The organism is Polynucleobacter sinensis, from assembly GCF_001595985.1.
In the GTDB taxonomy this organism is placed as follows: domain Bacteria; phylum Pseudomonadota; class Gammaproteobacteria; order Burkholderiales; family Burkholderiaceae; genus Polynucleobacter; species Polynucleobacter sinensis.
Map to the genome: position 1 here is coordinate 112,375 of NZ_LOJJ01000001.1, position 54,595 is coordinate 166,969.

Consider the following 54,595-nt stretch of genomic DNA (forward strand, 5'->3'; position numbering starts at 1 on the left):
GCAGAACGGTCAACCTTTGATGGGTCTTTCCCAGAAAATGCACCGCCACCATGAGGGGCTGCACCGCCATAGGTGTCTACGATAATCTTACGGCCAGTTAGACCGCAATCACCTTGTGGACCACCGATAACAAATCGACCTGTTGGGTTTACCAAAAAGTTAATAGCGCCTTTGATCAAATGCTTAGGCAATACTGGCTTAATGATTTCTTCAATCACTGCTTCGCGTAATTTCTCGAGCGAGATATCCTCATCGTGCTGAGTGGACAACACAACAGTGTCGATAGAGTCGGGCTTGCCATCTACATAACGTAACGTTACTTGAGATTTTGCATCAGGGCGCAACCAATCCAAACGGCCATCACGACGTAATTGAGATTGACGCTCTACTAAGCGGTGTGACAAATGGATTGGCAAAGGCATTAGCTCCGCAGTTTCATCGCAAGCATATCCAAACATGAGGCCCTGGTCGCCAGCACCTTGATCTAAGCCGTCATCGTGCGCCTTATCAACACCCTGAGCGATATCGGGGCTTTGCTTGTCATAAGCAACCAAAACAGCGCAGCCCTTGTAGTCAATACCATACGCTGTGTTGTCATAGCCGATTTCGCGCAAAGTATTACGGGCTACTTGGATGTAATCCACATTGGCGTTAGTGGTGATCTCACCCGCAAGCACAACCAAGCCGGTATTACATAAAGTTTCCGCAGCAACGCGCGCTGTTGGATCCTGAGCCAAAATGGCATCCAAGATCGAATCAGAGATTTGGTCCGCTACTTTATCGGGGTGGCCTTCAGAGACAGACTCTGAGGTAAAGAAGTAATCATTTGCCATTGCATATTCCTTTAAAAATTAACACGATCTAGAGGACAACTCCACGTGCCAGGAACCACAACGGCGACGCTTTAGCAGAATTTTTGAATCGCCCTGCAAGTTGTCTTAACTCAGCGATGTGAAGATTCTATCTGAAAAATGCCCTATTTATCAACAAGAACAGGAAATTTGGCCCTGAGGCCCGCATTGAATATCATTGGAGGGTGCGCAAACTACTTCTCAAGCTCGTTCTCAATTTTATTGCCCTGCTACCACTATCTCTAGTGCAGATTATTGGGGGCGCCTTGGGAATTTTGGCTTATGTGGCCTCTAAACACTATCGCTCACTTTTTCGCTCGCAATATGAGGCTGTAGTTAAGAGTCACCACCTACCGCTCCAGATCTGGAGGGCTGCGGCAGCCTCTGGTCAACTATTCTCCGATAGTCTATGGATTTGGCGCAACCCGCAAAAGGCCTTAGAGCTTGTTGAAGTACAAAATTGGAATGTAGTCGAGGCAGCAATTAGCGAAGGTCACGGACTAGTTATGCTAACGCCCCACTTGGGTGGCTTTGAAATCATCCCTAGAGTGCTAGCCCAACACTTTCCAGCAACGATCCTTTATCGACCCTCACGGCAAGCATGGCTCAACGAGGTAGTTGAAGAGGGTCGCGCTTACCCCAATATGCATTTCGTACCCACCAACCTCAATGGGGTTCGTCAAATGACACGCGCACTGACTCGTGGCGAGGCTATTGGCATTCTTCCAGACCAAGTGCCTAGTGGAGGCGAGGGTGTATGGGTCCCTTTCTTTGGGCGTCCCGCTTACACAACTCCGCTACCCGCACGTCTCGCCAATCGCAACAACACTCCAGTAATCATGTTTACGGCTAAACGCAAAGCGCTTGGTAAGGGCTGGCTAATGCAAGCTGAGAGATTACAACCACTTCCTGAAGACTCTAATTTAGCCGCCGGTAAATTAAATGTCGCTATTGAAAAAGCGATATTGGGTGCGCCAAATCAATTTATTTGGGCCTATAACCGCTACAAGCATCCCAGCGGTGCGGAATTGCCACCAAGCAATTAGTTAATAAATTTATAATTTATTGAAGATGACTTGGTTACAAAATCTATTTAATTTTCTTGCGCTAAATCTCTTGCGCTTGTTTGCTTTTTTACCGTACCCAATCACTATTCATGTTGGCTATGGTCTAGGCTGGCTTGCTGCTCACATACCCAATGAGCGCGCAAAGGTTGTCAAAACCAATCTTCGTCTCTGCTTTCCCAACCTCAGCGAAGAGCAGATTGAGGCGCTTGCTTTAGAGCACTGGAAATTATTTGGGCGAAGCGTGATTGAGAGAAGTAGAATCTGGCTTGGTAGTGGAAAACAGATTACTGACATCGTTACGATTAACTCCGCAATTACGCTTGGTGATCGCAAGCCGCGACTCTTAATCAACCCTCACTTCGTAGGTCTTGAGGGTGGCTTCATGGCTCTTTCTGTTTTGGCTAGTCAGCATGATTGGCCACGCGGTGCTGGCCTCTACCAAAATATGAAGAATCCATTCTTTAATCAAAAGATGATTGAATGGAGAAATCGTTTCGGTGGTAAATCGATTGAGCGTCAAAGTCGCTTACGTGATTTGATTCGCGAAATTCAAACGGGTAACTTTATTTTTATTGCGCCTGATATTGATCTTGGTCCACGCGACTCTGTTTTTGTTCCCTTCTTTGGAATCCAAACCAATACGATCACTTCGGTCTCACGCTTAGCCAGACTCAGTGGTGCAGAAGTTTGCCTCATGACTACCACCTTGAATCCCGATCGTAAAGCTTATACCTGCAACATTAGCGCACCACTTCCCAACTTTCCAACGGATGATGTGCAAGCTGATACCGCACGCTTAAACAAATACATCGAAGACCTTGTTAGAGAAAGGCCAGCAGAGTACTATTGGGTTCATAAGCGCTTCAAGCATAGGCCGCCTGGCGAGCCCAATCTTTACAACTAATTGGAATTCTTTTGAGCACAAATTTAACCAAGACAGCAAGAAAGCTACGCTTCACCAAAATGCATGGTGCTGGCAATGATTTCATTGTGCTCAATGGCATTGACCAAGACTTAAGCGACATCACTCGCGAGCAATGGCAAAAACTAGCTCATCGTCAATTTGGCATTGGGGCTGACCAAATCTTATTGGTCGAAAAATCGACTCGGCCCGATGCGGATTTTCGTTATCGCATTTTTAATTCAGACGGTGGTGAAGTTGAACAATGTGGCAATGGTTCGCGCTGCTTTGTACGCTTTGTACTAGACCAAGGTCTATCAAACAAAAATCCGTTACGTGTTGAAGTGGCACACACCATCCTCACACTCAAATCTCATGAAGACGGACAAGTCGAAGTAGATATGGGCGCGCCAATTTTTGAGCCTAGCAAGATTCCATTTGATGCGAGCGGATTAGCAAGCAAACAAGAATTTCATGAAATGCTTTATGCGCTACCGCTTAATGCGCCAGCCACTCATGATAGTTGGGTCGCTGCAATTTCAATGGGTAACCCACATGCTGTTCAAGTGATTGAAGATATAGAAAGCGCACCAGTCACAGAGGAAGGTGCTGCGATCGAACGGCATGCCGCATTTCCAAAGAAAGTGAATGCGGGTTACATGCAAATCCTTAGTCGTAATGAAATAAAACTGCGTGTATATGAGCGTGGCGCAGGTGAAACTCTTGCCTGTGGAACGGGCGCATGTGCTGCCGTGGTCTCAGGAATTCGTCGCGGACTACTAGACTCGCCAGTCAAAGTGCATACACGTGGAGGCGACCTACAAATTTCCTGGGGCGGCATCTCCAATGACGTGCCGACGCCAGTCATCATGACCGGCCCAGCGATTACAGTCTTTAAAGGTGAAGTTAGCATCTAGAGAGCGCTCCGCTCTCTTCTGCTCGGCGGGTCCCTTAAGATCAAATACCGTACTTTTTGCGGTAGGCGCTTACTGCTGGTAGGTAGTTCGTCAGCTGGACATCGCTAGATACCGTTAAAAAATTCATTAAGTCAGCCAAGTTGGCTATAGCTATCACTGGTAATCCGAATTCTTGCTCAACCGCCTGAACTGCAGACTTATCTCCAATCTCCGTTGCAGTGCCAGACTTCTCCATGCGGTCCAATGCAATTAAGACTGCGGCTGGCTCTGCCCCTGCCGCGCGAATTAATGACACAGACTCCCTTACTGAAGTTCCGGCAGAAATCACATCATCAATAATGATGACTTTGCCTTTCACGGGGGCGCCCACTAAAGAGCCACCCTCGCCATGATCTTTAACTTCTTTACGGTTATAAGCGTAAGGCACATTACGGCCCGCATCCGCCAATGCAATGGCAGTGGCGGCCGCCAAAGTGATGCCTTTATAGGCCGGGCCATAAAGCATGTCGTACTCAATGCCAGATTCCTGCAAGGCTTTAGCGTAATAGCGACCTAGAGCGCTTAAACGAGCGCCATCATTAAATCCGCCTGCATTAAAAAAATAAGGGGAAAGACGACCCGCTTTAGTTTTAAACTCCCCAAACGACAAAACATTTGCCTCCAAGGCAAAACGAATAAAGTTTTCTTGATTAGAATTTTTTGAGCTCATAGGCCTATATGTTACGCATCATTTCTGCCAATCTCAACGGCATTCGTTCCGCAGTCAAAAAAGGCTTTATGCCTTGGGTCATCAAACAGAAGGCGGACTTCGTTTGCATGCAAGAACTCAAAGCGCAACAAGACGACCTAGAAGATGCCATTCTGAACCCCGATGGACTCCATGGCTTCTTTCATCATGCCGAGAAAAAAGGCTACAGCGGTTGTGGAATTTACACCCCACATAAGCCAGATGAAGTACTTTATGGCTATGGAAACGAGGAATTCGATGCTGAAGGTCGCTATGTAGAAGCAAGATTCAAGAGACTTTCAGTGATTTCTGTATATATGCCTTCGGGATCTAGCTCCCCAGAAAGACAAGAGGCTAAATATCGCTATCTAGATTCTTTTTTGCCTCATCTGATAGAACTAAAAAAATCGGGGCGCGAGATTGTGTTGTGTGGTGATGTCAACATTGCCCACCATGAAATTGACCTAAAGAACTGGAAAGGCAATCTCAAAAATTCAGGATTCTTGCCAGAGGAGCGTGCATGGCTCACTAATCTGTTTGATAAAGTCGGGTATGTAGATGTGTATCGAAAATTAGAGCCCGAGGCTAGCGATGCTTGCTACACCTGGTGGAGTAATCGTGGTCAAGCATATGCAAAGAATGTAGGTTGGCGTATTGATTACCACATCACCACACCAGGAATTGCTGCCAGCGCTAAACACGCTAATGTCTATAAGACTGAACGCTTCTCAGATCATGCACCCTTAACAGTTGATTATGACTGGTCTATTTAGCCAATTGCGAATCGTGTTTTTTGAATTCAATCACCTTAAGATGAATGCTGAGCCAAATCAGGATTAAAACAGGCGCGCCAATAATTGCGGTGGATACAAAGAATGCTTCATAACCAAAGGTATTCACAAATACTCCAGAAAATCCCGCTAGCCATTTTGGCATTAGCAACATCATGGAGCTAAATAAAGCGTACTGGGTTGCTGAGTATTGAATATTGGTCAATGAAGATAAGAAAGCAATAAATGCGGCGCTAGCTATGCCTGAGCTCAAATTATCAGCAGAGATTACCCAGACTAAGCCATGCAAGTCATGGCCTCGGGTCGCTAACCAGGCAAATAATAGATTGCTTACCGCCGACAATATCGCACCCAAAAACAGAATACGCATTACTCCAAATCGGAGCGTCAGTACGCCCCCAACAAAAGCGCCTACCAGAGTCATCACCACACCAAATACCTTGCTTACTGCCGCAACTTCATCTTTGGTGTAACCCATGTCTACATAAAAAGGGTTGGCCATAATGCCCATCACTACATCGCTTATCCGATAGATTGCGATCAAAGACAAAATTAAAATAGCATGCCAACCATAGCGTTTAATGAAATCGGCAAATGGCTCAATCAAAGTTTGATGTAGCCATGCTCTAGCGTTTCGTGCTTTGGCCAGCTCAACACGTATAGGTTCTTTACTAAATAAAGTAGTCACCACACCTACACCAATAGAAAGCGCCATGCATAAATATGCAAACTGCCAAGCGCTTGCATCATAAGAGCCCGCACCTACTTCAACTCGAGCGGCAAGCCAGAGCACGCCAGCGCCCGACCAAATCAAAGCAAGCCGGTAACCCGTTTGATATGTTGCAGCCAAGGCGGCCTGATGATCGCTATCAGCCGATTCAATGCGGAACGCATCGAGAGCAATATCTTGTGTGGCAGAACCAAAAGCCACCAATAGTGCGCACCAGACAATTGGAGTGAGCTGCACCTGAGGATCAATGCTAGCCATCCCAAGAAGCCCCAGAATGATAATGAGCTGCGAAAGCAATAACCAACTGCGCCGTCTACCAAAGAACTGGGTCAGCAGAGGAATGGGTAGACGATCAACCAATGGTGCCCACATCCACTTCACTGCATAAATCAAACCAACCCAAGTGAGATAACCAATCGTGCTGCGATCAATGCCCGCCTCCCTCAGCCAAAAGCTCAGCGTACCCAAGATGAGAAGAAGGGGAAGGCCCGCGGAAAAACCTAAAAATAGCATCCGCAAACAAGGCCATTCGAGATATACCCGAAAATCTTTTAGCCAGGACTGAAGAGCGCTAAGCACGACGTACGCGGAATAACGCTAAACTTCCAAAAAGATTGGGCATTAAGGTAACCCGCCGCCCCTCATGCAAAATGCATTGATCCAAAATCTTTAGCCCCAAGCTTGAGGCTAGTTTTTCAAAATCAGCCACAGTTAGGACGCGGACATTCGGCGTGTTGTACCACTGATATGGCAAACTTTTTGACACTGGCATATGACCAAGCCCTACGGCAAGTCGATGAGACCAATGCCCAAAATTTGGAAAAGACACGATTGATTCTTTTCCAACACGAACTACTTCGCGCAAAATCTTTTCAGTTTCATGAATAGTTTGCAAAGTCTGAGACAAGACCACCGTATCAAAACTATTGTTTTCAAAAAGCGCCAATCCGCCTTCCAAATTCTGCTGAATTACATTCAGGCCTTTTTGAACACAAGAAAGTACACGGGCATCATCAATCTCAACACCGTATGCATGTACTGGCTTTTGTTTTTGCAAATACTCCAAGAAGCTACCATCACCACAGCCAAGGTCAAGCACCTCGCTATTAGGCGCAATCCAGCTGGCAATTGCTGCAAAATCTGCGCGCTTCATGATTTAGCCTCTAGTATTTGTTCGAAATATGCCCGGATCAAATTGTGATAGCGCGGATCATCTAATAAGAAGGCATCGTGACCATGTGGCGCATCGATTTCTGCGTAACTCACCTCGCTCTTATTGCTTAGCAAAGATTCGACGATTTCACGGCTACGGTTTGGCGGAAAGCGCCAATCAGTCGAAAAACTCACCACCAAAAACTTGGACTGCACTTCAGCCAATGCGCGATTAAGACTGCCACCATAGCGACGCGAGGGATCGAAATAATCTAGCGCCCTAGTAATCAGCAAATAAGTATTGGCATCAAAATACGTGGAGAACTTATCCCCTTGGTGACGTAGGTAACTCTCAACCTCAAATTCCACATCAAAACTAAATCGGTAATCTTGTGGCTCACCATTGGGGCGCTGTAACTCTCGCCCGAATTTCTCCGCCATGTCATCGTCAGATAAATATGTAATATGGCCAACCATACGCGCCAATCTCAGTCCACGTTTTGGGACTACTCCATGTTCATAGTAGTTCCCACCATGAAAATCAGGATCAGACAAAATTGCATTACGAGCGACTTCATTAAAGGCAATATTCTGGGCGCTTAATTTTGGCGTGGATGCAATTACCAAGCAATGCTCTACGCGCTTTGGAAACTGAATTGACCAGGCAAGCGCCTGCATGCCTCCCAAGCTACCGCCCATCACTGCAGCGAAGCGGCGAATCCCTAACTTATCGGCCAAGCGCGCCTGCGTGTTCACCCAATCTTCAACAGTAACCACCGGAAAGTCTGCCCCATAAGGCTTGTTAGTAGCAGGATTAACGCTCATTGGCCCAGTAGACCCAAAACAGGAGCCTAAATTATTAACACCAATGACAAAGAAGTGATCGGTATCCACGGGCTTACCGGGGCCAATCATGTTGTCCCACCATCCAATGTCCTTTGGATCATCGGGGCTTGGTCCCGCCACATGATGTGATGCATTTAATGCATGACAAACTAAAACGGCATTGCTCTTGTCAGCATTAAGCTTGCCATACGTTTCAATCACTAAATCATAGCCGGATAATATGGCGCCACTTTGCAAAGGCAAGGGCTCGGCAAAGTGGATGGTATTTCTAGAGAGGTGTAGCTCGCTCATTCGGACAGAAGAATGCGAAGGCTAATATCAGAGGCATCGGTTGGAAGCTTCTTAAAGCCGCTGCGCGCAAATCGATGCCAGCGGCCCAAAACACAACTCATCAACATCGCGGCTCGCACGCTAACCTCATCCTGACTAACGCTTGCCCAAGTACCGCCTTGAGTTTGAGCAATACGCAAAGCCTGCTTTAGGGAAGCCTCGACACGATCAAGCACCTGAGTAATACGCTCTTGCAGACGATCATCTTCCTGAAGCAAAGCATCGCCCAATAGGACACGAGTCATTCCAGGATTTTTTTCCGCAAAAAACAATAGCATCTGCAAAATACCGCGCGCCTGCGCAAGTCCAGACTCTTCTTTTTGATTGATCTGATTGATTAAACCAAACACGGTTTGCTCAATGAAAGAAATGAGGCCTTCAAACATTTGCGCTTTGCTGGCGAAATGACGATAAAGTGCCGCTTCTGATACCTGAATTTTTGCAGCTAATGCCGCTGTGGTAACGCGTTCACCCTTGGGGTTTTGCAACATTTCTGCCAGTACTTGGAGAATCTGCAGGCGACGCTCACCTGGGCGTGGGCGCTTACGCGCCTTGGTTGCATCCGCAACACTAGTTTCAACTTCGGATGTGGGCTCTAAGGAATCGCGCATGTATTTGCCTCTTGTTCACTCTTAACGCGAACGAATCATTGTTCCAAAAGCTTGCTCAGTCAGAATCTCCAACAACAGTGAGTGCTCAATACGTCCATCAATAATATGAACTGAGTTCACACCGCTCTTTGCCGCATCTAGAGCTGAAGAAATCTTCGGCAACATACCGCCCGAAATGGTGCCGTCAGCAAACAAGCCATCAATCTCGCGTGCCGTGAGATCAGTTAAGAGGGTGCCATTTTTATCCATGACACCAGGAATATTGGTCATCATGACTAGTTTCTCAGCATGCAAAATTTCTGCCATCTTGCCAGCAACTAAGTCTGCATTAATGTTGTATGCCTGACCTTCCTCGCTAAATCCAATAGGAGAGATCACGGGAATAAATGCATCATCCTGCAAGGCTTTTACAACCGCTGGATTGATCGCCTCGATTTCACCAACAAAGCCCAGGTCGATTGTGCTACCAATCTTTTTCTCGTCAGCCACTAACATTTTCTTAGCACGAATCAAGCCGCCATCCTTACCAGTCAAGCCAACAGCCTGACCACCAAAGTGGTTAATCAACATCACGATATCTTGCTGCACTTCACCACCGAGAACCCACTCCACCACTTCCATGGTCTCTTCATCGGTTACGCGCATACCTTGAATAAAGGTACCGGTCTTACCAATCTTTTTAAGGGCCTCATCAATTTGTGGGCCACCGCCATGAACGACCACAGGATTCATGCCCACTAACTTCAGCAAAATAACGTCGCGCGCAAAGCTTTCTTTAAGGCGCTCCTCAACCATTGCATTTCCACCGTACTTAATGACAATGGTTTTGCCGTGATAAGCGCGGATGTAAGGCAAAGCCTCAGCCAAAATCTCCGCCTTCAATATCGGAGGGATTTCGCTAATAGATGGAGATTGCTTAGTCATTGCTACTTGTAATTAGGTTCTAGTAAATTAATCGCCAAACAATTTTTGACGTAGCTCGCGACGCTCTTGCGCCTCGAGAGAAAGATTGGCGGTAGGACGAGCAATTAAACGGTTTAATCCAATTGGCTCACCAGTTTCCTCGCACCATCCGTAATCACCGGACTCAATACGCGCTAAAGCCTGCTCAACTTTCTTCAACAACTTGCGCTCACGATCGCGAGTGCGCAACTCAAGAGCATGCTCTTCTTCAATGGTTGCGCGATCCGCTGGATCAGGAACCAAAATGTTTTCACGCAAATGCTCCGTAGTTTCAGAAGCATTTTTCAGAATGTCGTCTTTTAAGGTCAATAGCTTCTGGCGGAAAAAATCTAGCTGAGCAGCATTCATATAGTCCTTTTCGGACATCTTGAGCAATTCAGCCTCTGTTAAAGGGGCACCCTTGGCAGCTTTTGCACTTGCAGCCTTACTAGGCGCTTTTGCTGTAGCCGAAGATTTCGTTGGTGTTTTTACAGTCATTTCATTCTTTCCATGGATCTAAACCATTATTGCTTCATTCTGCCAAAGTTTTACGGCCCTTTTGTCAATATTTACCAATATTGACCGTGGCGCCGGATTGTACTTGATATTTTCTAGGCCAAACAGCCCTCAAGCCCAGCCAGCAAGGTGTCCTTAGGCAAATCTATGCCAATAAAGACCATACGGGTTTGCTTAGGCTCAGCACCCCATAAACCTGCCAAATCGCTTCCCATCATCTGATGCACGCCCTGAAACACGACTTTCCGGTTGCTGCCCTTCACATACAGCACTCCTTTATACCGCAACATCTTCTCCCCAAAGACCTCCAAAATGCCCCCCAGGAAGTCTTCCAATTTTTTATGATCAAAGGGTTTATCACTACGAAAAACAAAGGATTGAATGCGGTCTGTATGTCCAGCATGGCCATGATGGTCGTGACTATGATCGTGGCCACAGGCACTGTGATCATGGTGGTCATGACTATGATCATGACCACAATTGGCGTGGTCGTGATCTTCTTGCTCTAAAAAATGAGGGTCAATATCCAGCTTTGCATTCAAATTAAAGCCTTTGAGGTCCAAAACGGCATCCAAGGGCACCACCCCCTTAGAGATTCCCTGAATAGGTGCTCGGGGATTCATGTGCATTAGGCGGGCGCGCAATGCATCTACCTCAGCCTGCGTTACCAAATCTGTCTTAGTAATAAAAATTTGATCTGCAAAACCTACTTGGCGTTGCGCCTCCTCATGCTCGGTGAGCTGTTGTTGCCCATGTTTAGCATCGACTAGCGTTACCACCGCATCCAACACATAGTGGTCTGCAACATCATCATCCATAAAGAAGGTCTGTGCTACAGGGCCAGGATTAGCCACCCCAGTAGTCTCTATGACTACTCGATCAAAGCTGATTTTTTTATCTTTGCGCTGTTCCCACAGCTCATTAAGCGCCTCAACCAAGTCGCCACGAATCGTGCAACAAATACAACCATTGCTCATCTGGACAATATTTTCTTGATTGTCCTGAACCAAAATATCGTTATCAATGTTTTCTTCGCCGAACTCATTCTCAATCACGGCAATTTTCTTGCCATGCTGCTCAGTCAAAATATGTTTAAGCAGGGTCGTTTTACCGCTACCTAGAAAGCCTGTAAGAATTGTTACTGGAATTAACGCCATAATCGATCCATTCAAAATCTATCAATACATTCCCCAAGCGGGAAACCTTCTATCTTACCGAGTTCCTCAGCCTTTGCCAGCCTTTGCGCGGGGATGGGCTTTATCGTATGCCTGAGCTAGGTGCTGGAAATCCAAGGAGGTATAAATCTGGGTGCTGGCAATACTAGCGTGCCCCAACATCTCCTGAACTGCACGCAAATCTTGAGATGACTGCAGGACATGGCTAGCAAAGCTGTGGCGCATCATATGTGGGTGAACATGGGTTGGCAACCCCGCCCTCATCGCCAAGGTGCGTAAGCGTGCCTGAACGGTACGAGGGGATAAGCGGGCGCCTTTAGTTGATATAAACAAGGCATTAGAGGATTGAGCTTGGCCGGCCCGCTGCGCCTGATCTCGAATTTCGCGCCAAACCCTCAAGGATTGCATTGCGGGGCCGCCAATCGGAACTGAGCGACGCTTTCCTCCCTTACCCAAAACAGTCACCTCTGCAGCATCCCAATCGAGCCAGCCCGCCGATTCCTGTTGCCGATCTTTGCTCTGCACTGCATCAATACCCAAGAGCTCCGATAGACGTAGGCCCGAGGAATACAGCAAATCAATGATGGCTGCATCACGCACAGTTTCTAAATCTTTCTTTTCGTCCGCCTCTTTAACCGCTTGATTAACTAAGGACAGCGCCTGTTCTACAGACAGGGCCTTGGGTAAGGATTTGAGTCGCTTTGGCGCTTTCACATCATCTACCGGATTGGCAGGCAAATTTGCGGTTACGCGCCCCACTTGCGCATCACGACGCGTATCTTTTTCTGTCAACCAGTCATACCAACCACGCCAAGCAGAAAGTGCCCTAGAAATAGTGCGAGAGGATTTCTCTTTGGAATGCATGCGCCCAGCCCAACGGCGCACGTGAGCATTTGTCACTTTTAATAACTCAACAGAATCGGATTCTGCAAAAGCCTGGAGCTCAGTCAAATCCATCCGATACGCTTTTAGCGTATGCGAAGAGAGCTGCCTTAGAACATGCAGCTCATGCAAATACTCCCGAATCAGGGGGTGCAGCTCAGTTGGCGCTTGACTCATAAGCCTGGATACGATCCAAAGCTGCAGCGGTTAATTCGGCAATCTGCCGCAAATAGAATGCGCCCATATCAGCGGTAAAGCGTGATTCATCTTTACTAGCCAAGAGCAAAACCGCTGGAGATTGAACCGTTCCAAGACTTTTGCCTAATGGCAATCCAATAGCAACCATACTTTGCCACTCAGAATCAATCTTGACTTGCGTTGCAAGCAAATCAACGCTGGCAGAGGTAAGCTCTTTTGCCGAACCACACAACGGCGTATCAACCCACGGTCCAAACGCAGGATTAGGTGCGAGAAGTTGTGCAGATTCCACCTCAAATACTTCCGCTAAACCTATTGTTACCGCCGCCTCGACATCAGCCTTATTATTAGCGCGCATTAAACGCAATAGCCAAGCCACCAAACTTTGTTGCGTTTTATCATTGCGACTACCAAAGTGCAGCATTTCACTGAGACGGCGATTGAGCTCTTGATTTTGCGTGCGCAACATCGTCATTTGTCGCTCCTGCAAAGAGATCGCACGATCCTCGTGTGGATGCTTTATACGAATCTCATTAAACAGATCGGCATAACGATCAAAGAAGCCTGGTGTGGCGCGCAACCACTCCGCCACCAACTCTTCTTGCTCAGCTTGCTTAGGATCAATCGCGCTCATGTGTCTCTTTCTTGTTTAAATTCTTAGCTCAGCTTTTTGCGAAGCAGCTCGTTGACTTGGCCTGGATTAGCCTTACCTTGAGAGGCCTTCATGATTTGCCCCACCAAAGCATTAAAGGCCTTTTCCTTGCCAGAACGGAATTCTTCAACGGATTTCTCGTTGGCCGCCAACACCTTATCAATCATGGCCTCAAGCTCACCACTATCACTAATTTGCCTTAAACCTTTCGCATCAATGATTTGATCAACTGTGCTTATTGCCTTGCCTGCAACAGCCTCTTCCCACAGCATGGCAAAGATGTCTTTTGCAATTTTGTTCGAAATAGTACCGTCAGCCACACGCGTCAACAATGGCGCCAAATGCCCCGCCTTCAAGGGTGCATCTGCAGTGGCAATGCCCGCTCGATTCAAGGATGAAGCAAATTCACCGGCAATCAAATTCGCAGCGGCCTTTGCCAAAGGTTTGCCAACAATAGTTAGCAACTCTTCAAATACCTTCGCAGTGTCGCGATCTTGCGTGAGTAATTGCGAATCGTAAGCGCTTAAGCCAAATTCACCTTGCCACTGCTCACGAAGCTGTGCTGGTAAAGCGGGCATCTTGCTACGCACATCAGCAATCCATGCGTCATCAATCACAACTGGCAATAAATCCGGATCCGGGAAATAGCGGTAGTCGTTTGCATCTTCTTTACTACGCATGCTGCGCGTTTCTTGACGATCAGGATCGTACAGGCGTGTTTCTTGCACGACTGTGCCGCCATCCTCAATCAACTCAATTTGACGACGTACCTCATACTGAATCGCTTCTTCTAAAAAGCGGAATGAATTCAAATTTTTGATCTCACAACGCGTCCCGAACTCTTTTTGCCCCATCGGACGAACAGAAACGTTGGCGTCACAACGGAACGATCCTTCCTGCATATTGCCATCGCATACACCAAGCCATACAACTAAGGTGTGCAAAGCTTTTGCGTAAGCAACTGCCTCGGCAGCGCTACGCATGACTGGCTCAGTGACGATTTCTAACAATGGGGTGCCGGCACGATTTAAATCAATGCCGCTTGATGCTTCACCATGCGGACCAATAAAACCTTCCTCATGAACAGATTTACCCGCATCCTCTTCCATGTGCGCGCGAGTAAGCTCAACAACCTTGACCTCGTCGCCTACCAAAATTTCCACATGGCCACCAATCACCACAGGCTTTTCAAATTGACTAATTTGATATCCCTTGGGTAAGTCAGGATAGAAATAATTCTTACGCGCAAAAATACTAGCGGGCGAAATCTGTGCGCCAACTGCCAAACCAAATCGGATCGCATGCTCCACCGCTTGACGATTGAGTACTGGCAGCACACCCGGTAAAGCCAAATCAACTACACAGGCCTGTGTATTAGGAGCAGCGCCAAAGCGTGTACTAGCGCCACTAAAAATTTTTGATTGCGTTTGCAGTTGCGCGTGAGTCTCTAGACCAATAACGACTTCCCATTGCATCATGCCACCTCGCTTGCTTGACGCAGATGCCAATCACTAGCCTGCTGATATTGATGTGCCACTTGTAGTAAGCGCGCTTCTGAAAAATAGTTGCCAATTAATTGCATGCCAATAGGTAAATTATTACCACTAAATCCGCAGGGCACACTCATTGCCGGCAATCCAGCTAAATTAGTTGAGAGCGTATAGATATCCTCTAAATACATCTGCACAGGATCTTTTGATTTCTCACCCAATCGCCATGCAACATCAGGAGCTACAGGCCCCAGGATCACGTCGCATTTTTCAAACGCCGCCTGAAAATCTGCAGCAATAATTCGACGAATTTTTTGTGCCTGCAGATAGTAGGCGTCGTAATAGCCATGGCACAGTACATAAGTGCCAATCATGATGCGACGCTTCACTTCGGCACCGAAACCTTCTGTGCGTGACTTCTTATACATATCCGATAAATCGCGATACTCATGCGCACGATGTCCGTATCGGACACCATCAAAGCGACTTAAATTACTTGATGCCTCTGCGGGAGCTAATACGTAATAAACCGGTATCGATAGCTTCGTTTTTGGCAGACTGACATCCACCAACTGCGCACCTAAATCCTGCAAAGCTTTTGCCGCAGCGTTAACCGATTTGGCCACATCCTGCGCCAAACCCTCTGCAAAAAACTCTTTTGGCAACCCGACGCGAAGACCTTCTAATGGTTTTGCGGAGTTTGTATTGCCTTCTTTCCAAGGCTGAGCAAGATAGCGGCCGTAATCTTCACCAGAATCTGCTAAAGAAGTTGAATCGCGAGGATCGTGCGAGGACATTGCCGTAAGCAAAAGAGCGCAGTCTTCAGCGGTCTTGCCCATTGGGCCTGCCTGATCCAAAGAAGAGGCATAGGCAATCATCCCGTAGCGCGAAACGCGTCCATAACTGGGCTTGATACCTGTAAGACCACAGAATGCTGCTGGCTGACGAATGGAGCCCCCAGTGTCCGTACCAGTAGCGATTGGAGCCAAACCAGCTGCAACCGCAGCGGCAGAACCGCCTGATGAACCACCAGCTACATATTCAGAATTCCAGGGATTTAAGACTGGTCCATAAGCTGAATTTTCATTAGAGGAGCCCATGGCGAACTCGTCCATATTCGTTTTGCCTAAGCAAACCATGCCAGCGCCATTTGGATTTTCTGCGCTTGGGATTCCGAGATTGGCAACCACCGTGGCATCAAAAGGGCTGAGATAACCATCGAGCATTTTTGAAGCCGCTGTGGACTTCCAGCCACGCGTAACAAAAACATCCTTATGCGCAACAGGGATGCCGGTCAATTTGCCGCCTTTTCCAGATGCCAATAGTGCATCAGCTTTAGATGCTTGATCTAAGCTTAAGTGAGCACTTACATCAAGGTATGCATTCCAGTGCTTTCCAGCCTCAATCCGGTCTAAAAAGTACTTTGTCAGCTCGGTACTGGAGACCTCTTTGGCAGCCAGAGCTTTTGCCATTAATGCGATAGGGGTTTGATTCCAGCTCATTCGATCACCCTAGGAACCAAGAAATAGCCATCCTGCACCGCAGGGGCAGATTGCATGTTTTCGGCGCGCTGATCAGACTCAGTAACCGCATCCGTTCGCAAAGGCTGAGCTAAGTCACGCAAAAAGAGAATAGGGTGAGCCAAAGGCTCAAGCCCGCTTGTATCGACAGCTTGCATTTCCTCAACCAGGGCAAAAATGGCCTGTAATTGGGGCAAAACTGCCTCGGCTTCAGCCCGATTTAACTCAAGGCTGGAAAGGTGCGCAATGCGCTGGACATCATCAAGTTTCATGGGGCGCTAGAGTATCATTCCTATATATATTTTTTAACACTTACTTATTTTCCCACTACATCATGTTTGGTTTTTTCCGCAGCTACTTTTCTAATGACCTGGCCATCGACCTGGGCACCGCCAACACTCTAATTTACATGCGTGAACGAGGTATTGTGCTTGATGAACCCTCAGTTGTGGCAATTCGCACAGAAGGCGGTCCAAATGGCAAAAAAACCATTTTGGCGGTTGGAAAAGAGGCAAAAGCGATGTTGGGGCGTGTTCCCGGAAATATTGAGGCGATTCGCCCAATGAAAGACGGCGTTATTGCCGATTTCACCATCACTGAGCAAATGCTCAAGCAATTTATCAAAATGGTGCACGAGAGCAAGCTCCTCAAGCCAAGCCCTCGCATCATCATTTGCGTTCCTTGCGGCTCGACTCAGGTTGAACGTCGTGCGATTCGTGAGTCTGCATTGGGCGCAGGAGCATCACAAGTATTTTTAATTGAAGAGCCAATGGCTGCAGCAATTGGTGCAGGCCTGCCGGTTTCTGAGGCAGCGGGTTCCATGGTTGTTGACATTGGTGGCGGCACAACTGAAGTTGGCGTGATGTCGTTAGGTGGCATGGTTTACAAGGGCTCTGTTCGTGTTGGTGGTGATAAGTTTGATGAAGCAATCACCAACTACATTCGTCGTAACTATGGCATGTTAATCGGCGAGCAAACTGCCGAGCTGATCAAGAAAACAATTGGCTCTGCATTCCCTGGTCAAGAAGTCCGTGAGATGGAAGTAAAGGGCCGCAATCTTTCCGAAGGTATTCCACGTAGCTTCACTGTAACAAGCAATGAAGTGCTCGAAGCCTTAACTGATCCATTGAATCAAATCGTCACCGCAGTAAAAGCAGCGCTCGAACAAATTCCTCCCGAGCTCGCATCCGATATCGCTGAGCGCGGCATGATGCTCACTGGCGGCGGCGCTTTACTACGGGATCTTGATCGCTTGCTTCTTGAAGAAACAGGCCTCCCAATTCATGTTGCAGAAGATCCCCTCACTTGCGTCGCGCGTGGTTGCGGTATTGCTTTAGAGCGCATGGACAAGTTGGGCGGCGTCTTCTCACAAGAGTAATTGACTTAAAACGTCGATTAGGGAATTGCAACATAGCGCTCCTCCACTTTTCAGACAAGGCGTTCCGGCTTTAGTCAAACTGATCGTCTGTCTATCGATCAGCATCGCATTGATGTTGATCGATTTTCGCTTTAAAGCGCTTGATCCAATTCGCAATAACGTCAATTGGTTATTGCGTCCACTCGAGTACGTGATGATGATGCCCCGCAATGCATACGAATTCACATCAGAATATTTCACGACTCGTGGAACTCTTGATAAAGAAAATCAAGAAATGAAAGTTCGCCAAGCTGAGCTGTCATTGCTTGCAAATCAGTCTGAGTTTCTTCTAGTGGAAAATCAAAACTTGCGTCAACTGATGGACCTGCAAAAGCACACTCCGTTTAAAACTCTTCCCGTTGAAATCTTATTTAATCCACCAAATCCAATTTCACAACGCATTGTTATCAATCGCGGCAGTAATGATGGCCTCAAGCTTGGTAATCCGATTGCAAATGACTCAGGCATCTTGGGTCAAGTCGTGCGGATCTACGACCACTCCGCCGAAGTGTCACTACTTGAAGATCGCGACTTTGCGGTTCCAGTTCAGGTGGCACGTAACGGCCTGAGAGCAGCTGTATTTGGTGCGGGACGAGGTAACCCACTAGAACTTCGCTATCTTCCGGTAGCTAGCGACCTCGAGGTTGGCGATGTGCTCATCACTTCTGGTATCGACGGTGTTTACCCTCCAGGATTTGCAGTTGCCGTCATCAGTCGCATTGAGCGTAACGCAGACAAAAATTCTTCTAATGTTTTTTGCGTACCAGTCGCGCCAGTGAATCGCTATCGCCAAGCTTTAGCATTGCTTTACGATCCGCAATGGGACGCCAAAGCATCAACAACGCCTGATAAACCAGGAGCATCTCAAACAAATACTCCCGGCCGTCGCCAAACTCGCACGCGAGGTATGCAATGATTGATTTTCAGAGCGGCTACATTCTTCGCCCGGTCAACCCCGTCTTTATTTATTTCAGCTTATTGTGCGCATTGCTACTAAACCTTTTGCCAATTGGCAATTACAGCTGGGCACCAGACTGGCTCATTATTTGCATTATCTTTTGGAATATTCATCAACACCGTTTTGTCGGCGTCATGATCGCCTTTATTCTTGGCCTACTCATGGACGTCCACAACTCAGACCTTCTAGGTCTTCACGCATTTAGCTACTCATTGGTTGCCTATCTTGCAATTTCGTGGCATCGCCGCATCATTGCTCTTTCAGTGCTAACTCAAGCACTGCACCTTTTACCAATCTTCTTATTGGTCTCATTATTTCCAGTGCTTGCCCACTGGATACTGAGTGGCGATATTTACTGGTGGGCGCTCACAGGCGCAATCCAAGCATGTATTGAGGCAATGTTATGGCCAATTGCAACCCGCATATTGCTATCGCCCCAACGTCGCCCCATTGACGTTGATCACAATCGACCTCTGTAGGTTGCGGCATGGTTTCTTTTAAAAAACCAGATCTCGACTCTTTTCAAGAGCGTATTCATATTGCAACAGTATTTGTTACATTTTGTTTTTTATTGCTTGTCACACGACTAGTTTGGCTTCAGCTCGTTAGCCATGGCAAATATGCCTTACTTGCGGAAAACAATCGCATTGCTCTGGTGCCAGCACCAGCCAACCGAGGCCTTCTGATTGATCGTAATGGCATAGTAATTGGCAGAAACTATTCGGCCCTTACCTTAGATGTCAATGCCGAGGAAATCAAAGGTAATGTTGATGAGTTAATTGATGAGCTCTCTAAAATTGTGCTGATTTCTCCAAGAGATCGTCGTAATTTCAAGCGTTCTTTGGAAGATTCCCGAAAAATGGGCACTTTTCCACTTCGATCCATGCTGACAGAGGCGGAAACAGCCCGATTCATGGCCAACCGATACCGCTTTCCAGGTGTAGAAATCAGGGCCAGGAGCTTCCGAGAGTACCCCTATAACGAACTTGCTTCGCACCTAATTGGCTACATTGGACGCGTCTCCCAAAAAGATAAGGAGCGAATGCAGGCTGAAATTGAGAACTCAAAAGCAGATGATCCCGATGCATTGCAGACCTCTTTTTTGCCTGGCATCCAGTATGTTGGAAAGATTGGTTTAGAGCAAAGCTACGAAAATGTTCTGCGCGGAACACCTGGATATGATCAAGTAGAAATTACTGCAGGCGGCAAGCCTGTGCGGACCCTCTCAAGCTCACCTTCAATACCAGGTAAAAATATTGTTCTATCCGTTGATATCAAGCTGCAATATTTGGTAGAGCAACTCTACGGAAATTTCCGCGGAGCATTTGTTGCAATCGAGCCCGAAACCGGCGATATTCTGGCGTTTGTATCAAAGCCCAATTTCAATCCAAATGATTTTGTTGAAGGCATTGATGCGGTTACCTGGAAAGAACTAAACGACTCTCCACAAAAACCACTTTATAACCGCCCACTCAAGGGCATTTATCCGCCTGGATCTACTTACAAACCGTTTATGGCGCTCGCAGCCTTGGAAACAAAAAAGCGCACGCCATCGCAAACGATTTCTGATCCAGGTTACTTTGATTTTGGTAATCACACCTTTCGTGATGATAAAAAAGGTGGGCATGGCATTGTCGATATGCAAAAGTCCATCGTTGAGTCTTGTGATACCTACTACTACATGCTTGCGCGAGATATGGGCGTGAACATGATGCATGACTTTATGAAACCATTTGGTTTTGGTCAAATCACGGGCATCGATCTAAAGGGAGAATCCAAAGGCGTGCTCCCATCAACCGAATGGAAAAAAAATACCTTCAAAAAACCAGAGCAACAAAAATGGTATGAAGGAGAAACGATCTCTCTTGGAATTGGTCAGGGATATAACGCATTCACGATTTTGCAGTTAGCCCATGCGATGGCAAATCTCGCCAACAATGGCATTGTCATGAAACCGCATTTGGTTAAGGCAATTGAAGATCCCTTTACTAGACATCGTGCGCTCACCACACCCAAAGAAAGCTATCGTATTGACCTCAACCCTGAAAATATTGAAGTGATCAAAAAGGCAATGCTAGAAGTAAATAATTCTGGAACCTCTGCAGCTGTTTTCAAAGGTACCGGATATCAAGTTGGCGGAAAGACTGGAACAGCTCAAGTGTTTAGCTTGAATTCGAAAGAATATAAGCATGGTTCTACTGCTGAGTTTTTGCGTGATCATGCTTTATATATTGCGTTTGCTCCCGTAGATAAGCCCACCATCGTGATTGCAATGGTGGTAGAGAATGCGGGATTTGGTGCTCAATACGCTGCGCCGATTGCTAGAAAGGCGCTCGATTTTTATATTGAAGGTAAATGGCCCAAGGAGATTCCTGAATGGAAAAGAGTGCCATAAATAAAACAAAGCAAATTTTATTCAGTATATTCAGCGGCCTTGATAAACAGCTGGGCCTTATCCTGCTTGGCTTAGCGGCTATTGGATTTTTTGTATTTTTATCTGCAAGTCAAAATACGCCCGTTCGATTTGAAGATGAGCTACGTAATTTAGCGCTCTCATTCGCAGTGATGTGGATTGTCTCTCGCATTCCTCCGAAGTGGCTAGAGATGGCAGCCGTTTGGATCTATGGCATTGGCGTTGTTCTTCTGATTGCAGTAGCCACATTCGGACTTATTAAAAAGGGAGCTAGACGATGGCTCAATATTGGGTTTGTCATTCAACCCTCTGAGATCATGAAGATTGCAATGCCGCTCATGCTTGCTTGGTACTTTCAAAAACGCGAGGGCATTCAAAAAACCTGGGACTATGGAGTGGCTGCGATCATTCTAGGGCTTCCTGTTTTTCTAATTGCACGTCAGCCAGATCTAGGAACTGCATTATTGGTTTTTGCTGCTGGAATGTACGTCATCATTCTGGCGGGTCTACCTTGGAAATGGATTGTGCCGGTCATTGGTGTCGGCGCCTTTGGCATCCTTCTCATTATTATTTTTGGCAATACGATTTGTGCACATGATGTTGTTTGGCCCTTTGTTCACAATTATCAAAAGCACCGTGTTTGTACATTACTAGACCCAAGCAGCGATCCGCTTGGAAAAGGATTTCACACCATCCAATCCATGATTGCAATCGGCTCTGGCGGATTTTTTGGCAAAGGCTGGTTTCAGGGCACGCAAACACACCTTGAATTTATTCCAGAAAAACATACCGACTTTGTCTTCGCTGTTTTCTCTGAAGAATTTGGCTTGCTCGGTAATCTGGTACTCATAGCGCTATTTTTTGCGCTCATTAAAAGAGGTTTAGCCATCTCGGCTAGTGCGCCTAATTTATTTACTCGCCTACTAGGCGCATCAGTAACGCTGATTTTCTTTACCTATGCATTTGTGAATATTGGCATGGTCAGCGGTCTGCTCCCCGTTGTAGGGGTTCCGCTACCATTTATTAGTTACGGAGGCACTGCCCTAGTTACCCTAGGTTTTGGTGCGGGAATTTTAATGAGCATCCATCGCCACCGACGCTTGGTTCAAAGTTAATGCATATCAATAAAAAAGCCCGGCATGCCGGGCTTTTTTATCAACAAAGCAAAAATTACTTCTTACGCTTGTTAACTGAATCTTTAAATGCTTTACCAGCAGAAAACTTAACAGTTTTAGCAGCAGCAATTTTGAGTGGCTCGCCAGTTTTTGGGTTGCGACCCATACGTGCAGCGCGCTTACCAGAAGCAAAAGTACCGAAACCGATCAGTTGAACTGAATCGCCCTTAGTAACAGCTTTAATGATTTGCTCAATAGCAGAATTCAATGCAAATTCAGCTTTGGCTTTAGAGATCTCAGCATCGTCAGCAATCGCTGCGATTAGTTCTGCTTTGTTCAAGTGAAGCTCCTTATAGATATTGATGTCAGCGCACATTACGCTTACATGATTTTAACCACAAAAAATAATAAAAATAAAGCTGCGTTACAGCAATTTTTTTACCTACTACCCTTTACTCTTCCAAAACGGTGATATCCGATACGAAATACTCAGTGTCACCGAAGCAAGTTGTTGGCAGCCCAATGTGCTGATCATATTTTAATGCGACTTTTTTACCTAAATTCGCATTAATTTTTTGCGCCACAGCATCTTCGCGTACCGTAAAGAGGAACTTTTCAGACATAGTCCCCGGCATTGATACCATGGCAAGCTCGCCTTCCCAGGTTTTGCATAAATATCCACGATTAGAAAACTTTTGCACATATCCCGCACGCTCACCACTACCGTAGCTCCAATTAAGCATAATCCAGGTATAGGCCGCCAAACCAGCCAAACCAATCAATACAAGGCTTAAAAGCCATTTTATGAATCCATTCATGCGATTTTCCTTAACAAATAAGCCATATTTAGCCCTGATCAGTATTTGAGCATAATCATTACAAAAATAGACAGCAATTGGCCTGCCATCCAAATTAAAATATCAGTATTAACGCTAATCGGTAACCCCCATGGAACTACGTCACATTATTTTTATAATCTTTGTTGTCTCGGCGGTTTATGTCTATTTCAGGGGCAAAGTGCGTTTTGGCTTAGTTCGCTCTCTAACGGACTACCAGGTACTCCTGGCACCAATTAATAGCCTCTTGTACATATTCTCAAAAACCAAAGCGGGAGCATTTATCCCCGTAAGAGAATTTCCCGAAATGCAAGTCCTTCAAGATAATTGGCAAGTTATTCGTGATGAAGCACTTGCTTTAAATGCAGATGGGGCGATTGCTGCGGCAACAGGCTATAACGATATTGGCTTTAATTCATTCTTTAGGACCGGCTGGAAGCGTTTTCATCTTTACTGGTATGGCAAAGAGATGCCCTCAGCTCAAACTAATTGCCCGAAGACGGTTGCCCTGCTAAAGTCCATTCCATCAGTGAAAGCGGCGATGTTTGCCTCACTCCCGCCAGGCGCCACTTTGGTGCGCCATCGCGACCCCTATGCAGGATCTTTACGCTATCACATTGGCCTAGTGACCCCCAATGACCCAAAGTGTTTTATTGATGTTGATGGGGAGCGCTATTTCTGGAAAGACGGCGAACCAGTGATGTTTGATGAGACATACATTCACTACGCAGCCAATGAAACAGATCACCAACGCATTGTTCTATTTTGCGACGTTGAACGCCCTGTCTATACCAAACCAGTGCAACTCCTGAATCGTTGGTTTGGACGCTATGTCATGAGCGCTGCCTCTTCCCAAAACGTGGAAGGTGAAAAAGTGGGCTTTGTGAATATTCTCTTTAAATATTTTTATCATTTACGCGCCCAAGCCAAAAAACTCAAAGCAACACATCGAAGCACCTACTATGTTGGCAAATGGGTACTGATATTAGGTATTTTGTGGGCAATATTTTGGTAGGAGCCCTAAGGATTTAAGGCTTCGATGACTTGCTCTAGAGTGATTGGACCCCAGATTTCTAAGCGCTTTTTACGACTATTTTGCCCAGATAAAAACTGAATTTGTTTTTGAGGCACCTTTAATTGCTTCGAAAGCCAGGATAAAAGCATCTCATTGGCCTTATTTTCCAATGCAGGAGCCTGGAGAGATATTTTGAGGCAGCCATCATGCAATCCAACCACCTTTGTCTGCTTGGCGCCAGGCTGGCAATGTATGTTAACGGCAATGCCGGTGGGGGTTTGTTTTAACCAAATGGGCATTATCAAAGTACTTTAAACTCAAACCATGATTATGAAGAACTCTAATGCCTTAGACCAGCTATTTGCCAATAATCGCGAGTGGGCAGAGGCAATGGTTGCTAAAGATGCTCAATTTTTTAAACGTCTCGTTTCTCAACAAGCGCCAGAGTATCTTTGGATAGGCTGTTCAGATAGCCGCGTTCCCGCCAACGATATCGTCAATCTTCTCCCCGGTGAATTATTTGTGCATCGTAATGTCGCAAATGTTGTAGTTCATACAGACTTGAACTGCCTATCTGTTATTCAATTTGCTATTGATTTATTAAAGGTCAAACATATATTGGTAGTGGGTCACTATGGCTGCTCTGGTGTGCATGCAGCCTTGACGGATAGACGCGTGGGCTTGGCGGACAATTGGCTACGTCATGTAAAAGATGTCCACCAAAAACATGAACGCTATCTTGGAGATGTGCTACCCACACCAAAACGACAAGATCGGCTGTGCGAGCTCAATGTAATTGAGCAAGTAGTGAATGTTTGTGAAACCACCATCGTTCAAGATGCATGGGCAAGAGGTCAAGAGTTAACCGTACATGGCTGGGCCTATCGCCTTGAAACTGGACTGGTCAATGATTTAGGGATGTCCATCAGCTCTACAGAAGAGATGAATATTCGTTACGCCACATCCCTATCTCGCTACAACGCCGAATAAACAAGTCCTTGCTTAAAACAATTTCTAATTACTCTGGGGTGGTGCTCCTCAGATCTCTGGTCGCTTTACCGTACAAATTGCTAATTTCAATTGGCTATGCGCTCGGCTATGCGGCTAGCCTCATTCCCAGCGAGCGGAATCGAGTTGTAAAAACTAATTTGCGCCTGTGCTTTCCTGAGCTTAGCGCGACTGAGATTGATCGGCTAAGCAAAAAACATTGGCAATTGCTCGGACGCAGTTTAGTTGAGAAAAGCATCATTTGGCTTGGTGACAAAAAACAGCTCGCTGATATGATCGAAGTGAAATCTGAGGTCGACCTCGCCGATAGGCAGCCTCGGATCTTGGTCAACATGCATTTCGTTGGAATTGAGGGCAGCATTATTTTGAGCGCCCTTGCAAAAGAAAAGGGTTGGCCACGCACCTCAGGATTTTTTCAGCGAATGAAAAATCCCTTCTTCAATCGAAAGATTATTGAGTGGCGCAATCGATTTGGTGGCAACTCCATCGATCGCCAAGGCAACTCTCTTGAACTCATTCGGGAAATTCGTAAGGGCAGCTTTATTATCATCGCGCCCGATATCGATCTCGGACTCAAAGACTCGACTTTTGTTCCGTTTTTTGACATTCAAACCAATACAATTACCGCCGTATCTCGACTAGCCAAAATTACTGGCGCACAGGTTTGCATGATGACTACTACCCTTAAAGGGGATGGGGCTGGCTATGTCTGCACCATTAGCAAACCCCTAGAAAATTTCCCGACTGATGACCCACAAGCGGATACAGCGAGACTCAATCTCCTCTTTGAAAAAGAGATCCGGCTCAGGCCGGCAGAATACTACTGGGTCCATAAGCGTTTTAAAAACCGTCCTTTTGACGAGCTAAGCCCTTATTAGCCCTTCTGCTATTAGCCCTTTTGTCCTATCATTAAAGAATGACTGAGCGTATTGGGTTGTTTGCCGACTTACATAGCAATTTGGAAGCTTTTGATGCTTGCATGGAGCAAGCCAAAGAGCTTGGGGTAACTCGCATGATTTTTTTAGGGGATATCGTTGGCTATAACGCAGATCCTAGCGCGCTCATTGATCGTATTGGCGAATTAGTTGCAGCAAATAAGGCAATTGCGCTTCTAGGCAATCATGATGAGGCTATATTCGAAGATAGACAGGCGCGCATGAATGCTAGTGCGAATGCCGCAATTGAGTGGACTAAGGGTCAACTCAATTCGATGCAAGTGCAGTTCTTAAAAGAGTTGCCTCTAATCGTCAAAGAAGAGGAGATCTGTTTTGTCCATGCCTCTGCACACAATCCCTCTGATTGGAATTACATTACCGACAGCATGAGCGCATGGCGCTGCGTTCAGCATTCCGGTAAAACATACACCTTTGCGGGGCATGCCCACGAACAAGCACTTTTCTATCAAAGTGCTGTCGGCAAACTCATCCGCTTTGCTCCGCACCCTGGCGATGAAGTTCCTGTCATGCGCCATCGTCAGTGGGTTGGCATTGTTGGATCACTGGGTCAACCAAGAGATGGCAATCCAGCGGCCTGCTTCGCTATATTCGAGCCCGCATCAGAAACGCTCACCTTTCATCGCACTCCATATGACTACTTCACCGCTGCCGATAAAGTACGTCGCGCGGGGCTGCCGGAAGATCTCGCTAATCGCCTAATTACTGGCAAATAATTTCTTTATGTCTATTAATACTGATATTGAAGCCGTTGATGAGATTTTCCAAGAAGGTAAAGTGGTTGATGGATTTGTCTTAGGAAAGGAGGTTCACCGTGGCGGCATGGCGAGCCTATTTTCAGCAACAAAAGAGGGCATTGATGTGCCCATTCTTTTAAAAATTCCTAGAGTTGGTAGAGATCAACCAGTAGAAAGCTTAATTGGCTTTGAAACTGAGTTAACAATATTGCGCTCCCTAAAGAGTCCATATGTGCCTAAATACTTAGGCTCAGGCAATATGGCTACACGACCCTATATTGCAATGGAACGCGTTGAGGGTCGCCCACTAGAGGATTTAATTCAAGAGGGTAAAAAATTTAGTATTGATGAAGTCGTGCGAATTGGCGCCGACTTAGCGCAAGCAGTTCAGTCTTTGCATGCTCAGGATGCTATTCACCTAGATATTAAGCCTGAAAATATTCTCATCAATGACCAGGGCAAGCTGACGCTCATTGATTTTGGCCTCTCTCACCACGCCCGCTTTCCTGATTTACTTGCGGAAGAAATGCGTAAAGGTATTGGCTCAGCGCCTTATATTTCGCCCGAACAGGTTGCCGGTATTCGATCTGACTATCGTAGCGATATTTTCTCTATTGGCGTCATCATGTATGAGATGCTGACTGGTGAACTTCCTTTTGGCAATCCGCAATCCATGAGCGGGTTACGCAAAAGAATGTGGGCACAGGCATTTCCTCCGCGTGCCATTCGTAAAGAAATTCCTCGCTGGCTGCAAGAGGTTGTGCTGCGCTGTCTTGAGCCGCGTGCAGCTGACCGCTATCAAAGCGCCGCCCGGTTGCGCCAAGTTTTACGCGACCATGAAAGCGTGACCCTCACTGAGCGCGCCGATCGAGTAGACCCTTTAAGCTTCTGGGAAAACCTCAAACGCATGTTTCGAGCAGCTGGGTATGAGCCTTCACCCAGCCCACGGCCCAGCGTGGGTAATCACGACGCACCCCTAATGATTGCCGCAATCGATACGCGTCAATCTGATGAAGATTTACGGGAGCGTATGCAAACCACAGCCAAAAATTTATTGCACGCCTATCCCGAAAGTCGCCTTGTCTGCATCAGCACAATCGCAAGCACCCCTACATTTGAAGGCAACCAAGAAAACGAAACTGCCAGCGGTATTGTGCGCGGACATCTTGTTCAGCTAATGGAGTGGGCTAAACCACTCAAGTTGCCACCAGAAAGAATTTCATATCACGTGCTAGAGGCGCTTGACCCTGCCACCCGCATTGTGGAGTTTGCTAAAGACAATGATGCGTCGTTGATTTTGATCGGAGCATCCCATAAGCTACCAAACAAGGTGACGCCCTGGAGAACCTCTATGACAAAAATTGTCGAAGAGGCCCCCTGCAGCGTTCACATTGTTAGAACCTAGGCTTTTAAACCCAATAACTTTGCCGCGTTACCGCCTAATATAGCAATACGATCAGCATTGCTTAGACCCGGCGTACTCATGACATGCTCTACCGGATACTCTTCCCAAGGAATTGGGTGATCAGTGCCTATCACAATCTGACTTGCTCCAACTTGGGCAACTAAATGGCGAAGAGCCTCAGGAGTAAATACCAGCGAATCAAAATACAGCTGATTTAGATATTCCGTAGGTTTTTTCTTAAGGACAATATCTGGGTTGCAATTTTGAGGGGAAACAAAACAGCTATGATCCATGCGTGGGGCATAAGAGCCTAAGAATCCACCGCCATGTGCCGCCAATACTTTCAATTGCGGATACTTATCTAACACCCCCTCATAAATTAGATGCTGCAAAGCAATTGTTGTATCTAGAGGATTTCCTACAACATTTGACATCCATCCATTCCCCTTAAATCTTTGGGCTAATTGTGGGGTGCTTTGTGGGTGAATGAACAGCGTCACATTTAATTCTTGAGCCTTAGCCAATACAGGATGAAATTTTGGATCTGCGAAATCCTGGCCCAAGACACTTCCGCCAATTGCGGCGCCCCGTAAACCCAATTTCTTGACGGCGTCCTCAAGCTGTTGGACAGCCAAATCTGGATACTGCATCGTTAGAGAAGCAAAGGCTGCAAACTTATCTGGGCGCATCGCACACAACTCAGCTAGATGCAAATTATTAAGTCTACATATTTCTGCCGCAGTATCCCTATCTTTTCTGTACCAATAAGGATTAATACTTAAGACTTGCATATCAATGCCCTGGGCATCCATTGCTTTAATACGCTCGTCTATTTGAATGAAGTGTTCAGGTACGCCCTTTGTTGGTGGCGGCACTGATTTGGCCTCCTCGCCCATGAGATCAATAGCATCCTGGAAAAGGCAGTGAGAATGCACATCAATTGTCTTAATTCTTTTGCCATTAATAAAAACAGGGGTGATACGCTTGGGGCCTTTATTTTGTAGCTCCGCCGCATGCAATAAACCACAGCCACAAAAAGTTAATCCACCGAGTGCTTTTGCTGAAGTTTTTAAAAACGATCTACGACTATTCATTTGAGACTCTCCTAAAAGGACTTCTTAAGCTAAATGCGCAACTGAAGCATTCAGAATGGCTTTAATCTCTCGCCCTTTTCAAGAGGTAGGGTCTAATTTTAAACACTTGTTTAAATTATCAGCTTTAAAATTTACTGTCAAGCAATGCTTATTGTGCAGAGCAAAATAATCTTCAACGCAATCAATTGGCTACTGACTGATAATGTGTCTATGGAAGAAAAAATACGCGTATCAAAACTACTCTCCGAGCTAGGCCTTTGCTCTCGCCGTGAAGCTGACTCTTATATTGAGCAAGGGTTGGTAACTGTGGATGGCGAAGTAGTGAATGAGCTGGGTTCACGTGCATTCCGTCACCAAAAAATAGAGCTACAGTCTGGCGCAAAGGCTCAACAAGCTTCTCGAGTCACCGTTATCCTGAACAAGCCAGTTGGATTTATCTCGCATTTTGATGATGAACAGGAATATCAACCTGCAGCGTCTCTCATTACCCCTGACAACTATTTCCCCAGCCCTTTAGATAAGGGTCGAAATCCACGCTTTAACACCCGAGGCCTGGCTCCTGCTGGTCGTCTAGATATAGACTCTACGGGCATGCTGGTATTAACCCAAGATGGTCGCATTGCCAAGCTCCTCATTGGCGAAAATAGTCCTATTGAAAAAGAGTACTTAGTTCGCGTTGAAGGAGCGCTTTCTTTTGCCGATCTCGATCGCTTAAGACATGGACTTGAGCTAGACGGCGTAGTATTAAAACCTGCCCAAGTAAGCTGGCAAAATGAGGATCAACTCCGCTTTGTTTTGCGTGAAGGACGTAAGCGTCAAATTCGTCGAATGTGCGAAATGGTAGGACTTAAAGTGCTGGGCTTAAAACGGGTCCGTATGGGACGCATCTCATTAGGCGCGCTACCTCCAGGCAAATGGCGATTTGTCAGGCCAGAAGAGCAATTCTGAGAGGTCGCTCCGGCTTATAATCCTGTCAACTAGATTAGGCGCGGAATTACCATCGATACCATTACCTCCAGCACTCCAGGCGCAGAAGTTTTAAGACGTCGTAGCTTTGCCATCATCTCTCACCCAGATGCGGGCAAGACCACCCTTACCGAAAAATTGCTTCTATATGCAGGTGCAATTCAAATTGCTGGGAGTGTTAAAGCTCGCAAAGCGAGCAGGCATGCGACCTCTGACTGGATGGAGATTGAGAAGCAACGGGGCATTTCAGTAGCCAGCTCTGTCATGCAGATGGAGTATCGCGACTGCATTATTAATCTCTTAGATACTCCTGGCCACCAAGATTTTTCGGAAGACACGTACCGAGTACTCACCGCAGTAGACTCCGCTCTGATGGTAATTGATGCGGCCAATGGTGTGGAGTCACAAACGTTACGCCTACTTGAAGTGTGTCGTGCGCGTAATACGCCTATCGTGACATTCATCAACAAGATGGATCGCGAAGTAAAGCCACCCATGGAGTTAATGGATGAAATTGAATCCGCCTTAGGCATTGAAGTGGTTCCGTTTACCTGGCCAGTTGGCATGGGTAAGTCGTTTGCAGGCGTAATTGATATTGCCAACTCACAAATGCGCATGTTTAAAGCGGGTGAAGATCGTGTGACTGAAAGTTCACATGCCATTGTGGATGTCAATGACCCTGCCCTCAAAGTACGCTTAGGCGTTGATCTAGAGAATGCACTGGCCGAAGTGGATTTAATTAAGAATGCTATGCCAGCATTTAACCTAGAAGCATTTTTGGCGGGACGTCAGTCTCCGGTATTCTTCGGCTCTGCTATTAATAATTTTGGTGTAAGAGAAATTCTTAACACCCTAGTAGAGCTTGCACCATCACCAGGCTCTCGCAAAGCCTTACAGCGGGAAGTAAGTCCAGCTGAAAATAAATTCTCGGCAGTTGTTTTCAAGATTCAAGCAAATATGGATCCAGCACATCGCGATCGCGTAGCTTTCCTACGTATTTGTTCGGGACATTTTCAGCGCGGCATGAAACTCAAAATTTGTCGAAACGGCAAAGAAGTTCGCACCAACAATGCACTATCTTTCCTATCGCAACGTCGCGATATTTTGGATGAAGCTTTTCCAGGCGATATCATTGGACTGCCAAACCATGGCCTACTCAGACTTGGCGATACGCTGACTGAAGGGGAGCAACTGCAATTTACAGGCCTGCCCTTCTTCGCACCAGAAATATTCCGAATGGTTGAATCCGCAGACCCTTTGCGCTCTAAACAACTTCGCACTGGATTGATGCAACTTGGCGAGGAAGGCGCTATTCAAGTATTTCGCCCAATGACTGGGGGCACCATGCTACTTGGGGCCTTTGGACAACTACAGTTTGAGGTGGTTAGCCATCGACTACAAACTGAATATGGCGCAGAAGTTCGTCTTCTACCCGCAAGATATAACCTAGCACGCTGGGTTAGCTCAGATGACCCAGTAGCGCTCAAAAAATTTATCCAAGAAAACATTCATCGTATGGCTGAAGATGTTGTGGGTGCATCTGTGTTTTTAGCGTCCCACAAATCCGAACTCGATGTTGCCCAACAGCGCTGGGAGTCTATTCAATTCCATGCATTGAGGGAGCATGCAGGCCTGATCTACCAATCCGATCTAGCTGGATAAATTAGCGCGAATTCAATTGCGGTAAACGACAATCGAATACAGCCACTAAAGAAGTGTCGCTCTTTCTAAAGCTTGCGGTTTTTCCGAACTGCGCACAGTAGGCATTTGCTTTTGAGCTTAGGGATTCGATAGATTCACCATCGCTATTGAGAAATGTCACATGATTCGCATCTGATGCGTCGGTATATACCGCGGCACAGGCGCTCAAACCAAGCGTGATCCAAAAAACTAAAATTGTACGCATCATCAACATTCCATCATTGGTGAAAAATTTGTCTAGCAATTAATTCTTGAGTTTCTCAACTATCTTTTCTGTAAGTCTGCTGGCAAAAGGGCGATAAATGAAGATGCAGATTACCGCAATTGGATAGGCAACAAGCCAAGCCTCAAGCCAGAGCCAAAAAAAATTTTGAGCAAGGCCTAGGCGCACTAATGAAGTGGCCAAAGTAATGCTTAATGACATCAGCCCGCCCATAATGACTGCAAAAACCATGTTTTGAATTTTTATCATTCGCCAATCATAGCGCCTAGACTAGTTAACTGTTATTCTGATTCGTGATCACTATTCCGCGCCCTAGATAGGGGAGTCTTTGAGCTTGCTCCCAGATTCATCATTCCAATACTCTAGGACACTATATGGCTGTTGGCCAAAATCAAAGAAATAGAAAAAATGACTCCATGCTAACTAAAACTGGCAAAGCAAGATTGGGTCCTCTCAACCTGGCTCAACTCACTAAGCTACTTGAAACCAGCACCAAGCCCAAGGAGAAGGATAAAATTCAAAGGGCACTTAATAAGCTTGCGCCGGCAACACTCCCGACCGCATGACCCTCAAGCCCCGAAACAGTCGGGGCTTTTTCTTGTGTAATATTCTTTGTCTATGAACCAGCAACCGCAAATTCACTCTATCTACATTGCAAAATTAGCAGGCGATCCTATGCAGCAAATGCAGCAAGTCAGCATTATTACTGGCAAGGGAATCGAAGGAGATCGTTACGCTGCTGATATAGGAGCATTTTCAAAAAGCACCCCTAAGATACGACACCTTAGTCTGATTGCTCTTGCGGGCATTACATCGGCCAACCAGCAGTTGATTCGCCACCAACAACCCACATTCGGTGAGGGCGATACCCGCAGAAACATCATCATGAGCAATATCACTGCAGATGAACTCAACGCCTTGGTGGGTAAAATTTTTTACTTGGGCGGCCTCGCTTTCAGGGGAACTGAATTATGTGTGCCCTGTCAAAGACCTGCCAAGCTTTTATTACGCCCTGACTTTATCGAGGCGTTTGCAACCCGAGGCGGATTAAGGGCTGAAGCTTTAGAGTCAGGCACGTTAAATACTGGCGCAATGTTTACACTACACCAGACATCATGATTCAAACTAGACTTTGCTTGATTCGCCATGGAGAAACTACATGGAATACAGAAAAGCGACTTCAAGGCCATACAGATGTGCCTCTAAATTCTCACGGGGAAGCTCAAGCGGTGCAGATGGCCCAGGCCCTAAAAAATATAGGCCTATCTTTTAACACCCTCTATACCAGCGATCTGAAAAGAGCGGCTGATACGGCCAATGCTATCGTTCAATTATTCGGGATCAAAGCTATTATTAATAGCGACTTGAGGGAGCGGCATTTTGGAGCGCTACAAGGACTCACCACTACTGAGGCGCCCATTGCTCAACCCGATATATGGAAGGCTCACATTACTCGGGAGCTTGATCACGACCTCGATGGTGGAGAAAGCATTGCGCAATTTGCAGCGCGGATTCAACGCGCACTAGAAAACCTACGCCAACAACATCCTGGAGAAACCATTTTGGTAGTAAGCCATGGCGGCGCTTTGGACATGGCATATCGAATCGCTAGCGGGCAATCTTTAAGTGCCGAGCGAACGGTATCGGTACCCAATGCCTCGTTAAACTGGATTACACATAATGGCAATCAATGGGCTATTGAGAGCTGGGCCGATACAAAACATCTTGAAGGGCTTTCGCTAGAAAACATCGACCTCTAATAAAAAAGCCACCCTTAGGTGGCTTTTGGCTTTCTATCGAAAATTACTTTCGAATATGCGCATGACGCGCAGCATCTTGAGACATGCCCTCAGCTTTTGGCTTTCCCTCAAGGGCCTCTTTCTCCGCAGTAATTTCTTTGCGGCGCTCTTTACAAGAACCGGCAATCTCCTGCAAAGCCTTACGGGCTCTAGCTGCAGAGGCCTTAATGCCTTTTCCTTGAAACTTTTCGTTTTCTGACTGATAAGCTTCAAATGCTGCAATTAATTTGTCATGATGGGACATATTTTCCTTTGTGCTCTTGTATTAAAACAAGCATTCACTATAACCTGAGCCCCTATCAATGCCAAGGCATTTTTGCGAGGACTGGCTTTAATCCTGACTCTTGAATTTTTTCAGCCACTTTCTCGGATGCCAAAAATTCAATAAGGTCACGGGCCTGATTTTCTTTTTGAGTATCAGCGCCAATGCCGGCAGAGAAGAAAAATGGGCGCTGCACTTCAGGAGGAAGCTCACCTACGATGGTGATTCCAGGAATGGGCAAGAGCTCACTCATTTGCTGAAAACCAAAATCGGCCTCGTTCCTGACTAGGATAGTGCCCACTCTTTCGCTAAATATTTTCCTCGCTTTAATAGCCATTTCATCGGCAATACCTAGCTGTGGAAATAATTCCGTTGACAAGTATGTTCCGCTAGCACTCGCTGAATATGCAATCCTACCTATGGTTAGCAAAGTATTTTTTAGGGCGTCTACTGTTTTGATATCAGGGATTGGGTCTCCCGTACGCACAGCGGCACCAATAGTGGAGGCGACTAAATCCACTCTACTATCGCTATTAATCTTGCCTTTCTCTGAGAACTCATCCAATGCTGATCTCGCAAGAATGAATACATCAAATGTTTGCCCCTGACTTAATCTAGTAGGAATTGAATCATGCGCAGCCCCGATCGACGAACCAAAGGCAAGATCTACTTTGCAATTATTGAGGCGCTCATATTCAGGAAGGAGCTTTTGCAGTGCGGCAGCAAAAGCTCCAGACGTAATGACGCGTAAATTACTACTGTCTTGCAATTTGATATCCGTGGCTGTCATTTAATCTACTGTAATTTTGGCTGTATCTACAACCTTCTTCCAACGCACAAGCTCTTTTTGCACCAAGCTCTTTAGTTGCTCAGGCGTGCCTGTCTCAACTTCAGCCCCTTGATCCTCAATTTTCTTTTCGTTTGATTTCTCATTTAACGTGAGGTTTAACTCTTTATTTAGGCGCGTAATAATTGGCTTCGGTGTTTTTGCCGGCGCAAATAGTGCATACCATTGAGTGACATTCATATTGGGAATGCCTTGCTCTTTAAGTGTTGGAATATTTGGCAGGACTACAGATCGCTTATCGCCAGCAATGCCAAGCGCCTTGAGTTTGCCTCCGGCAACCTGTGGATAGGCAGTAAACAGGCTTGGAAACATGATTTGTGTTGTACCGCCAATGGTATCTACGATTGCTGGCGCTGAACCCTTGTATGGAACATGCAACATCTGTGTGCCTGTATTAGCCAGAAATAATTCAGCCGCCAAATGAGGGGCGGTACCCTTTCCAGCGGAGGCATAGCTAATAGTATCTGGCTTAGCTTTGAGTAAAGCAACTAACTCTTTGGCATTACTAACCGGCAGACTATTTGTGGTGACCAAAAGGGTTGGTGAATTCGCCACCATTCCAATGGGTTCAAAATCGGCGATAGGATCATATTTCAATTTCTGCAAAGCTGGATTAATTCCATGCGTAGCAATGTACCCAAACAAAATGGTGTAGCCATCTGGTGCTGCGCGAGCAACAAATTCCGTCGCAATTGCGCCGTTAGCACCAGGCTTGTTGTCAACGATTACAGGCTGTCCCATCTTTTGACTAAGTCCCTGGGCAATGATTCGGGCCATTGCATCATTTGCGCCGCCTGCCGCAGTAGGCACAACAATAGTGATTGTTTTTGTGGGATAGGCTTGTGCAAAAGCTAGCCCAGAAAATAGGGTGCCAAGGGACAAAATCCCCGACATCAGTATTGCATTTAGACTTTTCATTGAAATTTTCCTTGATGTTTTCTTGGATAGCGCAGATTTTGACACTATTTCATAGTTTTGGATATTGCAATATTATTAAGTATTAATGTGTTCCAAGCATCAATACCATGCCCCTCAACTTTGATCTTCATGATTTACAAGCCTTTTCAGCTGTAGCTGAAATTAAAAGCTTTAAGCGCGCTGCTGAGATGATCAATATCTCTCAGCCAGCATTTAGTCGACGAATTGAAAAGCTAGAACTAGCTTTGGGTGTAAAGCTCATAGATCGCGATACACGGAATATGGAGCTCACCACTATTGGGCGAGACTTCGCCAAAAAGACCAAGCAACTGCTTGATGGCCTTGATGAGGCCCTATTGGGCATACAAGGAGTCGGCGGAGCCAGAATGGGAGAAATCACGATTGCCTGCGTTCCCTCCGCTGTTTATTACTTTTTGCCACAGGTGCTAAGAAGCTACCACGAAATATTTCCCAAAATTCGCATTAAGGTTCACGATGCTAGCGCTAATGAAGTGCTGTCTGTCGTTGCCAACGGTGAGGCAGATTTTGGGGTTAATTTTGTTGGTAGCGATGAATCTAATATTGAATTTAAAACTATTTTCGAAGAGCGCTTTGTCGTTGCCTGCAAAAAAGATCATCCACTTAGTAAAAAGAAAAAGCTCTCCTGGAGCGATTTGGCTGGATATGACTTTATTTCAGTTTCTAAGTCATCTGGCAACAGGATGCTGATCGATCTTGCGCTTGCTGGAAAATCCCAAAGTCCGAATATTATTTATGAAGCGCAGCACGTAACCACTTCGCTTGGTTTGGTAGAGGCTGGAATGGGCATTGCAGTCGTGCCCTCATTAGCTATGCCAAACAAAGATCACCCCGTACTAGCAAGCATCCCCTTAGTTGACCCAGTTGTCTCTAGAAAAATTGGTCTCATCAAAAAGAGGGGGCGCAGCCTTATTCCTGCGGCAGAAAAACTCTACGAGCTTTTATCTGCTCTAACCCCCGAGGAGGGAAAAGCGAAGAAAGCAATCAGTCGACTGTAATCTTTGCCTTTTCAACAACCTTTGCCCAGCGCCCTTGTTCCGACTTAATAAATGCGCCAAATTGTGCCGGCGTATCACCAACTAAAACTGCGCCATCCTCAAGCATTCTCTTTGAGTCTTCTTTTGACTTCAATCCTTTAGCAATATCTTTTTGCAGTCGATCAATAATCGGCTGTGGAGTTCCAGCCGGAACAATAATTCCATACCACTGAGAAGTTTCAAAGCCTTTGTAACCAGACTCCGAGATCGTGGGAACGTTGGGCAGAACCTTTGATCTTTCGGCAGATCCAACAGCAAGTGGGCGCAAGGTGCCGCCTTTGATTTGCCCCATCAATGAAGGTAAGCCATTAAACGTTGCCTGAATTTGACCACCAATCAGATCAGTCAGCATTGGTCCGGATCCCTTATAAGGGACATGTACCAAATCAATTCCCGCCTCAGAAGAAAAATATTCCATCGCCAAGTGGCCAGCACTTCCATTGCCCGCTGAGCCGTAATTGATTTTTCCAGGATTCTTTTTGGCATCAATGACTAAGTCACCCAGTGTCTTATATGGACTCTTTTCACTCACAGCAATGACGTTGGGCACTTTTGCTACTAAGGTGACGGGAGCAAAATCTTTATTTGGATCGTATGGTAATTTTTTACCAAATAGCGCTGGGTTTACCGCCAATGTTCCGACATGGCCCAACATTAAGGTATAGCCGTCTGGATTAGCGCGCTTGACCTCTTCCATAGCAATATTGCCAGCGCCACCTGGCTTGTTATCAACATATACTGACTGGCCAAGACTGGTGCTCAGGCTGCTAGCAACTGATCTTGCAATGATTTCAGAAGTTCCACCCGTAGCGAAAGGAACCACCAAGCGAATTGATCTATCTGGATATGCCGCAGATGCATGACCTGCAAATAACATCAAGCCTATAGCCCATATAATTTTTTTCATTACCGTCTCCTCTATTTTGTCCAGCGTGAAATAATTTCTTTGAGCTTTTCAGGGCCCAACTCCGTTAAATACAAATTGAAATCATCGCGTAATTTGGAGCCTCTTTTAAATGCAAACCCTAAATTGTCAAAGCCTACAACCTCGTAACTACTGCTAACTGGTAAATTTAAGGACTTCTGATAATTCACCAGCATCACGCTGTCTACAAACACTAAATCTACATTTCCGTTTTGTAAGGCAATTAATGCTTCTGCTGGCGATGGGTATAGTTTTACCTGATCTACCGAATAGTATCCCTTGGGCTGCAATACGGTTTTCACATATTCATCAAATACGCTACCCGTCGGATATGCGATCGTATATTTTTTTAGCTGGGATAAATCCGTTATTTTAATATTGCGACTATTAAGGCCAATTAATTCCCAAGTACTTGTGTAATATGGATTGGAAAAATCCATTACTTCTTTGCGCTTATCGGTAATGGAGATCCCTGAAAACGCAACATCTGCCTGACCACTAGAGACCGCACCCAGCATTCCTAACCAGTCATAGGCAGTCATCTTAAAAGTACAGCCACGCGACTTACAGTACCCCTCAAATATTTCTAAATCTACACCGGTGTACTTCCCGTCTTTTTCAAATAGCATGGGAGGGATAGCGGGAGATACGGCAACTTGTATCACATTTGTTTGGGACTCTTTGGAGCATCCACTCACAATCATTGCCATTACAAAAAGAATGAAAAATGTTCGTATGAGTTTCATATTTTTAGCACCCAAAAAAGATTAAGCTAACTTTTTAATTTCTTTAATCTTATTACCATCATCAAGCAAAACAATCTTTGGGGCATGACTAGCAATCTCGCCATCATTTACTTGACCATAAGTGCAAATAATTAAATGGTCTCCAATATGAGCTTTGCGAGCAGCCGCTCCATTTAAAGAGATGATGCCTGTACCCCGCTTTGCTTTAATAATGTAAGTTGAAAAACGCTCGCCATTATTAATGTTGTACAGCTCAATCTTTTCATACTCTCGCATATCTGCGGCATCAAGCAAATCTTCGTCAATTCCGCAGGAGCCTTCATAATGCAAATCAGCCTCAGTGACGGTTGCTCGATGAATTTTTCCCAACAACATTATGCGATTCATACTGTTTCCTCAATAATTAAATGCGTGCCTCTAATAACCTTGGTCAATAAAGTTAAATCTATTTTCTCAAATATTATCGAGCTGACCATATTAAAAAACCCCGCAAATACGGGGTTTTTGTCCTACTATTATCTACTAATTATTTTGCGCGACTTTTCCCTGCTTTTGGGGCTTGACCAAACTGAGTCTGCACATTTTTCATTGCTGTTTCAACACTTTTCTCAAAATTTGCAAATGCGTCCTGTGTTGTGGATCGGACTTGATCAAAATTTTGCATTGCAGTGTTGAATGCGCTGGTGAATGCACTTACGTATGCCTCGGAACCAGCGGGCGCCTTTGAAGTCGCTGTGGCCACAAAGCTTTTTAAATCATCCTGGGATTGATCGATAGCGGCCTCAACAGCTTCAACCAACTCTTGATTGCCACGGCGCAATACAGCAGCAACTTTCTTTTGATATTCAGCCACTTGCGCAACCGCCTCTTGCACTTCTGGGCTTTGCAGTAGGTCTAGAGCGGCTTTAGCATCTTTGCCCTTCAATAACTCTGCAGCCTTAGCTTGGGCATTTGCCACAGCCTGTTGAGCTGCCTGATAGTTAATCTCTGCCAACTCTTGAGCATTCTCAAGGGCTGTTTGACCCAAAGCACGGGCATTTTCTACTGTTTTTGCTTGATTGTCTGCAAACTGGTTCTTAAACATGGGAATTCCTTTAGAGGTTAATTTGTTGCACTGCACCATATTAGTAGTTTATTTTGGCTATAGCAAGGATTAATTGCTGCAAAGCAACATATAACTGCGGTGATTTTGCACATTAATCAAGAAAACCGCATTTAGGGGCCTCAGATAGTGCATTCCCGTAAATCGTCGTTAAATATTTTTACATGCCGCGGAGGGGGTCGACTTTCTCTGTAACGCCATTTCAGCCATAGCCTCAAACTGGCGACGAATAATATTTTTAATAAAGTACTCAATGACAAAGGATGGAACGAAAGAATTTGGCTCAACCTGACTTTCGTATTTAAACGTTGTCAGGTCCTTATCAGAAACTAAACGCCAGCTTCCCTTGTAGTACCTAGTGTCCCCACTCAATTGCTCAAAGAGCAATGCTTTTTTGGGAGTTTCAACATACTCTAGTTCAGAGCGCATTTCAAAAGGAATAAATAATATTTTCTCTTCCAATAGGCGGACAACCTTTACTTTATTGCCCGATCTAGAGATCACTTTCGAATCTACGATACCTGGTAAATTTTTAGCGCCTTCATAATCCGTAATATAAGCAAAGGCATCGCACACATTGATTGGCACGTCATAACTTGCATTTACTTGAAAGCGCTCACCGTTCCGCGCTACTACAACCTTCAAGTCAAATGGATTGGCTGCCTCTTGCGCCAAAGCAAACGACGCGATTAGAGTCAAGAAAATGGCAAGAAATTTTTGCATCTCGCTAGTGTAAGCAATCTACCCAAGCTTTTGTTAGCGGAACCGCTATTTATTAAAGATCGGTCAATTACATCATTAATAGACTCAATAGTTTTGAGATCTATATAAAATTGTATTGGCTGTAAAAGCTGAGTAAGTATTGATTAAATATGGCGGGCTGCTCAACATTGGAAATATGCCCTGCATTAGGAATGATATGGAACTCTGCACTTGGCATCTGCTCTTTCATTGCAATGGCCATCGACGGTGGAGTGCCATGGTCTTGCTCGCCAACCATAATCAATGTCGGGCAAGTGATCTCCTTTAGCCGATCAAAAGTATTGATATGGGATATCGCTGCACAACATCCAGCAAAACCATTAATTGAAGTGGTTTCAATACCGCTCACAATATCCTTTATTACCTCCGGCGAATTCTTCCTAAACTCATCAGAAAACCAGCGCGTCAAGGTGCTCTCAACCATCGCGCCCATACCTTGACTCTTCGCCTTAGTGATTCGCTCACCCCACATCTGTATCGCATTTTCTGGGCGCCTACTAGTGGTGTCAGCCAAAACAAGCGAGCTAAATATGTTGGGGTATCCCAACACCAATGTTTGACCAATCATGCCACCCATTGAAAGCCCCAGCCAATGGGTTTTTTGAATATTCAGATGTTGCAATAATTCAGAAGCATCGCCCGCAAGATCATCTAGAGCATATGGATCTATAGGAGCCGAACTTTTACCATGGCCGCGCGTATCAAACCGCAGCACTTTGAAGTGCTTCGTTAAAACAGGCATCTGAAAATCCCAGGCGCTCATATTGCTAGCCAATGAATGCGACAAGGTCAACCATGGCCCAGAACCTTCGACCCTATATGCAATTTCAACGCCACTACTTGTGGTGAATTTTTTCATGTGAGCAATTATTACTCTGGCTTAATTCCAGAGGCTTTTGCCAGGCGTGAAAACTCTGTAATTTCTGCAGCAATCATTTTGTCAAACTGATCAGGTGTACTAGATACCGCAACCGTTCCTAACTCGGCAAATCTCTCTTTGACTTCAGGTAGCTCTAATATGCGCTTTACTTCAGCATAAATTTTTTGCAAGATAGGTTTTGGGGTTTTACCGGGAGCCAGCAGTCCATACCAAAATTCCCACTTATACCCAGGAATGCCAGACTCGGCCACAGTTGGTAAAGCGGGAAACTCTTTAACGCGCTTAGTGCTTGTTACAGCAATTGCACGCACCTTACCAGCACGCACTAAATTCACTGCACTTGCATATGGGCTAATAAAGAAATCCACCCTTCCAGACATTACCTCAGTGATGCCATCCGGAATTCCTTTAGTCGGAATATGCAACAACTCAACCCCTGCTTTAGCCTGAATTAACTCTGCAGCAAAGTGCGATCCACTTCCAACACCCGCTGAGCTGTATGTAACCTTACCTGGATTCTTGGCAGCAAACTCAAGCAATTCTTTCACTGTATTCACCTTGAGATTAGGAGAAATCAATAAGAATGCTGGGCCAGTAGCCGTTAATGTGACTCCAGAAAAATCCCTTAAAGGATCAAATGGCAAAGTTGAATAAATCGATGGGGAAATTGCAAAGGCCGAAGAAATAGATAGCAATGTGTATCCATCGGCTGGTGCGCCAGCCACTATTTGTGCGGCAATATTACTTCCAGCGCCAGGCTTGTTTTCAACGAGAACTGGCTGCTTCCAGCTCTCGCTCATATGCTGGCCGATAACTCGAGCCGCAATGTCAGGAACGCCCCCTGGAGAAAAGCCCACAACAATTTTAATTGGCTGAGATGGGTAAGTTTGCGCGCAAATGGATGCTGATAACAAACAAAATGCTGCGCACAGTACTGGTTTAATCAGATTATTAATCACTGAAGTTTCCCAAAAAGATAAGATTTGTTTGACTCTCATTACTGCCAAATTAGCGGCCCTGGCACACCAAGGGAAGGTCAGTAAAAATAACATCTGAGCTGTAATTGCAATTAATACCAACTGTTGGCGTACCAGGCGCTACGCACCCAAGTAAAGCTGAGGTCAGCAATGCTACTAAAGCTAGATTGAATATTTTTTTCATGATTTTTTGTCAAAAGTTTGATGTATCTTCATTCTGCCACAAGGCCGGCCGAGGGTGGGTTTGACGGTAGACTGGGTTGTCACTCAACCATATGCAAAATGCGGAGAGTCCATGAATAACTTTATAAACAACAAAGCATAGAAGGGCGCATTTTTCTCTAAATTTTGGGGCTGGGATAAATTGTGTGAGAAAGATATTCGCCTTTTTTATTAACTCTTACTAACACCATATCACCTACGTTAACTATTTTTCCAGTGTAGGCTTGTATGTTGACATGATGAGTAACCAGGATGATTGCGGTTCGATGCTGCCTAGCTAATTCATTTTTAATAAAAGTTTTAAGCTCTTCTGTATGTTTGGCCTCTATACGCATATCGTCGAAGAATGAGCCAAGTGCAGGCTCAATCTTTACGGGACCCTTGTTAAGCAGTTTCGCCGTGTCTTGACACCTACACCACGGACTACTAAACACCTCCGCTTTTTGAATTCCTTGATTAGTCAACCATAAGCCAATCGCCCTAGCCTGACTTTTTCCGTACTCGCCTAAATTTCGCTGAGTTGAGCACTGGCTAATGACATAACCGGCAGGGTCTCCGTAACCAGGGGCATCAGCATGCCTCATTAATAAGACATGCTGGCCATCTTGCAAATCATTCACCAAACTTGCCATTGCTTGCTTAGCGCCACACAAACAGCAAATCAAAAAAATAGTGCGGGCAATTATTTGTTTAATGGGTTTCATATATGAGGGTTATTGACTTCAAGAAGATCATCCTATCGCCTATTGCGATGGATACTACCCCTTACGCCCCTCTCTTCTTTCTATTTCCCTTGCCATTTCTTGGCTACGGGAATTGTCCATATCTTTTCGCAAGCCATCAATAACCCCTTGCCTGTCTTTAGCAGGACGATTCTGGCTAGCCTTCCATTTGGCTTCGATTTTTTCAACCAAAAGCTCCAATCCAACAATATTAGCAAGCATCGTTTTAATGTAGTCCTCTGGGGCATCTGAAACTGTCCATGGACTTTGTCTATCGCTCTCCATATCGTTGGTGAGGGCTTCAACTATTTGGCGCTTACTTTGCTCGTCATCAATAGCCCTGACTCTCCCATAAATATGAACACTCACATAGTTGTATGTAGGAACGACTTTATGGGTTTCTTGCTTTGAAGGGTATAGGGATGGGCTAATGTAAGTTTCATATCCAGAAAACACCAATAAAACTTTTTCATTGGACTCTCCAAGTCTCCAAACGGGATTTGCCTTGGCTGCATGTGAAATTAATTTACTGCCGACTTGTATTTTTTCATCTAGCATCGAAAAAGGTAGGTGATTGCCAACAAGCTCGCCCTCGACATTCGCCACCATTAGTCCAAGTGGGTTTGCTCTAATAAATTCAGAAACTCTTTCTAAATCAGTTTCGGAAAAATGGGATGGGATATACATTGAGTGATTAAAGCATTTTAAGGATGAAAAAACCACCCGGAGGTGGCTTTTTCATTTTAGGCGCCCAGGAGCCAACAAGGAGCGGAACTGCAGGGCTAGTTGATCAATCCACATGCAATTCTGGAGCCAGAATTTCCGGCTGGCTGGGATTTATAGTCATCAGGATCTCGATGAACAATAGCGCATCCTCCCAATATTTCAGATAGCCCAGGACAGAGAATGGCTAATCATTTTCTTTAATCACCAAGGGAACTCCAACCTCTCCCACATAAAACATAATAATTTTTACGGGGATATCGCCTTGATTGATACCGTAATGCCATTTATTAACCAACTCAACAATTGAATCTCCAGAATTGAGAATTAGCTGCTTTCCATCTTTGGCAATGACTGTTAGCCTTCCCTGCAACATCACTCCAGCATTGATGACTGGGTGCTTATGCATTGGCAATTTCATGCCCGATGGTATTTCATAAGCAAGAATGCTGATTTCTGGATTTTTTAATGGGTAGGGAGGGAGCGGGCTGCCATCCCACTCCTTGGTGGCTTTAAGTATTTGGGTGACCTTTATATCACCTGAATTTTGATCCGTGCTCGTATCGCCATCTTTTGATTGGGCAAAAACAGATATTGAGAGCCCAACCAATACTATTGAAATTAAATACTTCATCTTTGACTCCAATCGACTCCTGAATGAAAAGAGTCTAGCCCATATCGATCAAGCCACCCGAAGGTAATTTTGGTGTTTCTTAGCAGCCTCGGAGGTGGCTGACCAGAAAGGAGGATGCCCAACTCTAATCCATCCTACAAAAGCAATAAAGAAATTGCTGAGTTGTGCCCATAGGTGTTTTATGGATTTCTGTAGAGCTATCAATCAGCTTGAAGCTTTTGCCAAATTGCCCATGGAGATTTTCAGAGTCATAACGAACTACATCTAGCCCACTACACTTCTCAGGGCCTTCGGGGCCAAAGGTGGACATAATTACATAACCACCATGCTTTACTGAGCGTATCACCTGCTCTATATATCTCTTTCGCTGAGCCTCTTCGGTTAAGAAATGAAATACAGCCCTGTCATGCCAAATATCAAAATAGTTTTGCGGTAATGTTGCTTGAGTAATATCAGCGCAATACCAATGTATCTTGTCTGCTAGATCACCGATTCGCGCCCTAGCGACATCAATTGCTTTCTGAGAGATATCTAAAACGCTGATGTCTCTATAACCCTCAGCAATAAGGTCATCAACCAAAGTAGCCTCGCCACCACCAATATCAATAATCGCGGCATCCCTATCGCTTGAGGCCTTATGGATAAGATTTAGTGATGTTTCAAGGTGTGGGGCATACCAACTGACTGCGTCAGGCGCTTTTGTGCCATAGACTCTTTCCCAATGCTCTTTGTTATCCATAATTACCTTTCACATAATTATTGAATCATTCTATGCCCTTTGGATTGATTTGTCGTTTTAAATGACATTCCTATAATGGGTTCATTAAAGACACTTGGGGCTTCTATGGCTTGGATCATTACCAAATACCTACTAACAGCCGGAATGGTTGTATTCATCTCAGAGGTAGCCAAAAGAAGCGATAGGTTGGGCGGCTTATTTGCGGCTCTGCCCCTAATGACTTTGCTCACGCTCACTTGGCTCTATATTGAGAATCAACCGGAAGAGAAAATAGCTAATCACGCTTATTACACTTTTTGGTATGTGATTCCCACACTACCAATGTTTTTACTATTTCCCTACTTGCTTCCAAGACTTGGGTTCTGGATGACGATGGGCGCAAGCTTAGCTGTAACAGTTATTTGCTTTGGCCTTTTTGCTCTATTAATGAAAAACTTTGGGGTCGAACTGCTGTAAATGAAAAACCAGCCGAAGGTGGTTCTGGTGCTTTTTGGTGGCCCGGGGCGGAATCTACCGGGACCAAGGACACTTAATCAATCTCTAGACCTCTAATCTTCTGAAAGCCTTTTTCAAGCCCAGTGTCAGCGGAAATACCAATAATACCGAGCCAGCAATGAGTGCAATGGCATTAGGAACGCCGAGCCTATCACCAGCAAAGCCATAAACAAGCGGCGAAATAGCTCCGGCACCTATCGTTAACGTATAAAACACGCCGAATGCTCTAGATCGGATATGTTGCGGAACCAACTCAGGGACTGTTCCATAAAGCCCAGATGATGTTCCATTTAGAGCAACGCCAACTAATGGCAACATCAACATAACAACATCAATGCTTAATGGTATGGTTAGTGCCATCAAAATGGTTGTGGCAATTTCGGTTATTAAAGTGGTTTTAATGACGCCAAATCGAGCAGCGATAAACCCACAAACAAATTTGCCTGCGGCACCCCCAGCAAAAGTTAAGCTCAAAGCAAAGCCAATTTGAGTAACTGTGGCACCTTTAGAGATCAACAGAAAAGGTAGCAAGGTTAAAAAACCCATGCGAGTAGCGCTATCAATCACAGCAATTGACGATAAAGAAATAAAGCCTAGATTAAGAAAATTTCTACCCGTGGCCTTGCCGCCCGTATCGACTGAAGCTTTATCTGGCTGGACTTTAGAATGATTGGCAACTGTTGCTTTTGGTAGAACGACTGCCAAAAACATTACAACAAGCAATCCCAATAAACCCATTGCACTGGTTACGGCATGCCAATCCCAAACTGCTAACAAAGCCGCACAGAGAGATGGCAATAACACCTTGCCGATATCGCCAGAAAAGTTATATGTGCCCAGGGCGCCTCTTAATTGTGGGCCCTCAAAAGCATGGGCAGTTAACGAAGAGGAAAGGGGGTGCTGAACACTGGCGCCAATGCCGCTAAGAACTAAGCAGGCAGCTAAGCCTAAAAAGCCAGTAGTCCAGCCAGACAATAAAAATCCCATTGCCGCAATTAAAGTGCCGAATAGCAAAAGGCGTTTTTCACCAACCTTCTCTGACAACATACTTGATGGAACCTGTAGAGAGGCCATGGCACCTGAATACAAAGTCTTTAAGAATCCTACTTCAGCAAGCGATAAGCCAAACGCCATTTGCCAAATAGGGAACATCACATAAAGCAGGTCGGTATATCCATCGTGAAGAATGTGGGCGCCACAACAAGCACTGAGAATTCTTTTTTTGAGGGCTTTCATAGCAAGAATGTAACCTAGCCCAAATGAAAAAACCACCCGAAAGTGGTTTTGATGATTATTGGTGGTCCGTGGCGGAATCGACCAGAACTGAGGATGTCTGACTCCATATTGAAACTACACATCGCTATTTTTGTTTAATCTCTGGATTTGTCGCTGAAGCCACTGGCTATGTTGAATAAAATAAGTCAGCAGTCCAATTACTAACATGTTTCCGAAAAAACCACCCATCACAATAATCATGCTTTCACGCATGAAATTATCAAAAGCATAGTTATGAATAGCAAAGATTACATAGGTATAACTAAACCCGTGAGCAATGCTGGCAAATAATGCCAATGTGACAACATCACGATACTTCAAATTATGGAGATCTTTCGCAACACCTAAGCCCTTTAGCGTTAAGTTCACAACCAGAACGAGAACGACGCTACCAATAAGGGCCACGATGAACCACATAAACCAAGGTTGTTCTGGTTGAAATATTATTAATCTAATAAATACCGCAAGTCCAACCCCTATGGCAGCCATCCAACCAAAAATTAATACAGATAAAACTTTAATGCCAGCAGGCAAATAAACAAAATAGCTAAGTTCGGGATGGTTAACCAGGAAGGGAAAGGCCTTAACTATATAAAGTGTCAAAAAATATAGGCAAAAAGGTAGCCCTATCTTTTGGAGGATAATCAAGCTTGGTGGTATTTTTCTAGGCAAAATGGGCACAGACTCATGATACTTAAAAAGAGGGGATAAATCTAAATGACAAATTCTTACTTACGGTTTTTGCATCTCGCAGATGCGCTAACAAAATCATATGAAAAACCCCTGGACTCTTTGAGCATAGATATTCTTGAGCATATTCTCAAGAGCATGATTCTTAATCAAAACAAAATTGTAGTAGGCGATATTCTCTCACTCAGCAATTTAGGTTCTCCGGCCACGCTTCACAAAAGACTTCATGGCCTGATAGATGGTGGATATATCAAACTCAAGTCAACTGATGATGGTCGCGTTAAACAAATTGAACTCACAAAGAAAGCAGATAAATATTTTGCCAACTTGAGTCAGGCCATTGAAAAGGCCTCAAGGGCTTAATTAGATTTATCTTTTAAACCAATAGCCGTTAATAGCCCCAAATTAAAAACCACTCGAAGGTGGTTTTGATGTTTCTTGGTGATCCTGGGTGGAATCGACTAGGGCCGAGGATGCTTAGCCAAGTTGTTTTGTTAACAACACCAGCTTAAGACCACTGATCTTAGGATTTCCAACGCCAGCATTTGCTGGATAGTCTGAGCTTACTTGCGTGGGCTCGTAGCCCCTACGTAAATAAAAATCGAATAGCTCCCTACGCTCTGAAATAACAAATAAATTAACCTCTGAAGACTCATATTGATTCTCGGCATACTCTTCTGCGAGCTGAAGCATTTCTTTGCCCAAGCCAAGATTTTGATATGACGGCTTAACTGTCAGCATAGCGATATAGCTTGCTCCGGCTTCCTCATTAACATTTACGCAAGCCACAATCTCAGCCTTACTTAAGCCAAGCAATACTGTTGAGCCCTCCCTCTCAAGGAGCTCAGCAAGCTGTTGGGAGTTAATTCTTTCGCCCTCTATAAGTTCTGACTCATGAGTCCAGCCGGCTTCAGCGCCGTTAGGGCGATATGCTGTATTTATAAGACTAACAAGCTCTGAAACATCCTTGGCTGTAGCGATGCGATATTCGTCAATATTCATAACGATAGTTTCACACAGAGCAATAAAAAACCACCCGAAGGTGGTTTTGGTGTTTCTTGGTGGCCCGGGGCGGAATCGAACCACCGACACAAGGATTTTCAATCCTCTGCTCTACCGACTGAGCTACCAGGCCAAGACTTGGAATTATAAATGAAACTGGGAATGGGCTTACTAAATGCGCCTACTGTGGCTAACTCTATTGATTTATAGGGAAATCCGGCTGGAGTGGGGATGTTTAATCCTACGGGACGGCGGCATTCAAATGAAACATAAGGTTGAAAGTAGGCTAAGCTTGCCAACCATTTGGGCTCATGAATCGATCAAGTGTAGAGAGATTTCTTTGGACATACACCAGCCTTTTTGACCAGGCTACGGACTTATTAAACTCTTGTACGACTTTTTTCTGAATATCAGCTTTCAGATTTATGAGGTCTTCCTTTATCAATACTGAATCAAACTCAAGCTCTTCAGAAAATTTAATACCTTTTTTATTTGGGGAGGATTGAATCACAACTCTGTATTTTGACCCCGAAGAATCCTTATGCGCTGTACACCTTATTGAATATAAGAGGCCTTCTTCAATAAAAGCCGATATGCCGCACCCAAAAATCTGATCAACACGATTAAACGCCGAAGTGATAACAACGCTTTTATGAATTTTAGATACACATTTGGTTAGATTGTCTTGAAAAACCTGAGGGGTCAAAGGGGTTGTAATGACATTCAATTCAGGCAATCCAGCCACAACTTTTCTCATTTTCCCAAAGTGAAATTGAAATTGAGAAAAATCTATGCCCTCTGCCATTTCTGAGCCGAATACTCTAATGAAGTTTTTCTCACCAGTAGGATCATCTTGATAGTCGCACTGATCAACCTCATTTTTTGGAAGCTGCGTAAATTTAATGTCATGCGCCCATTGATTCTGAAGTGTGACCGTATCGCGTTCTGAAATAATTCGAAATTTGGTAAAGATTGGGCTTTCCATGGGTCACCAAGTATTAATTTCTTACTAAGTTATCACACGGCTTGGTTGTTGCTGACTTTTTTAAGCAGGCTCTGCCCAGCCTTAATCTTCTGCCTAGCCCGCTCAGCCTTTATAGCCGCCTGATCACGCTTAACGCGATCTTTCATAGATTTAAGCCTTGCTTGTTCGGGACTTAATGGTTTTTGCGGGGCTATTTCATCGAATCTCATAATTACCCAATCTGTGACGGTTGATGTGGAACATTACTGTTGCCGAAGATAGCTTGAAACAACTTGTATGCCTGAGCTTGATTTTGGGCATACAGAATGGTTTCTACCCACAAGCCCGCCGCATTGACTGTTGCCTTATATCTTTTCATAAAGATATTTAGCTTTTCTTAACTAGCCCACCAATTAAATATAAGCGTCTTGTTATTGGACACTTCTTAATAGCTGAAATAAATCTAGATTTTTAACTTTTCCATTTAGTAATTAAAGTGAATTGAGGATTGCCCACTTCTTGTAAGGCTTTCTTTGCAAAGTCTTCTGGGGTTGCATATATCTTTGATTCTTCGAGTAAAGCCGAATAAAGCACAGGCTTCAAAACGACTAAGGCGGCATTGAAATCAATAACTCGCTCTATAAATGGAGAGGCCCAGTCTTCAATATTTCCATAATCAAACCCAGCAGAACTGAGAGAATCCCAGGCTAGAGATTCAAAGGCCGAAATTGATGGCAGGTTTTCGGGGGAGCACTTTTTTATCTTATCTATTGCATTTTGAAACTGCTCTAACCATCGGGCTTTTAAAGAAACGGCGCAGTGGCAAAATGTGATCACATCAAGGGAATTAGTCATAGCTCTCCTTATTGATTATTTGCCAATAATAATCTCAATATTCTAATAAGCAGCAAGCATACGAATTCGATGAAGGGCTGAGCAATATCTTCAATCTTCATAGCCTTTAACAGCTAGCGACAGAATAGATATCCTAAAGTGGGGGCGTTGTGCCCCCACAATAAACTAACGCTTAAACCCGCTACGCAAACTACTACTTGCAGTTTCTATCTGAGCGTCTAATTCCCCGGCCTCAACAGCCGACTTAATAGACTCTAGTGCCTTTACTAGCTCTAGACCGCTTGCCACTTCTACGCTAGGCTTGCCCTTAGCAAGCTCAATAGTCCAAGAGCCATATTTAACTGAAACACAGACTTTGCCTTGTTCTGATTGGAACCACCAGGGTTTTAAACGCTTGGGTATTTCTACCTGCTTACGCAACCCAGTCTCTTTATCTTTAACAGTTTTGAACTTTGTCACAACAAAGGGTGTGCCATCCATTTGACTCTTAGCTAGCTGGATTTGTTCCCACAGCTTGCTAGAAAGCTTATTTCTACGAATGACGATTGCAGGCATATGGGTTGGTTTTTTAACTGCTACTAGTTTTAAGTTACTTAATGCGCTCATTGTTTTCTCCTATGTTGTTAATGGGCACAAGTAGTTTGTTTTCGATCTGTTTATTTGGTCGACCTCTTTTTACCAACCCATTTCTTTTGCCGCATTTTGGACAGGAAATTAGCGGTTTTTCTTTAAGAGGGATAAATATTTTTGCGAGTTGCTTGGTTACAAAGTAGAAGTCGCAAAAAGAAAAAGAAGTCGCAAGGTTGAGTTTGAGTGGTTGCTAGCAAGTTACTCGTAGTGGCAAATGAGTAGCCCTGACTAAGCAACATAACTTCGTAACTCCTCTTTTGAGATCTGCGACCTTTACTGCAACTGATCTCTTCTGATCTCTCTTGTAACCAACAAAGTAACTAGCAACGAGAACTCAATTTAGAACACAAGGAGAATAAAAATGAGAGAAATTGCAATCAGAGGTTTTATCAACGAGAAGTACAATACTCCATTTGGCAAAGGATTATTTAGACGAGCAATCTATAACGGATCTGTCGAGCTGCTAAACCCCAACCAAAAGTATCTAGTCGATTTTTATGAATTCGGGACATTTCAACACACAGCTAAATCAAATAGTCAGATAGAAATATTGAATAAATTAATCGCGTGTGGTGTAGCCAATACACCTGATCTAGTGATGTCGTGGATTGTGCATTACGAGCCTTTAACCAAATCAAAAGAACTAGTTGATGGTTATTGCATCTATTTACAAACAACAGGCGAAGTCCATATTGAAATTGATGATGTTCAAAATGGAACAAAAGATGAGTGGGACTTAAAAGCCCATCACTGCAAATCTGTAGGCGCAAATAAGCCAGTATTTGTAGCAACAAATGTGGACTTAAACGCTAAGTAGTAATAAAGCAAAACCCCTCAAAAAAGCCCTACAAGCAAAGATCTTCAAACATCACAGCGTCTAGTTGCTGAACGCCAAACAAATAGCGTGTAGGGCTTTTTTGACCCCAAAACTCAATTTGTCGTCTATTTCCTACGAAATACTCATAAATATTAATAACGCAAACCACATAAGAAAAACACACTTTTCTTATGTGGAAGCGTAAGCCATTGATTTTTGGAAGATCTTGTCTTGGTAAATTTCGGTCGACCATTTTGCAATAAGAAAACACACTAATAGTGCTTTTTTATTTATGAAAGGTTTTACAAATGGCTCAAGCAAAAACCCTTACCCAAGCAGAACTGGATCAAGTGCTGCGTTATGTATCCACCAAAAAATATCCCGAGCGCGATAGAGCATTGCTCATGACAAGTTTTCTTGCAGGACTTCGTGTTGCGGAGATTGCATCCTTAACAATGGGCGATGTTTTAAATACAGATGGCACAGTCAAGGCAGAAGTTCGATTATCAGCCGAACAAACCAAAGGAAAGTATCCGAGGACAGTTTTCTTATCCACTAAATTACGTGCCGAACTGGAAGAATATTTAAAAACCCGTCACGCCAAATATCCCGACATTCCACTGTTTCACACTAATACACGCCTAAGATTTACTGCTAATTCATTGTGTCAGTGGTTCTATCACACCTATCGTAACGCTGGTATTAGTGGTGCCAGCAGCCATAGTGGAAGAAGGAACTTTTTAACCTCGCTTGCCTCAAAGGGAGTTGGTGTTCGCGTACTTGCAGCATTAGCAGGACATCGCAATATCGCAGTAACAATGAAATACATAGATGCATCCGATGATATGAAACGCAATGCCGTGGAATTAATTTAGCAAACGCCTAAGAATTAAATGACTGCATTTTCTTAATCGCAAAAATACAGTCATTTTTTACAAAACTAAAATCGCATGCAAAGCCTTTATTTATAAGGCTCAAATTTTTCGTATTTTTCTGTCAAGGAAATAAAACAACGCCGTGATTTGTTCGAAAAATCGCAAAAATATACAGTGACTCCATCAACAAAGCAAACCGACAATTTCGTCACTAACGCTAAGTTGATTTTTAAGGAGTTTTAAAAATGGAAAATGCAATTGAAGTAACTAACCAAGCAGCAAACCCATCAGCAGCACAATCAACCACTCCTTCTGTGGATATTCGCAATATGAATGCCAATGTCATCACTGAGGATTCATCGACTTTTGATGAAGTATTTGAGGTGGAAGGTGAAGTCAAACCCTCATCAAAACCTGTAGCACTATCTGAGCCCAAAGAATCGGACAAAGATAAAGCGCAGCGTACGCAGGCAAGCTTGGATAAAGCTAAAGTAGCAAAATCTGCCAGCACCAGTCTTGTTCAGTACGAGCGCAAGCTTAGCGTAGAGGCCGCTACAGCAGACACAACAGCCATCATCCCAAAAGAGCGCAAGGCGTATGTAGCTGCGTTTAAAGCCGGAGTGGAGAAAACTGCTCGTAGCACTTTAGAGATGTGCCGCGTGGTTTATGAGGCAGAGCAATCGCTAGATAAGTTTCAATTTAAGACTTTTTGCGAAGAAGTCGGACTTAAGGACTACAGCAGTACTGTTCGCAAGTTCTCTGCAATTGGTCGGGTATATCCACGCTTTATTCAATATGTGGATCAACTGCCAGCAAGTTGGACCAATATCTACTTGATTACTCAAATTCCAGCAGATGCATTTGAGGAATGCCTGACAAAAGGGTATGCGTTAAATAAGCTAACAGGCGCAAAGCTTGATGAGCTGGTCAAAAGCACAAAGGACATCAATAAGATTGAAGAGCCCTTAAGCTTTGATAGCAAAAACTCTGGCTATGTATTTGCCAAGCTCTTGTTTACCAAAAAGCCCGATGACACTGATTGGCGCGCGATGGAAAAGGCGTTAGCTGAAATCTCTGCCCGCTTACCAATCAAGTTTGTTATCAACAAAGAAGCTGGAGAGTTTGTGCAAGCTCGTCGTGAACAACGCTATGAGCAAATCAAACAAAGCAGCAAAAATGTCGATCTCAAGCCTGATTTATGGGATTTGGGTGCGGAAGCAAATGCTGTTTATAAAGTCGCGGAACGTGTAGCCAACCCGACTGACAAGGCAGTTATTACTGTTTAAGACAACCGCTACCACTGCAGGGGTAGCGGTTGTTCCAAATAGAACAAATTCCTCAATTCAATTAAGAAAGAAATTCAAATGAAAAAACTATCTACAACCATGATTCCACACACATCCACTAAAGCCCAAGTAAGTAAGCTACAACATGTGCAAGATGTCTTTGCCATTGAGGTTATAAATGCCATGTATCGTGGCGCCAAATTTAGCGGTGTATTAGAGCTAGTAAATGGCAC

The 54,595-nt window shown here is 44.9% G+C and carries 70 protein-coding genes and 1 tRNA gene (2 of these 71 running past the window's edge); 25 read left to right on the forward strand and 46 right to left on the reverse strand.

What is annotated here, in order from left to right:
* Positions 1–833, reverse strand: partial view of a methionine adenosyltransferase gene (gene metK / locus AOB49_RS00600; protein ID WP_062306671.1) — the 5' portion only. 334 nt of this gene lie to the left of the window's left edge; the window shows 833 of its 1,167 coding nt (coding positions 1–833); it begins with the start codon at positions 831–833; its stop codon lies beyond the left edge, outside the window.
* Between the two features lie 203 nt (positions 834–1,036).
* Here metK and AOB49_RS00605 point away from each other — a divergent pair, with 203 nt between their 5' ends.
* Genes AOB49_RS00605 through dapF form a run of 3 tightly spaced genes read left to right on the forward strand, consistent with a single transcriptional unit; the run spans position 1,037 to position 3,736 of the window.
* Positions 1,037–1,897, forward strand: coding sequence for a lysophospholipid acyltransferase family protein (locus AOB49_RS00605; protein WP_062306673.1), 861 nt, complete (start codon positions 1,037–1,039; stop codon positions 1,895–1,897).
* A gap of 25 nt (positions 1,898–1,922) precedes the next feature.
* Positions 1,923–2,822, forward strand: a complete 900-nt coding sequence (locus AOB49_RS00610) for an LpxL/LpxP family acyltransferase (protein ID WP_062306677.1) — start codon at positions 1,923–1,925, stop codon at positions 2,820–2,822.
* Between the two features lie 59 nt (positions 2,823–2,881).
* On the forward strand, positions 2,882–3,736 hold the full coding sequence (gene dapF, locus AOB49_RS00615) for a diaminopimelate epimerase (RefSeq protein ID WP_062307313.1): 855 nt from the start codon (positions 2,882–2,884) through the stop codon (positions 3,734–3,736).
* 40 nt (positions 3,737–3,776) lie between these two features.
* Here the strand turns inward: dapF and pyrE are convergent, their stop codons facing one another.
* A complete protein-coding gene (gene pyrE, locus AOB49_RS00620; RefSeq protein ID WP_062306680.1) occupies positions 3,777–4,445 on the reverse strand; it encodes an orotate phosphoribosyltransferase in 669 nt (222 codons plus the stop codon).
* An 8-nt stretch (positions 4,446–4,453) separates the two neighbouring features.
* Between pyrE and AOB49_RS00625 the strand changes: the two genes are divergently transcribed.
* Entirely contained in the window at positions 4,454–5,236 is a 783-nt protein-coding gene (locus AOB49_RS00625; protein ID WP_062306681.1) for an exodeoxyribonuclease III, read from the forward strand.
* On the opposite strand, the gene AOB49_RS00630 is transcribed toward AOB49_RS00625, so the two are convergent.
* The 12 genes from AOB49_RS00630 to gatC form a co-directional block, all read right to left on the reverse strand.
* Positions 5,229–6,563 (reverse strand): AmpG family muropeptide MFS transporter, encoded by a 1,335-nt coding sequence (locus AOB49_RS00630; RefSeq protein ID WP_245640579.1) that lies wholly within the window; start codon positions 6,561–6,563, stop codon positions 5,229–5,231. The genes AOB49_RS00625 and AOB49_RS00630 overlap by 8 nt on opposite strands.
* A complete protein-coding gene (gene metW, locus AOB49_RS00635) occupies positions 6,556–7,137 on the reverse strand; it encodes a methionine biosynthesis protein MetW (protein WP_062306685.1) in 582 nt (193 codons plus the stop codon). Before metW ends, AOB49_RS00630 begins: the two co-directional genes overlap by 8 nt.
* A complete protein-coding gene (gene metX / locus AOB49_RS00640; RefSeq protein ID WP_062306686.1) occupies positions 7,134–8,273 on the reverse strand; it encodes a homoserine O-succinyltransferase MetX in 1,140 nt (379 codons plus the stop codon). The genes metW and metX overlap by 4 nt, the downstream gene beginning before the upstream one ends.
* The gene (slmA, locus tag AOB49_RS00645; protein WP_062306689.1) at positions 8,270–8,923 is read right to left on the reverse strand and encodes a nucleoid occlusion factor SlmA; all 654 of its coding nucleotides are present in this window, start codon (positions 8,921–8,923) and stop codon (positions 8,270–8,272) included. The genes metX and slmA overlap by 4 nt, the downstream gene beginning before the upstream one ends.
* 21 nt (positions 8,924–8,944) lie before the next feature.
* Positions 8,945–9,847: an acetylglutamate kinase gene (argB, locus tag AOB49_RS00650; RefSeq protein WP_062306692.1), complete on the reverse strand. Its 903-nt coding sequence runs from the start codon at positions 9,845–9,847 to the stop codon at positions 8,945–8,947.
* Between the two features lie 27 nt (positions 9,848–9,874).
* On the reverse strand, positions 9,875–10,252 hold the full coding sequence (gene dksA, locus AOB49_RS00655) for an RNA polymerase-binding protein DksA (RefSeq protein ID WP_062307316.1): 378 nt from the start codon (positions 10,250–10,252) through the stop codon (positions 9,875–9,877).
* Positions 10,253–10,476: 224 nt separating this feature from the next.
* Positions 10,477–11,541, reverse strand: a complete 1,065-nt coding sequence (locus AOB49_RS00660) for a CobW family GTP-binding protein (RefSeq protein ID WP_172793382.1) — start codon at positions 11,539–11,541, stop codon at positions 10,477–10,479.
* Positions 11,542–11,604: 63 nt separating this feature from the next.
* Positions 11,605–12,615 carry a tyrosine recombinase XerC gene (locus tag AOB49_RS00665; protein ID WP_062306697.1) on the reverse strand — a complete coding sequence of 337 codons (1,011 nt, stop codon included), beginning with the start codon at positions 12,613–12,615 and terminating at the stop codon, positions 11,605–11,607.
* A complete protein-coding gene (locus AOB49_RS00670; RefSeq protein ID WP_062306700.1) occupies positions 12,596–13,270 on the reverse strand; it encodes a DUF484 family protein in 675 nt (224 codons plus the stop codon). Before AOB49_RS00670 ends, AOB49_RS00665 begins: the two co-directional genes overlap by 20 nt.
* A gap of 23 nt (positions 13,271–13,293) precedes the next feature.
* Positions 13,294–14,763, reverse strand: a complete 1,470-nt coding sequence (gene gatB, locus AOB49_RS00675; RefSeq protein ID WP_062307317.1) for an Asp-tRNA(Asn)/Glu-tRNA(Gln) amidotransferase subunit GatB — start codon at positions 14,761–14,763, stop codon at positions 13,294–13,296.
* Positions 14,763–16,280, reverse strand: a complete 1,518-nt coding sequence (gene gatA / locus AOB49_RS00680; RefSeq protein ID WP_062306702.1) for an Asp-tRNA(Asn)/Glu-tRNA(Gln) amidotransferase subunit GatA — start codon at positions 16,278–16,280, stop codon at positions 14,763–14,765. Before gatA ends, gatB begins: the two co-directional genes overlap by 1 nt.
* A complete protein-coding gene (gene gatC / locus AOB49_RS00685; RefSeq protein WP_062306704.1) occupies positions 16,277–16,570 on the reverse strand; it encodes an Asp-tRNA(Asn)/Glu-tRNA(Gln) amidotransferase subunit GatC in 294 nt (97 codons plus the stop codon). The genes gatA and gatC overlap by 4 nt, the downstream gene beginning before the upstream one ends.
* Positions 16,571–16,632: 62 nt before the next feature.
* On the opposite strand from gatC, the gene AOB49_RS00690 reads away from it, so the two are divergent.
* From AOB49_RS00690 to rodA, 5 genes are read left to right on the forward strand one after another with little or no spacing between them, the layout of a single operon-like run.
* Entirely contained in the window at positions 16,633–17,676 is a 1,044-nt protein-coding gene (locus tag AOB49_RS00690; protein ID WP_015422176.1) for a rod shape-determining protein, read from the forward strand.
* A gap of 25 nt (positions 17,677–17,701) precedes the next feature.
* Complete coding sequence (gene mreC / locus AOB49_RS00695; protein ID WP_082784000.1) at positions 17,702–18,631, forward strand: rod shape-determining protein MreC; 930 nt, start codon at positions 17,702–17,704, stop codon at positions 18,629–18,631.
* Positions 18,628–19,152 carry a rod shape-determining protein MreD gene (gene mreD / locus AOB49_RS00700; RefSeq protein ID WP_062306710.1) on the forward strand — a complete coding sequence of 175 codons (525 nt, stop codon included), beginning with the start codon at positions 18,628–18,630 and terminating at the stop codon, positions 19,150–19,152. The genes mreC and mreD overlap by 4 nt, the downstream gene beginning before the upstream one ends.
* A gap of 8 nt (positions 19,153–19,160) precedes the next feature.
* Positions 19,161–21,068: a penicillin-binding protein 2 gene (gene mrdA, locus AOB49_RS00705; protein WP_062306712.1), complete on the forward strand. Its 1,908-nt coding sequence runs from the start codon at positions 19,161–19,163 to the stop codon at positions 21,066–21,068.
* Entirely contained in the window at positions 21,050–22,201 is a 1,152-nt protein-coding gene (gene rodA, locus AOB49_RS00710; protein WP_062306714.1) for a rod shape-determining protein RodA, read from the forward strand. The genes mrdA and rodA overlap by 19 nt, the downstream gene beginning before the upstream one ends.
* 55 nt (positions 22,202–22,256) lie before the next feature.
* Here rodA and AOB49_RS00715 read toward each other — a convergent pair whose 3' ends face one another.
* Together AOB49_RS00715 and AOB49_RS00720 are read right to left on the reverse strand one after the other, a co-directional pair.
* Complete coding sequence (locus AOB49_RS00715) at positions 22,257–22,577, reverse strand: HU family DNA-binding protein (RefSeq protein WP_143742185.1); 321 nt, start codon at positions 22,575–22,577, stop codon at positions 22,257–22,259.
* Positions 22,578–22,653: 76 nt separating this feature from the next.
* Positions 22,654–23,019, reverse strand: a complete 366-nt coding sequence (locus AOB49_RS00720; protein WP_062307318.1) for a hypothetical protein — start codon at positions 23,017–23,019, stop codon at positions 22,654–22,656.
* Between the two features lie 130 nt (positions 23,020–23,149).
* On the opposite strand from AOB49_RS00720, the gene AOB49_RS00725 reads away from it, so the two are divergent.
* Positions 23,150–24,052: an aspartyl/asparaginyl beta-hydroxylase domain-containing protein gene (locus AOB49_RS00725; RefSeq protein WP_062306716.1), complete on the forward strand. Its 903-nt coding sequence runs from the start codon at positions 23,150–23,152 to the stop codon at positions 24,050–24,052.
* Between the two features lie 5 nt (positions 24,053–24,057).
* Here the strand turns inward: AOB49_RS00725 and AOB49_RS00730 are convergent, their stop codons facing one another.
* On the reverse strand, positions 24,058–24,351 hold the full coding sequence (locus tag AOB49_RS00730; protein ID WP_062306718.1) for a DUF167 domain-containing protein: 294 nt from the start codon (positions 24,349–24,351) through the stop codon (positions 24,058–24,060).
* A 25-nt stretch (positions 24,352–24,376) separates the two neighbouring features.
* Between AOB49_RS00730 and can the strand changes: the two genes are divergently transcribed.
* The 4 genes from can to AOB49_RS00750 are packed head-to-tail and all read left to right on the forward strand — an operon-like array spanning position 24,377 to position 28,155.
* Positions 24,377–25,042: a carbonate dehydratase gene (gene can, locus AOB49_RS00735; protein ID WP_062306721.1), complete on the forward strand. Its 666-nt coding sequence runs from the start codon at positions 24,377–24,379 to the stop codon at positions 25,040–25,042.
* A gap of 8 nt (positions 25,043–25,050) precedes the next feature.
* Positions 25,051–25,938: an LpxL/LpxP family acyltransferase gene (locus tag AOB49_RS00740; RefSeq protein WP_062306723.1), complete on the forward strand. Its 888-nt coding sequence runs from the start codon at positions 25,051–25,053 to the stop codon at positions 25,936–25,938.
* A 38-nt stretch (positions 25,939–25,976) separates the two neighbouring features.
* The gene (locus AOB49_RS00745) at positions 25,977–26,729 is read left to right on the forward strand and encodes a metallophosphoesterase family protein (protein WP_062306726.1); all 753 of its coding nucleotides are present in this window, start codon (positions 25,977–25,979) and stop codon (positions 26,727–26,729) included.
* A 7-nt stretch (positions 26,730–26,736) separates the two neighbouring features.
* Entirely contained in the window at positions 26,737–28,155 is a 1,419-nt protein-coding gene (locus AOB49_RS00750; RefSeq protein WP_062306730.1) for a serine/threonine protein kinase, read from the forward strand.
* Here AOB49_RS00750 and AOB49_RS00755 read toward each other — a convergent pair.
* Positions 28,152–29,249 carry an amidohydrolase family protein gene (locus tag AOB49_RS00755; protein WP_062306733.1) on the reverse strand — a complete coding sequence of 366 codons (1,098 nt, stop codon included), beginning with the start codon at positions 29,247–29,249 and terminating at the stop codon, positions 28,152–28,154. The two genes, AOB49_RS00750 and AOB49_RS00755, sit on opposite strands and share 4 nt — an antisense overlap.
* Positions 29,250–29,459: 210 nt before the next feature.
* Between AOB49_RS00755 and AOB49_RS00760 the strand changes: the two genes are divergently transcribed.
* Positions 29,460–30,197, forward strand: a complete 738-nt coding sequence (locus AOB49_RS00760) for a pseudouridine synthase (RefSeq protein WP_062307320.1) — start codon at positions 29,460–29,462, stop codon at positions 30,195–30,197.
* 60 nt (positions 30,198–30,257) lie between these two features.
* Positions 30,258–31,877, forward strand: a complete 1,620-nt coding sequence (locus AOB49_RS00765; protein ID WP_062306735.1) for a peptide chain release factor 3 — start codon at positions 30,258–30,260, stop codon at positions 31,875–31,877.
* 1 nt (position 31,878) lies between these two features.
* Here AOB49_RS00765 and AOB49_RS00770 read toward each other — a convergent pair whose 3' ends face one another.
* Positions 31,879–32,124, reverse strand: coding sequence for a hypothetical protein (locus AOB49_RS00770; protein WP_156471298.1), 246 nt, complete (start codon positions 32,122–32,124; stop codon positions 31,879–31,881).
* Between the two features lie 36 nt (positions 32,125–32,160).
* Positions 32,161–32,388 (reverse strand): DUF2798 domain-containing protein, encoded by a 228-nt coding sequence (locus tag AOB49_RS00775; RefSeq protein ID WP_062306740.1) that lies wholly within the window; start codon positions 32,386–32,388, stop codon positions 32,161–32,163.
* Positions 32,389–32,757: 369 nt separating this feature from the next.
* Between AOB49_RS00775 and AOB49_RS00785 the strand changes: the two genes are divergently transcribed.
* On the forward strand, positions 32,758–33,258 hold the full coding sequence (locus tag AOB49_RS00785; protein ID WP_062306746.1) for an MOSC domain-containing protein: 501 nt from the start codon (positions 32,758–32,760) through the stop codon (positions 33,256–33,258).
* Positions 33,255–33,899, forward strand: coding sequence for a histidine phosphatase family protein (locus tag AOB49_RS00790; RefSeq protein ID WP_062306749.1), 645 nt, complete (start codon positions 33,255–33,257; stop codon positions 33,897–33,899). Before AOB49_RS00785 ends, AOB49_RS00790 begins: the two co-directional genes overlap by 4 nt.
* A gap of 43 nt (positions 33,900–33,942) precedes the next feature.
* On the opposite strand, the gene AOB49_RS00795 is transcribed toward AOB49_RS00790, so the two are convergent.
* From AOB49_RS00795 to AOB49_RS00805, 3 genes are read right to left on the reverse strand one after another with little or no spacing between them, the layout of a single operon-like run.
* Positions 33,943–34,182 (reverse strand): hypothetical protein, encoded by a 240-nt coding sequence (locus tag AOB49_RS00795; protein ID WP_062306751.1) that lies wholly within the window; start codon positions 34,180–34,182, stop codon positions 33,943–33,945.
* Positions 34,183–34,237: 55 nt separating this feature from the next.
* Positions 34,238–34,990: a substrate-binding domain-containing protein gene (locus AOB49_RS00800; RefSeq protein ID WP_062306754.1), complete on the reverse strand. Its 753-nt coding sequence runs from the start codon at positions 34,988–34,990 to the stop codon at positions 34,238–34,240.
* A complete protein-coding gene (locus AOB49_RS00805) occupies positions 34,991–35,965 on the reverse strand; it encodes a Bug family tripartite tricarboxylate transporter substrate binding protein (protein WP_062306757.1) in 975 nt (324 codons plus the stop codon).
* Positions 35,966–36,072: 107 nt separating this feature from the next.
* On the opposite strand from AOB49_RS00805, the gene AOB49_RS00810 reads away from it, so the two are divergent.
* Positions 36,073–37,002 (forward strand): LysR family transcriptional regulator, encoded by a 930-nt coding sequence (locus AOB49_RS00810; RefSeq protein WP_062306759.1) that lies wholly within the window; start codon positions 36,073–36,075, stop codon positions 37,000–37,002.
* On the opposite strand, the gene AOB49_RS00815 is transcribed toward AOB49_RS00810, so the two are convergent.
* The 13 genes from AOB49_RS00815 to AOB49_RS00865 form a co-directional block, all read right to left on the reverse strand.
* A complete protein-coding gene (locus AOB49_RS00815; RefSeq protein ID WP_062306762.1) occupies positions 36,989–37,948 on the reverse strand; it encodes a Bug family tripartite tricarboxylate transporter substrate binding protein in 960 nt (319 codons plus the stop codon). The two genes, AOB49_RS00810 and AOB49_RS00815, sit on opposite strands and share 14 nt — an antisense overlap.
* 11 nt (positions 37,949–37,959) lie before the next feature.
* Entirely contained in the window at positions 37,960–38,712 is a 753-nt protein-coding gene (locus AOB49_RS00820) for a transporter substrate-binding domain-containing protein (protein WP_062306764.1), read from the reverse strand.
* 21 nt (positions 38,713–38,733) lie between these two features.
* Positions 38,734–39,099: an aspartate 1-decarboxylase gene (panD, locus tag AOB49_RS00825; protein WP_062306767.1), complete on the reverse strand. Its 366-nt coding sequence runs from the start codon at positions 39,097–39,099 to the stop codon at positions 38,734–38,736.
* A 139-nt stretch (positions 39,100–39,238) separates the two neighbouring features.
* A complete protein-coding gene (locus AOB49_RS00830) occupies positions 39,239–39,796 on the reverse strand; it encodes a phasin family protein (protein WP_062306769.1) in 558 nt (185 codons plus the stop codon).
* A 168-nt stretch (positions 39,797–39,964) separates the two neighbouring features.
* On the reverse strand, positions 39,965–40,537 hold the full coding sequence (locus AOB49_RS00835) for an SRPBCC family protein (protein WP_062306772.1): 573 nt from the start codon (positions 40,535–40,537) through the stop codon (positions 39,965–39,967).
* Between the two features lie 100 nt (positions 40,538–40,637).
* Complete coding sequence (locus AOB49_RS00840; RefSeq protein WP_062306774.1) at positions 40,638–41,435, reverse strand: alpha/beta fold hydrolase; 798 nt, start codon at positions 41,433–41,435, stop codon at positions 40,638–40,640.
* Between the two features lie 11 nt (positions 41,436–41,446).
* Positions 41,447–42,454: a Bug family tripartite tricarboxylate transporter substrate binding protein gene (locus AOB49_RS00845; protein ID WP_172793375.1), complete on the reverse strand. Its 1,008-nt coding sequence runs from the start codon at positions 42,452–42,454 to the stop codon at positions 41,447–41,449.
* Between the two features lie 10 nt (positions 42,455–42,464).
* The gene (locus AOB49_RS12210; protein ID WP_216634587.1) at positions 42,465–42,617 is read right to left on the reverse strand and encodes a hypothetical protein; all 153 of its coding nucleotides are present in this window, start codon (positions 42,615–42,617) and stop codon (positions 42,465–42,467) included.
* Positions 42,618–42,774: 157 nt separating this feature from the next.
* Positions 42,775–43,359, reverse strand: a complete 585-nt coding sequence (locus tag AOB49_RS00850) for a histidine phosphatase family protein (protein WP_082784001.1) — start codon at positions 43,357–43,359, stop codon at positions 42,775–42,777.
* A gap of 54 nt (positions 43,360–43,413) precedes the next feature.
* Positions 43,414–44,064, reverse strand: coding sequence for an FMN-binding negative transcriptional regulator (locus AOB49_RS00855; protein WP_062306781.1), 651 nt, complete (start codon positions 44,062–44,064; stop codon positions 43,414–43,416).
* Between the two features lie 95 nt (positions 44,065–44,159).
* A complete protein-coding gene (locus tag AOB49_RS11810) occupies positions 44,160–44,258 on the reverse strand; it encodes a superoxide dismutase family protein (protein WP_245640580.1) in 99 nt (32 codons plus the stop codon).
* A gap of 29 nt (positions 44,259–44,287) precedes the next feature.
* A complete protein-coding gene (locus AOB49_RS00860; RefSeq protein ID WP_062306784.1) occupies positions 44,288–44,734 on the reverse strand; it encodes a cupin domain-containing protein in 447 nt (148 codons plus the stop codon).
* 124 nt (positions 44,735–44,858) lie between these two features.
* A complete protein-coding gene (locus AOB49_RS00865; protein ID WP_062306787.1) occupies positions 44,859–45,473 on the reverse strand; it encodes a class I SAM-dependent methyltransferase in 615 nt (204 codons plus the stop codon).
* A 105-nt stretch (positions 45,474–45,578) separates the two neighbouring features.
* Between AOB49_RS00865 and AOB49_RS00870 the strand changes: the two genes are divergently transcribed.
* Entirely contained in the window at positions 45,579–45,929 is a 351-nt protein-coding gene (locus AOB49_RS00870) for a DUF3147 family protein (RefSeq protein ID WP_062306789.1), read from the forward strand.
* Positions 45,930–46,013: 84 nt separating this feature from the next.
* Here the strand turns inward: AOB49_RS00870 and AOB49_RS00875 are convergent, their stop codons facing one another.
* Complete coding sequence (locus AOB49_RS00875) at positions 46,014–47,204, reverse strand: MFS transporter (protein ID WP_062306792.1); 1,191 nt, start codon at positions 47,202–47,204, stop codon at positions 46,014–46,016.
* A 114-nt stretch (positions 47,205–47,318) separates the two neighbouring features.
* Positions 47,319–47,924: a hypothetical protein gene (locus AOB49_RS00880; protein WP_062306794.1), complete on the reverse strand. Its 606-nt coding sequence runs from the start codon at positions 47,922–47,924 to the stop codon at positions 47,319–47,321.
* Between the two features lie 36 nt (positions 47,925–47,960).
* Between AOB49_RS00880 and AOB49_RS00885 the strand changes: the two genes are divergently transcribed.
* Positions 47,961–48,296, forward strand: coding sequence for a helix-turn-helix domain-containing protein (locus AOB49_RS00885; protein ID WP_062306797.1), 336 nt, complete (start codon positions 47,961–47,963; stop codon positions 48,294–48,296).
* 114 nt (positions 48,297–48,410) lie between these two features.
* On the opposite strand, the gene AOB49_RS00890 is transcribed toward AOB49_RS00885, so the two are convergent.
* From AOB49_RS00890 to AOB49_RS00910, 7 genes are all read right to left on the reverse strand, one after another.
* Complete coding sequence (locus tag AOB49_RS00890; protein WP_062306799.1) at positions 48,411–48,935, reverse strand: GNAT family N-acetyltransferase; 525 nt, start codon at positions 48,933–48,935, stop codon at positions 48,411–48,413.
* Positions 48,936–48,992: 57 nt separating this feature from the next.
* A tRNA-Phe gene (locus tag AOB49_RS00895) sits at positions 48,993–49,068 on the reverse strand.
* A 153-nt stretch (positions 49,069–49,221) separates the two neighbouring features.
* Entirely contained in the window at positions 49,222–49,920 is a 699-nt protein-coding gene (locus tag AOB49_RS00900) for a hypothetical protein (protein ID WP_062306802.1), read from the reverse strand.
* A 32-nt stretch (positions 49,921–49,952) separates the two neighbouring features.
* The gene (locus tag AOB49_RS12120) at positions 49,953–50,129 is read right to left on the reverse strand and encodes a hypothetical protein (protein ID WP_172793377.1); all 177 of its coding nucleotides are present in this window, start codon (positions 50,127–50,129) and stop codon (positions 49,953–49,955) included.
* Between the two features lie 2 nt (positions 50,130–50,131).
* A complete protein-coding gene (locus tag AOB49_RS12125; RefSeq protein WP_172793378.1) occupies positions 50,132–50,278 on the reverse strand; it encodes a hypothetical protein in 147 nt (48 codons plus the stop codon).
* Positions 50,279–50,370: 92 nt separating this feature from the next.
* A complete protein-coding gene (locus tag AOB49_RS00905) occupies positions 50,371–50,754 on the reverse strand; it encodes a hypothetical protein (protein WP_062306803.1) in 384 nt (127 codons plus the stop codon).
* Between the two features lie 165 nt (positions 50,755–50,919).
* The gene (locus AOB49_RS00910) at positions 50,920–51,360 is read right to left on the reverse strand and encodes a DUF6641 family protein (protein WP_062306806.1); all 441 of its coding nucleotides are present in this window, start codon (positions 51,358–51,360) and stop codon (positions 50,920–50,922) included.
* A gap of 385 nt (positions 51,361–51,745) precedes the next feature.
* Between AOB49_RS00910 and AOB49_RS12230 the strand changes: the two genes are divergently transcribed.
* The gene (locus AOB49_RS12230) at positions 51,746–52,201 is read left to right on the forward strand and encodes a hypothetical protein (RefSeq protein WP_062306808.1); all 456 of its coding nucleotides are present in this window, start codon (positions 51,746–51,748) and stop codon (positions 52,199–52,201) included.
* Between the two features lie 28 nt (positions 52,202–52,229).
* Here the strand turns inward: AOB49_RS12230 and AOB49_RS12215 are convergent, their stop codons facing one another.
* Positions 52,230–52,454 (reverse strand): hypothetical protein, encoded by a 225-nt coding sequence (locus tag AOB49_RS12215; protein ID WP_062306811.1) that lies wholly within the window; start codon positions 52,452–52,454, stop codon positions 52,230–52,232.
* Positions 52,455–52,509: 55 nt separating this feature from the next.
* Here AOB49_RS12215 and AOB49_RS00925 point away from each other — a divergent pair, with 55 nt between their 5' ends.
* From AOB49_RS00925 to AOB49_RS00935, 3 genes are all read left to right on the forward strand, one after another.
* On the forward strand, positions 52,510–53,076 hold the full coding sequence (locus AOB49_RS00925) for a tyrosine-type recombinase/integrase (RefSeq protein ID WP_062306813.1): 567 nt from the start codon (positions 52,510–52,512) through the stop codon (positions 53,074–53,076).
* 245 nt (positions 53,077–53,321) lie between these two features.
* A complete protein-coding gene (locus AOB49_RS00930; RefSeq protein WP_062306815.1) occupies positions 53,322–54,362 on the forward strand; it encodes a hypothetical protein in 1,041 nt (346 codons plus the stop codon).
* Between the two features lie 78 nt (positions 54,363–54,440).
* Positions 54,441–54,595: the start of a hypothetical protein gene (locus AOB49_RS00935; protein WP_062306818.1), read on the forward strand. The gene runs 160 nt beyond the window's last position; the window shows 155 of its 315 coding nt (coding positions 1–155); it begins with the start codon at positions 54,441–54,443; its stop codon lies beyond the right edge, outside the window.

Coding starts and splice junctions, on each gene's coding strand:
- AOB49_RS00610 (WP_062306677.1), top strand. CDS start 1,923: ATGACTTGGTTACAAAATCTATTTAATTTTCTTGCGCTAAATCTCTTG.
- dapF (WP_062307313.1), top strand. CDS start 2,882: ATGCATGGTGCTGGCAATGATTTCATTGTGCTCAATGGCATTGACCAA.
- pyrE (WP_062306680.1), bottom strand. CDS start 4,445: ATGAGCTCAAAAAATTCTAATCAAGAAAACTTTATTCGTTTTGCCTTG.
- AOB49_RS00625 (WP_062306681.1), top strand. CDS start 4,454: ATGTTACGCATCATTTCTGCCAATCTCAACGGCATTCGTTCCGCAGTC.
- metW (WP_062306685.1), bottom strand. CDS start 7,137: ATGAAGCGCGCAGATTTTGCAGCAATTGCCAGCTGGATTGCGCCTAAT.
- metX (WP_062306686.1), bottom strand. CDS start 8,273: ATGAGCGAGCTACACCTCTCTAGAAATACCATCCACTTTGCCGAGCCC.
- slmA (WP_062306689.1), bottom strand. CDS start 8,923: ATGCGCGATTCCTTAGAGCCCACATCCGAAGTTGAAACTAGTGTTGCG.
- argB (WP_062306692.1), bottom strand. CDS start 9,847: ATGACTAAGCAATCTCCATCTATTAGCGAAATCCCTCCGATATTGAAG.
- dksA (WP_062307316.1), bottom strand. CDS start 10,252: ATGTCCGAAAAGGACTATATGAATGCTGCTCAGCTAGATTTTTTCCGC.
- AOB49_RS00665 (WP_062306697.1), bottom strand. CDS start 12,615: ATGAGTCAAGCGCCAACTGAGCTGCACCCCCTGATTCGGGAGTATTTG.
- AOB49_RS00670 (WP_062306700.1), bottom strand. CDS start 13,270: ATGAGCGCGATTGATCCTAAGCAAGCTGAGCAAGAAGAGTTGGTGGCG.
- gatB (WP_062307317.1), bottom strand. CDS start 14,763: ATGCAATGGGAAGTCGTTATTGGTCTAGAGACTCACGCGCAACTGCAA.
- gatA (WP_062306702.1), bottom strand. CDS start 16,280: ATGAGCTGGAATCAAACCCCTATCGCATTAATGGCAAAAGCTCTGGCT.
- gatC (WP_062306704.1), bottom strand. CDS start 16,570: ATGAAACTTGATGATGTCCAGCGCATTGCGCACCTTTCCAGCCTTGAG.
- AOB49_RS00690 (WP_015422176.1), top strand. CDS start 16,633: ATGTTTGGTTTTTTCCGCAGCTACTTTTCTAATGACCTGGCCATCGAC.
- mreD (WP_062306710.1), top strand. CDS start 18,628: ATGATTGATTTTCAGAGCGGCTACATTCTTCGCCCGGTCAACCCCGTC.
- mrdA (WP_062306712.1), top strand. CDS start 19,161: ATGGTTTCTTTTAAAAAACCAGATCTCGACTCTTTTCAAGAGCGTATT.
- rodA (WP_062306714.1), top strand. CDS start 21,050: ATGGAAAAGAGTGCCATAAATAAAACAAAGCAAATTTTATTCAGTATA.
- AOB49_RS00715 (WP_143742185.1), bottom strand. CDS start 22,577: ATGTGCGCTGACATCAATATCTATAAGGAGCTTCACTTGAACAAAGCA.
- AOB49_RS00720 (WP_062307318.1), bottom strand. CDS start 23,019: ATGAATGGATTCATAAAATGGCTTTTAAGCCTTGTATTGATTGGTTTG.
- AOB49_RS00725 (WP_062306716.1), top strand. CDS start 23,150: ATGGAACTACGTCACATTATTTTTATAATCTTTGTTGTCTCGGCGGTT.
- AOB49_RS00730 (WP_062306718.1), bottom strand. CDS start 24,351: ATGCCCATTTGGTTAAAACAAACCCCCACCGGCATTGCCGTTAACATA.
- can (WP_062306721.1), top strand. CDS start 24,377: ATGATTATGAAGAACTCTAATGCCTTAGACCAGCTATTTGCCAATAAT.
- AOB49_RS00745 (WP_062306726.1), top strand. CDS start 25,977: ATGACTGAGCGTATTGGGTTGTTTGCCGACTTACATAGCAATTTGGAA.
- AOB49_RS00750 (WP_062306730.1), top strand. CDS start 26,737: ATGTCTATTAATACTGATATTGAAGCCGTTGATGAGATTTTCCAAGAA.
- AOB49_RS00755 (WP_062306733.1), bottom strand. CDS start 29,249: ATGAATAGTCGTAGATCGTTTTTAAAAACTTCAGCAAAAGCACTCGGT.
- AOB49_RS00760 (WP_062307320.1), top strand. CDS start 29,460: ATGGAAGAAAAAATACGCGTATCAAAACTACTCTCCGAGCTAGGCCTT.
- AOB49_RS00770 (WP_156471298.1), bottom strand. CDS start 32,124: ATGATGCGTACAATTTTAGTTTTTTGGATCACGCTTGGTTTGAGCGCC.
- AOB49_RS00775 (WP_062306740.1), bottom strand. CDS start 32,388: ATGATAAAAATTCAAAACATGGTTTTTGCAGTCATTATGGGCGGGCTG.
- AOB49_RS00785 (WP_062306746.1), top strand. CDS start 32,758: ATGAACCAGCAACCGCAAATTCACTCTATCTACATTGCAAAATTAGCA.
- AOB49_RS00790 (WP_062306749.1), top strand. CDS start 33,255: ATGATTCAAACTAGACTTTGCTTGATTCGCCATGGAGAAACTACATGG.
- AOB49_RS00795 (WP_062306751.1), bottom strand. CDS start 34,182: ATGTCCCATCATGACAAATTAATTGCAGCATTTGAAGCTTATCAGTCA.
- AOB49_RS00800 (WP_062306754.1), bottom strand. CDS start 34,990: ATGACAGCCACGGATATCAAATTGCAAGACAGTAGTAATTTACGCGTC.
- AOB49_RS00805 (WP_062306757.1), bottom strand. CDS start 35,965: ATGAAAAGTCTAAATGCAATACTGATGTCGGGGATTTTGTCCCTTGGC.
- AOB49_RS00810 (WP_062306759.1), top strand. CDS start 36,073: ATGCCCCTCAACTTTGATCTTCATGATTTACAAGCCTTTTCAGCTGTA.
- AOB49_RS00815 (WP_062306762.1), bottom strand. CDS start 37,948: ATGAAAAAAATTATATGGGCTATAGGCTTGATGTTATTTGCAGGTCAT.
- AOB49_RS00820 (WP_062306764.1), bottom strand. CDS start 38,712: ATGAAACTCATACGAACATTTTTCATTCTTTTTGTAATGGCAATGATT.
- panD (WP_062306767.1), bottom strand. CDS start 39,099: ATGAATCGCATAATGTTGTTGGGAAAAATTCATCGAGCAACCGTCACT.
- AOB49_RS00830 (WP_062306769.1), bottom strand. CDS start 39,796: ATGTTTAAGAACCAGTTTGCAGACAATCAAGCAAAAACAGTAGAAAAT.
- AOB49_RS00835 (WP_062306772.1), bottom strand. CDS start 40,537: ATGCAAAAATTTCTTGCCATTTTCTTGACTCTAATCGCGTCGTTTGCT.
- AOB49_RS00840 (WP_062306774.1), bottom strand. CDS start 41,435: ATGAAAAAATTCACCACAAGTAGTGGCGTTGAAATTGCATATAGGGTC.
- AOB49_RS00845 (WP_172793375.1), bottom strand. CDS start 42,454: ATGAGAGTCAAACAAATCTTATCTTTTTGGGAAACTTCAGTGATTAAT.
- AOB49_RS12210 (WP_216634587.1), bottom strand. CDS start 42,617: ATGAAAAAAATATTCAATCTAGCTTTAGTAGCATTGCTGACCTCAGCT.
- AOB49_RS00850 (WP_082784001.1), bottom strand. CDS start 43,359: ATGAAACCCATTAAACAAATAATTGCCCGCACTATTTTTTTGATTTGC.
- AOB49_RS00855 (WP_062306781.1), bottom strand. CDS start 44,064: ATGTATATCCCATCCCATTTTTCCGAAACTGATTTAGAAAGAGTTTCT.
- AOB49_RS00860 (WP_062306784.1), bottom strand. CDS start 44,734: ATGAAGTATTTAATTTCAATAGTATTGGTTGGGCTCTCAATATCTGTT.
- AOB49_RS00865 (WP_062306787.1), bottom strand. CDS start 45,473: ATGGATAACAAAGAGCATTGGGAAAGAGTCTATGGCACAAAAGCGCCT.
- AOB49_RS00870 (WP_062306789.1), top strand. CDS start 45,579: ATGGCTTGGATCATTACCAAATACCTACTAACAGCCGGAATGGTTGTA.
- AOB49_RS00875 (WP_062306792.1), bottom strand. CDS start 47,204: ATGAAAGCCCTCAAAAAAAGAATTCTCAGTGCTTGTTGTGGCGCCCAC.
- AOB49_RS00885 (WP_062306797.1), top strand. CDS start 47,961: ATGACAAATTCTTACTTACGGTTTTTGCATCTCGCAGATGCGCTAACA.
- AOB49_RS00890 (WP_062306799.1), bottom strand. CDS start 48,935: ATGAATATTGACGAATATCGCATCGCTACAGCCAAGGATGTTTCAGAG.
- AOB49_RS00900 (WP_062306802.1), bottom strand. CDS start 49,920: ATGGAAAGCCCAATCTTTACCAAATTTCGAATTATTTCAGAACGCGAT.
- AOB49_RS12120 (WP_172793377.1), bottom strand. CDS start 50,129: ATGAGATTCGATGAAATAGCCCCGCAAAAACCATTAAGTCCCGAACAA.
- AOB49_RS12125 (WP_172793378.1), bottom strand. CDS start 50,278: ATGAAAAGATATAAGGCAACAGTCAATGCGGCGGGCTTGTGGGTAGAA.
- AOB49_RS00905 (WP_062306803.1), bottom strand. CDS start 50,754: ATGACTAATTCCCTTGATGTGATCACATTTTGCCACTGCGCCGTTTCT.
- AOB49_RS00910 (WP_062306806.1), bottom strand. CDS start 51,360: ATGAGCGCATTAAGTAACTTAAAACTAGTAGCAGTTAAAAAACCAACC.
- AOB49_RS12230 (WP_062306808.1), top strand. CDS start 51,746: ATGAGAGAAATTGCAATCAGAGGTTTTATCAACGAGAAGTACAATACT.
- AOB49_RS12215 (WP_062306811.1), bottom strand. CDS start 52,454: ATGGTCGACCGAAATTTACCAAGACAAGATCTTCCAAAAATCAATGGC.
- AOB49_RS00925 (WP_062306813.1), top strand. CDS start 52,510: ATGGCTCAAGCAAAAACCCTTACCCAAGCAGAACTGGATCAAGTGCTG.
- AOB49_RS00930 (WP_062306815.1), top strand. CDS start 53,322: ATGGAAAATGCAATTGAAGTAACTAACCAAGCAGCAAACCCATCAGCA.